Origin of the sequence: Glutamicibacter arilaitensis Re117, assembly GCF_000197735.1 — a bacterium.
Taxonomy (GTDB): Bacteria; Actinomycetota; Actinomycetes; order Actinomycetales; family Micrococcaceae; genus Glutamicibacter; species Glutamicibacter arilaitensis.
Genome location: NC_014550.1, coordinates 917,568 through 975,238 on the forward strand (window position 1 = coordinate 917,568; position 57,671 = coordinate 975,238).

Annotated in this window: 44 protein-coding genes and 2 pseudogenes (2 of these 46 cut by a window edge); 23 read left to right on the forward strand and 23 right to left on the reverse strand. The window is 59.9% G+C overall.

All coding sequences use genetic code 11. The features are described from left to right. Both AARI_RS04650 and sufU read left to right on the forward strand, forming a co-directional pair. Positions 1–878: the 3' portion of a SufS family cysteine desulfurase gene (locus tag AARI_RS04650; protein ID WP_013348185.1), read on the forward strand. The gene continues 415 nt to the left of window position 1, outside the view; only the last 878 of its 1,293 coding nucleotides appear in the window; its start codon lies beyond the left edge, outside the window; it ends in the stop codon at positions 876–878. Further along, positions 879–1,331 carry a Fe-S cluster assembly sulfur transfer protein SufU gene (gene sufU / locus AARI_RS04655; protein WP_013348186.1) on the forward strand — a complete coding sequence of 151 codons (453 nt, stop codon included), beginning with the start codon at positions 879–881 and terminating at the stop codon, positions 1,329–1,331. It abuts the gene before it with no gap. 78 nt (positions 1,332–1,409) lie between these two features. Here sufU and nhaA read toward each other — a convergent pair whose 3' ends face one another. Continuing rightward, positions 1,410–2,759, reverse strand: a complete 1,350-nt coding sequence (gene nhaA / locus AARI_RS04660) for a Na+/H+ antiporter NhaA (protein WP_041648500.1) — start codon at positions 2,757–2,759, stop codon at positions 1,410–1,412. 171 nt (positions 2,760–2,930) lie between these two features. Further along, entirely contained in the window at positions 2,931–3,425 is a 495-nt protein-coding gene (locus AARI_RS04665; RefSeq protein WP_013348188.1) for a DUF2505 domain-containing protein, read from the reverse strand. 245 nt (positions 3,426–3,670) lie between these two features. Between AARI_RS04665 and mfd the strand changes: the two genes are divergently transcribed. After that, positions 3,671–7,285 carry a transcription-repair coupling factor gene (mfd, locus tag AARI_RS04670; protein WP_013348189.1) on the forward strand — a complete coding sequence of 1,205 codons (3,615 nt, stop codon included), beginning with the start codon at positions 3,671–3,673 and terminating at the stop codon, positions 7,283–7,285. Positions 7,286–7,607: 322 nt separating this feature from the next. Here the strand turns inward: mfd and AARI_RS04675 are convergent, their stop codons facing one another. From AARI_RS04675 to AARI_RS04705, 7 genes are all read right to left on the reverse strand, one after another. Further along, complete coding sequence (locus AARI_RS04675; protein WP_013348190.1) at positions 7,608–8,015, reverse strand: hypothetical protein; 408 nt, start codon at positions 8,013–8,015, stop codon at positions 7,608–7,610. A 191-nt stretch (positions 8,016–8,206) separates the two neighbouring features. Next, positions 8,207–8,728 carry a tetratricopeptide repeat protein gene (locus AARI_RS04680; protein ID WP_231849443.1) on the reverse strand — a complete coding sequence of 174 codons (522 nt, stop codon included), beginning with the start codon at positions 8,726–8,728 and terminating at the stop codon, positions 8,207–8,209. Continuing rightward, on the reverse strand, positions 8,709–10,607 hold the full coding sequence (locus AARI_RS04685; protein ID WP_013348192.1) for a heavy metal translocating P-type ATPase: 1,899 nt from the start codon (positions 10,605–10,607) through the stop codon (positions 8,709–8,711). The genes AARI_RS04680 and AARI_RS04685 overlap by 20 nt, the downstream gene beginning before the upstream one ends. A gap of 527 nt (positions 10,608–11,134) precedes the next feature. After that, on the reverse strand, positions 11,135–11,392 hold the full coding sequence (locus tag AARI_RS04690; protein WP_013348194.1) for a 6TM ABC transporter family protein: 258 nt from the start codon (positions 11,390–11,392) through the stop codon (positions 11,135–11,137). A gap of 35 nt (positions 11,393–11,427) precedes the next feature. After that, positions 11,428–12,114 (reverse strand): deoxyribose-phosphate aldolase, encoded by a 687-nt coding sequence (gene deoC, locus AARI_RS04695; RefSeq protein ID WP_013348195.1) that lies wholly within the window; start codon positions 12,112–12,114, stop codon positions 11,428–11,430. Positions 12,115–12,173: 59 nt separating this feature from the next. Continuing rightward, positions 12,174–13,904: a phospho-sugar mutase gene (locus tag AARI_RS04700; protein WP_013348196.1), complete on the reverse strand. Its 1,731-nt coding sequence runs from the start codon at positions 13,902–13,904 to the stop codon at positions 12,174–12,176. Between the two features lie 53 nt (positions 13,905–13,957). Continuing rightward, positions 13,958–14,758, reverse strand: a complete 801-nt coding sequence (locus AARI_RS04705; RefSeq protein WP_041649363.1) for a purine-nucleoside phosphorylase — start codon at positions 14,756–14,758, stop codon at positions 13,958–13,960. A 126-nt stretch (positions 14,759–14,884) separates the two neighbouring features. On the opposite strand from AARI_RS04705, the gene AARI_RS04710 reads away from it, so the two are divergent. Beyond that, complete coding sequence (locus tag AARI_RS04710; protein WP_013348198.1) at positions 14,885–16,294, forward strand: NAD(P)H-quinone dehydrogenase; 1,410 nt, start codon at positions 14,885–14,887, stop codon at positions 16,292–16,294. Between the two features lie 148 nt (positions 16,295–16,442). Here AARI_RS04710 and AARI_RS04715 read toward each other — a convergent pair whose 3' ends face one another. Then, on the reverse strand, positions 16,443–17,642 hold the full coding sequence (locus tag AARI_RS04715; protein ID WP_013348199.1) for an IS256-like element ISAar5 family transposase: 1,200 nt from the start codon (positions 17,640–17,642) through the stop codon (positions 16,443–16,445). A gap of 335 nt (positions 17,643–17,977) precedes the next feature. On the opposite strand from AARI_RS04715, the gene AARI_RS04720 reads away from it, so the two are divergent. The 3 genes from AARI_RS04720 to AARI_RS04730 all read left to right on the forward strand — a co-directional run bounded on the left by AARI_RS04720 (position 17,978) and on the right by AARI_RS04730 (position 20,848). Next, the gene (locus AARI_RS04720) at positions 17,978–19,366 is read left to right on the forward strand and encodes an MFS transporter (RefSeq protein ID WP_013348200.1); all 1,389 of its coding nucleotides are present in this window, start codon (positions 17,978–17,980) and stop codon (positions 19,364–19,366) included. Positions 19,367–19,549: 183 nt separating this feature from the next. Next, positions 19,550–20,092: an SDR family oxidoreductase gene (locus AARI_RS04725; protein ID WP_157867093.1), complete on the forward strand. Its 543-nt coding sequence runs from the start codon at positions 19,550–19,552 to the stop codon at positions 20,090–20,092. Positions 20,093–20,392: 300 nt separating this feature from the next. Beyond that, positions 20,393–20,848: a DUF6176 family protein gene (locus tag AARI_RS04730; protein ID WP_041649367.1), complete on the forward strand. Its 456-nt coding sequence runs from the start codon at positions 20,393–20,395 to the stop codon at positions 20,846–20,848. 71 nt (positions 20,849–20,919) lie between these two features. Here the strand turns inward: AARI_RS04730 and AARI_RS04735 are convergent, their stop codons facing one another. Continuing rightward, positions 20,920–22,701: an acetyl/propionyl/methylcrotonyl-CoA carboxylase subunit alpha gene (locus tag AARI_RS04735; RefSeq protein ID WP_041649369.1), complete on the reverse strand. Its 1,782-nt coding sequence runs from the start codon at positions 22,699–22,701 to the stop codon at positions 20,920–20,922. A gap of 221 nt (positions 22,702–22,922) precedes the next feature. Beyond that, positions 22,923–24,119 (reverse strand): IS110-like element ISAar2 family transposase, encoded by a 1,197-nt coding sequence (locus tag AARI_RS04740; protein WP_013348203.1) that lies wholly within the window; start codon positions 24,117–24,119, stop codon positions 22,923–22,925. A gap of 352 nt (positions 24,120–24,471) precedes the next feature. Here AARI_RS04740 and AARI_RS04745 point away from each other — a divergent pair, with 352 nt between their 5' ends. Next, the gene (locus tag AARI_RS04745) at positions 24,472–24,810 is read left to right on the forward strand and encodes a hypothetical protein (protein ID WP_157867094.1); all 339 of its coding nucleotides are present in this window, start codon (positions 24,472–24,474) and stop codon (positions 24,808–24,810) included. 273 nt (positions 24,811–25,083) lie between these two features. On the opposite strand, the gene AARI_RS04755 is transcribed toward AARI_RS04745, so the two are convergent. Then, entirely contained in the window at positions 25,084–25,602 is a 519-nt protein-coding gene (locus tag AARI_RS04755; protein WP_041648511.1) for a CGNR zinc finger domain-containing protein, read from the reverse strand. A 25-nt stretch (positions 25,603–25,627) separates the two neighbouring features. Between AARI_RS04755 and AARI_RS04760 the strand changes: the two genes are divergently transcribed. Beyond that, positions 25,628–25,831, forward strand: a complete 204-nt coding sequence (locus tag AARI_RS04760; protein WP_013348206.1) for a hypothetical protein — start codon at positions 25,628–25,630, stop codon at positions 25,829–25,831. A 55-nt stretch (positions 25,832–25,886) separates the two neighbouring features. Here the strand turns inward: AARI_RS04760 and AARI_RS04765 are convergent, their stop codons facing one another. The 5 genes and pseudogenes from AARI_RS04765 to AARI_RS04785 form a co-directional block, all read right to left on the reverse strand. Continuing rightward, positions 25,887–26,528, reverse strand: coding sequence for a Maf family protein (locus AARI_RS04765; protein WP_013348207.1), 642 nt, complete (start codon positions 26,526–26,528; stop codon positions 25,887–25,889). Then, a complete protein-coding gene (locus tag AARI_RS04770) occupies positions 26,525–30,028 on the reverse strand; it encodes an MMPL family transporter (RefSeq protein WP_013348208.1) in 3,504 nt (1,167 codons plus the stop codon). Before AARI_RS04770 ends, AARI_RS04765 begins: the two co-directional genes overlap by 4 nt. Positions 30,029–30,032: 4 nt before the next feature. After that, on the reverse strand, positions 30,033–30,704 hold the full coding sequence (locus AARI_RS04775) for a TetR family transcriptional regulator (RefSeq protein ID WP_013348209.1): 672 nt from the start codon (positions 30,702–30,704) through the stop codon (positions 30,033–30,035). Between the two features lie 145 nt (positions 30,705–30,849). After that, positions 30,850–32,205, reverse strand: coding sequence for an IS481-like element ISAar28 family transposase (locus tag AARI_RS04780; RefSeq protein WP_013348210.1), 1,356 nt, complete (start codon positions 32,203–32,205; stop codon positions 30,850–30,852). Positions 32,206–32,423: 218 nt separating this feature from the next. Beyond that, positions 32,424–33,299, reverse strand: a pseudogene (locus AARI_RS04785) (dicarboxylate/amino acid:cation symporter); the annotation flags it as partial. 132 nt (positions 33,300–33,431) lie between these two features. Here AARI_RS04785 and AARI_RS04790 point away from each other — a divergent pair. After that, positions 33,432–34,739 carry an ISL3-like element ISAar19 family transposase gene (locus tag AARI_RS04790; protein WP_013347368.1) on the forward strand — a complete coding sequence of 436 codons (1,308 nt, stop codon included), beginning with the start codon at positions 33,432–33,434 and terminating at the stop codon, positions 34,737–34,739. Between the two features lie 5 nt (positions 34,740–34,744). On the opposite strand, the pseudogene AARI_RS04795 reads toward AARI_RS04790, so the two are convergent. Both AARI_RS04795 and AARI_RS04800 read right to left on the reverse strand, forming a co-directional pair. Beyond that, positions 34,745–35,263, reverse strand: a pseudogene (locus AARI_RS04795) (cation:dicarboxylate symporter family transporter); the annotation flags it as partial. Between the two features lie 254 nt (positions 35,264–35,517). Then, the gene (locus AARI_RS04800) at positions 35,518–35,964 is read right to left on the reverse strand and encodes a DUF2975 domain-containing protein (RefSeq protein ID WP_013348211.1); all 447 of its coding nucleotides are present in this window, start codon (positions 35,962–35,964) and stop codon (positions 35,518–35,520) included. A gap of 252 nt (positions 35,965–36,216) precedes the next feature. Here AARI_RS04800 and AARI_RS04805 point away from each other — a divergent pair, with 252 nt between their 5' ends. The 3 genes from AARI_RS04805 (at position 36,217) to AARI_RS04815 (ending at position 37,882) form a co-directional block, all read left to right on the forward strand. Further along, positions 36,217–36,873, forward strand: a complete 657-nt coding sequence (locus AARI_RS04805; protein ID WP_013348212.1) for a hypothetical protein — start codon at positions 36,217–36,219, stop codon at positions 36,871–36,873. Positions 36,874–37,015: 142 nt separating this feature from the next. Then, positions 37,016–37,375, forward strand: a complete 360-nt coding sequence (locus tag AARI_RS04810; protein ID WP_157867095.1) for a hypothetical protein — start codon at positions 37,016–37,018, stop codon at positions 37,373–37,375. 117 nt (positions 37,376–37,492) lie between these two features. After that, positions 37,493–37,882 carry a VOC family protein gene (locus AARI_RS04815; protein WP_013348214.1) on the forward strand — a complete coding sequence of 130 codons (390 nt, stop codon included), beginning with the start codon at positions 37,493–37,495 and terminating at the stop codon, positions 37,880–37,882. Positions 37,883–37,937: 55 nt separating this feature from the next. Here the strand turns inward: AARI_RS04815 and AARI_RS04820 are convergent, their stop codons facing one another. After that, positions 37,938–39,605, reverse strand: a complete 1,668-nt coding sequence (locus AARI_RS04820) for a DUF885 domain-containing protein (RefSeq protein WP_013348215.1) — start codon at positions 39,603–39,605, stop codon at positions 37,938–37,940. Positions 39,606–39,954: 349 nt separating this feature from the next. Here AARI_RS04820 and AARI_RS18470 point away from each other — a divergent pair, with 349 nt between their 5' ends. From AARI_RS18470 to AARI_RS04870, 10 genes are read left to right on the forward strand one after another with little or no spacing between them, the layout of a single operon-like run. Beyond that, the gene (locus AARI_RS18470) at positions 39,955–46,158 is read left to right on the forward strand and encodes an Ig-like domain-containing protein (protein WP_013348216.1); all 6,204 of its coding nucleotides are present in this window, start codon (positions 39,955–39,957) and stop codon (positions 46,156–46,158) included. A gap of 52 nt (positions 46,159–46,210) precedes the next feature. Beyond that, entirely contained in the window at positions 46,211–47,221 is a 1,011-nt protein-coding gene (locus AARI_RS04835; protein ID WP_013348217.1) for an AAA family ATPase, read from the forward strand. Next, positions 47,221–48,540 (forward strand): DUF58 domain-containing protein, encoded by a 1,320-nt coding sequence (locus AARI_RS04840; RefSeq protein WP_013348218.1) that lies wholly within the window; start codon positions 47,221–47,223, stop codon positions 48,538–48,540. Before AARI_RS04835 ends, AARI_RS04840 begins: the two co-directional genes overlap by 1 nt. Next, positions 48,537–50,522: a transglutaminase-like domain-containing protein gene (locus AARI_RS04845; protein ID WP_081461096.1), complete on the forward strand. Its 1,986-nt coding sequence runs from the start codon at positions 48,537–48,539 to the stop codon at positions 50,520–50,522. The genes AARI_RS04840 and AARI_RS04845 overlap by 4 nt, the downstream gene beginning before the upstream one ends. Further along, the gene (locus AARI_RS18475; protein WP_049862568.1) at positions 50,519–50,890 is read left to right on the forward strand and encodes a DUF4129 domain-containing protein; all 372 of its coding nucleotides are present in this window, start codon (positions 50,519–50,521) and stop codon (positions 50,888–50,890) included. Before AARI_RS04845 ends, AARI_RS18475 begins: the two co-directional genes overlap by 4 nt. Then, on the forward strand, positions 50,881–51,975 hold the full coding sequence (locus tag AARI_RS04850) for an RDD family protein (protein ID WP_081461097.1): 1,095 nt from the start codon (positions 50,881–50,883) through the stop codon (positions 51,973–51,975). The genes AARI_RS18475 and AARI_RS04850 overlap by 10 nt, the downstream gene beginning before the upstream one ends. Then, positions 51,972–52,799: a PP2C family protein-serine/threonine phosphatase gene (locus AARI_RS04855; RefSeq protein ID WP_013348220.1), complete on the forward strand. Its 828-nt coding sequence runs from the start codon at positions 51,972–51,974 to the stop codon at positions 52,797–52,799. Before AARI_RS04850 ends, AARI_RS04855 begins: the two co-directional genes overlap by 4 nt. Next, positions 52,796–54,589 (forward strand): FHA domain-containing protein, encoded by a 1,794-nt coding sequence (locus AARI_RS19595; RefSeq protein ID WP_013348221.1) that lies wholly within the window; start codon positions 52,796–52,798, stop codon positions 54,587–54,589. The genes AARI_RS04855 and AARI_RS19595 overlap by 4 nt, the downstream gene beginning before the upstream one ends. Beyond that, positions 54,586–56,145: a serine/threonine-protein kinase gene (locus tag AARI_RS04865; RefSeq protein WP_013348222.1), complete on the forward strand. Its 1,560-nt coding sequence runs from the start codon at positions 54,586–54,588 to the stop codon at positions 56,143–56,145. The genes AARI_RS19595 and AARI_RS04865 overlap by 4 nt, the downstream gene beginning before the upstream one ends. A gap of 9 nt (positions 56,146–56,154) precedes the next feature. Further along, a complete protein-coding gene (locus AARI_RS04870) occupies positions 56,155–56,856 on the forward strand; it encodes an FHA domain-containing protein (RefSeq protein WP_013348223.1) in 702 nt (233 codons plus the stop codon). An 85-nt stretch (positions 56,857–56,941) separates the two neighbouring features. Here AARI_RS04870 and AARI_RS04875 read toward each other — a convergent pair whose 3' ends face one another. Together AARI_RS04875 and AARI_RS04880 are read right to left on the reverse strand one after the other, a co-directional pair. Next, entirely contained in the window at positions 56,942–57,160 is a 219-nt protein-coding gene (locus AARI_RS04875) for an acyl-CoA carboxylase subunit epsilon (RefSeq protein WP_013348224.1), read from the reverse strand. 49 nt (positions 57,161–57,209) lie between these two features. Continuing rightward, positions 57,210–57,671, reverse strand: the 3' end of a protein-coding gene (locus tag AARI_RS04880; RefSeq protein WP_013348225.1) for an acyl-CoA carboxylase subunit beta. The gene runs 1,149 nt beyond the window's last position; the window shows 462 of its 1,611 coding nt (coding positions 1,150–1,611); the start codon falls outside the window, past its right edge — the gene reads right to left on this strand; the stop codon is at positions 57,210–57,212.

Below are 57,671 nucleotides of genomic sequence, written 5' to 3' on the forward strand. Positions count from 1 at the left end.
TGACCACCGAGCTGGAACATCATGCGAACCTGATCCCATGGCAGGAACTGGCCTTCCGCACTGGTGCAACCTTGCGTTACGTGCCGATCACCGAAGACGGGGCACTGCGTTACGACCTGCTCGACGAATTAGTCAACGAAAACACCAAGCTGGTTGCCTTCACCCACGTTTCCAACGTGCTGGGGACCATCACCGACACCCAGAAGTTCGTTGACGCCGCCCGCAAGGTTGGCGCCCTGACGGTGCTGGACGGGTGCCAGTCGGTGCCGCACCTGCCGGTAGACGTTAAAGCCCTGGACGTGGATTTCATGGCCTTCTCCGGGCATAAGATGCTCGGCCCCACCGGCATCGGCGCACTCTACGGGCGCGAAGAACTGCTCAACGCCATGCCGCCTTTCCTCACCGGAGGATCGATGATCACCGTGGTGGACATGGAGCATGCAGAGTACATGCCATCGCCGCAGCGTTTTGAAGCCGGCACCCAGCGCATTGCCCAGACCCATGGCCTTGCTACTGCGGTCAGCTACCTTGATGAAATCGGCATGGGCCGCATTGCGGCCTGGGAAGAGCACTTGGGGCAGATGCTCTATGAAGGAATCTCGAAAATCGAAGGCGTACGCGTCTTCGGCCCGGCTAATGCACCGCGCATCGGCACGGTTCCATTTGAAGTCATTGGCGTACACCCGCACGACGTAGGCCAGTACCTAGACTCGCGCGGCATCGCGGTGCGCGTAGGCCATCACTGTGCCCAGCCATTGCACCGCGCTCTGGGCGTGAATTCCACGACCCGCGCCAGCACCTACCTGTACAACACGGAAGCCGACATCACGGCCTTGCTAGAGGCCTTGGGCTCCGTGCGCGAATACTTTGGAGTCTAAATGAACGAATTAGATCAGCTATACCAACAGGTCATCCTGGACCACGCCAAGCGCCGCGTCGGTTCGCCGCTGGTAGAGAACACCGAAGGGCTGCTGCACGGCGAATCGCACCAGCACAACCCCATCTGCGGCGACCAGATCCGCGTGCGCGTTGAGCTGGGCGAGGACGGACAATTCACCTCGATGAGCTGGGAAGGCGATGGCTGTTCCATCTCCATGGCCTCGGCCTCGGTCCTCAGCGAAATGCTCCCGGAACTATCCAAGGACGAATTCCTGGACAAGCTGGAGATCTTCCGCGAAATGATGCGTTCCAAGGGCACATTCGAACCCGATGAAGAAGTCCTGGAAGATGCTGCGGCCTTCGTCGGCGTCTCCAAGTTCCCAGCCCGCGTCAAGTGCGCAATGCTCGCTTGGGTGGCTGCTGAAGCGGCCATGCTCGGAGCCGGCAAATAACCTGGTAAACAACTGCGGCGCTTGCTTTCACATAAGTGAACGCAAGCGCCGCAGTCGTTTCAGCACCCAGCGGGCAAGCTAGATCTGCTCGTCGCCCTGCTGGTAGACATCCGGGATGCCATCCTTATCGGCATCGCGGGTCTCGCGCTCCTGCAGGACCTTGTAGCGGCGGTTGCGCGGAATCAGCCACAGTGCGCCGAGGATGGCTGCAATGAACGAACCGGCGAGGATCGCGACCTTGGCATGCTCGTAGTGCGGGGATTCCAGCCCGAAGGACAGCTCCGAGACCAGCAGCGAGACCGTGAAGCCGATGCCCGCCAAAAGGGTGACGCCGAACAGGTCGCCCCAGCCGGCATCCTTATCCAATGAAGCCTTGGTGAACTTGGTCAGTACCCAAGTGAATCCCAGGATGCCGATCGGCTTGCCGAGCACCAGGCCCAGCACGATGCCCCAGACGACCGGATCGGTCAGGACACTGCCGCTGCCTGGAGCAGGCGAAACTACGGTCACGCCAGCGGCGAAGAATGCGAAGATCGGGATGCAGAAGCCAGAGGAGAGCGGGCGGAAACGGTGCTCGAAGCGTTCGGCCAGGCCGATGCCTTCCTTGCCATCGGTACGCTTGACCGGAACGCAGAAGCCCAAGACCACGCCGGCGATGGTGGCATGGATGCCAGAACCGAAGACGAAAATCCAGGTGATGACGCCCAATGGCAAGAGGATTGCCCAAGCAGCCCAACGCCGCTTGGCGAAGAACTTGCCCAAATAGCGGGCCAGCACGGTGAAGAGAATGATTGGAATCAGCGACAGGCCCAGGTAGCCCAGATTCAACTCGTCGGTGAAGACGAAAGCAATGATGACAATCGCAATCAGGTCATCGACCACGGCCAGAGTCAGCAGGAAGATGCGCAGCGCAGTGGGCAGTGCCGAGCCGATTACGGCCAGCACGGCTACCGCGAAGGCAATATCAGTTGCTGTAGGGATCGCCCAGCCGCGCAAGAGCTCGCCGCCGCCGGACATCGAGGCGATGGCTACGAAGATCAATGCCGGAACGAGCACGCCGCCAAAGGCCGCGGCTACCGGAACAGCGGCTGTCTTGACGTTGCGCAGGTCGCCGATGACGAATTCTTTTTTCAGCTCCAGACCGGTCAAGAAGAAGAACACTGCCAGCAGGGCGTCAGCTGCCCAGTGTCCGATCGACAGATTCAGGTCGACACCGAACAAGGTAGGACCGAAATGGAAGTCGCGCAAGGCGAAATAGGATTCGCGCAGCGGGGTGTTGGCCCAGACCAAGGCCAGCAGGGCGCCGGCGATGAGGACCATGCCACCGACGGTCTCCTTGCGCAGAATATCTCCGATGCGCACGGACTCCCTGTAGCTAGGGCGCGAAAACAGGTTCTTGCTGGAACCCGAAGACGGAGTTTGGCTCATGCGTTTAACTCGCTTACTTCGTTAAATGAATATTTATCGCCGACCAGACTTCCCGGCACACCTGTATTCAACCCTAGCGCGAACCGTGCCTCAGACCACAAATCCCCGGACGCTTTGCGAGAAATCGCACGTCCGGGGATTAACAGTGAGCGTAATTATATTTTCGCTAGCTTACTTCGACAGCCAGGCATTAACTTGATCGGCCTGCAGCTTCAGTGCCTTGCCCAAGTATGGCTCGGCAGCCGAAGCCAGCTTGCCGCCAATGAACGGAATCGAAGAGGAGACCTTCGCGTCGATGGCGAACTCGCTGTTCTCACCCTGGGCCTTGAGCTGCTCGGTGCCGCTGACGGTCACCGGGACGCCGGCCACGGTGATCTGCACGTTGGCGGTACGGTTGCCGGCGGCATCCGGGGCGCTCCACTTGTCGACCTGGGTAATTTCGATGGTCGCGCCAACGAACTTGCGGGCCATATCGGGAACGCGGTCGGTAGGCACGGAGCGGACGGTGGTCAGGGTGAAGGCGCCGGCGGTATCGCCGTTGACCGTGAAGTCGTTCAAAGTGCCGTTGGCGACCTTGGTCAGGTGCTCGGCGAAGCCGCGATCGCTCAGCGTTGCGATGACCTGTTCAGCCGGGTGTGCGATCTGAGTGCTTGCGTTCAATGCCATGGAAGCTAATCCCCATCTGGAAATCTGAGTGGCCGGGTGAACAAGCAGTTCATGCCCGGCAACGGACAGTAATAACCCTATCTGGTGCAGGGCATTCGGTAGGCTAGGACTGCACCGAAAACTACATATTGGCATTGAGCCGGCCGCGGAAAAACTTTGCGGTCGGTGTTCGTGGTGTCGTATCGGCGCACCACGGCTTCAACCTGCCAATGGGAACGTCTGCACGAGAGGATACACAAGCAACCATGAGCCTGACCGGACTTCATGACTTCCTGCGCGAGGAGCCTTCCTTCAGGCGCATCCGCCAAAGTGCAACCCACGAATATGCAACGCGCAGTGAGGCGCTGGAGATCGCAGCACCCCAGGGCATGCGCTCGCTGCTCTCGGCCCATATCAGCCAAGCGCTGGGGGAGAGCAAGAACCCCGGGGTGACGTTGATCGTGACCGCGACCGGCCGCGAAGCCGAGGAAATTTCGACTTCGCTGGGCGCCTACCTGCCCGCAGAGCAGATCGCTGAATTCCCGTCCTGGGAAACGCTGCCGCACGAACGCCTTTCCCCGCGCAGCGACACCGTCGGACGCCGCCTGGAAGTGCTGCGCCGGCTGCATGATCGCGACCAAGCGCTGAACATCATCATCGCGCCCATCCGTGCCGTGCTCCAGCCGCTGGTAGCGGGCCTAGGCCAGCTGCGCCCGGTGCGCTTGGAACTTGATGATGAGCCGGGCTTCGACGCGGTAATCAAGGATTTGGCTGCTGCGGCCTATGCGCGGGTGGACATGGTCACCCACCGCGGTGAATTCGCGGTGCGCGGCGGCATCATCGATGTCTTCCCTCCGACCTTGGACCATCCGGTGCGCATCGACTTCTTCGGTGACCAGATCGACTCCATGCGCTACTTCTCCATTGCCGACCAGCGCTCCACCGCTGAGGACGGCCCGCAGCGGATCATCGCCACCCCATGCCGTGAAATGCTGATCACTCCGAAGGTGATGAGCCGTGCGGCCAACTTGAAGAACCACTTCCCGGCAGCCCAGGAAATGCTCACCAAGATCGCCGGCGGCATCGCAGTGGAAGGCATGGAATCCCTGGCCCCGCTGCTGGTTGACCAGATGGTTCCGCTGCTTTCGCTGCTGCCCGAATGTTCCATCGCCTTGGTCATGGAACCGGAGCGCGTACGTGCCCGCGCCCACGACCTGAATGCAACGAATGCCGAATTCCTGGCCGCCGCATGGGCTTCGGCCTCCGACGGGGCCAGCGCGCCGCTGGATCTGAACACCGCTGATTCCGAGCGGAAGCTGGCTTCGGGTGATTTTGCCTCGCTGGCCGAAACCGTGCAGCATGCCCATCAGGCCAAGGTCTCGTGGTGGGCCCTGACTTCCATGGGCGCCGATGAGGAATTGGAACTGGGGTCCTCCACGATCCGCATCCCGGCCCGCGAACCCCTTGGGTACCAGGGCGATATTGAAGCCATGATGGAATTCATCGCCGGACGCGTCAAGGACCAGTGGCGCTTTGTGGTGGCCACCGAAGGCCCGGGCCCGGCAGCCCGCCTCTCCGAGCTCTTTGCAGACTTCAAGATTCCGGCCCACCGGGTCGAAGACATTTCGGCTACGCCAACGGCCGGCCTGATCGAGATCACGCAGGCTACCGCGGGCCGCGGCTTTGTCTTCGAAGAGCTCAAGCTGGGCCTGCTCACCGAGGCGGACCTGCTGGGCCGCTCCAGCGCCTACCCGAACCGCAAGGGGCGCAAGCTCACGGTCAAGCGCAAGCGCAATGCGGTGGACCCGCTGAGCCTGCAGGCAGGGGACTTCATCGTCCACGAGCAGCACGGTATCGGCAAGTTCGTTGAACTGATGGCCCGCAAGGTCAACGGCTCGGGCAAGGATGCCAAGCGCGAGTACCTCGTGGTGGAATACGCGTCCTCAAAGCGCGGGGCACCCGGAGACCGGCTCTTCGTGCCCATGGACCAGCTGCACATGGTCACCCGCTACGTAGGCGGCGAAGCACCGACCCTGTCCAAGATGGGCGGCTCGGATTGGTCCAGCACCAAGTCCAAGGCGCGCAAGGCGGTCAAGGAAATCGCCGGGGATTTGATCAAGCTGTACTCGGCACGCATGGCCAGCCGCGGCCACGCCTTCGGCCCGGACACCCCATGGCAGAACGAACTGGAAGAGGCCTTCGCCTTCATCGAGACTCCGGATCAGCTCACCGCCATCAATGAGGTGAAGTCCGATATGGAGAAGGAAATCCCGATGGACCGGTTGATTTCCGGTGATGTGGGCTTCGGCAAGACCGAGATTGCGGTCCGTGCAGCGTTCAAGGCTGTCCAGGATTCCAAGCAGGTTGCCGTGCTGGTTCCTACCACCTTGCTGGCCTCCCAGCACCATCAGACTTTCACCGAACGCTATTCGGGCTTCCCGGTGCGCGTGAAAACCCTCTCGCGCTTCCAGACGGCCAAGGAGTCCAAGGAAATCCTGGCCGGTCTCAAGGACGGCAGCGTAGATATCGTCATCGGCACCCACCGCTTGCTCTCCAAAAACGTGGAGTTCAAGAACCTTGGCCTGGTGATCGTCGATGAGGAGCAGCGCTTCGGTGTGGAGCACAAGGAAGAGCTCAAGAAGATGCGCACCAATGTGGATGTGCTGGCGATGAGCGCCACCCCGATTCCGCGCACCTTGGAGATGTCGCTGACCGGCATCCGTGAAACCTCCACGCTGGCCACCCCGCCAGAAGAACGCCATCCGGTGCTCACCTATGTGGGCCCGCGCAGCGATAAGCAGATTTCCGCCGCGATCAAGCGTGAGCTGATGCGCGATGGCCAGGTGTTCTTCGTGCACAACCGCGTCTCCTCCATTGAGCGGGTCGCCGCAGAACTGCGCGAATTGGCACCGGAAGCCAGGATCGAGGTGGCTCACGGCAAGATGAGCGAATCGCGCCTGGAACGGATCATCCAGGACTTCTGGGAGAAGAAATTCGATGTGCTGGTCTCCACCACTATCATCGAAACTGGCCTGGACATCTCCAACGCGAACACGCTGATTGTGGACCGTGCCAACAACTACGGGCTCTCCCAGCTGCACCAGCTGCGCGGACGCGTGGGGCGCGGACGCGAACGTGCCTACGCCTACTTCCTGTGGGATGTGGAAAAGCCCTTGGGCGAAGTCGCCTTGGAACGCCTGAAGGCCGTGGCCGCGCATAATGAGCTCGGCTCGGGCTACCAGCTGGCCATGAAGGACCTGGAACTGCGCGGTGCGGGCAATCTGCTCGGCGGCGAGCAGTCCGGGCATATTGCCGGGGTCGGATTCGATTTGTATCTGCGCCTGGTGGGTGAAGCTGTCGCCGACTACAAGGGCGAAGGCGAAGAAGAATCCACCGAGATGAAAATCGACCTGCCGGTCAATGCCCATCTGCCGCACAACTACGTGCCAGGCGAACGCCTGCGCTTGGAGGCCTACCGCAACATCGCGCAGGCAGAAACCAATGAGGCGCTCGCCGAAGTGCGAGAAGAGCTGGAGGACCGCTACGGCAAGCTTCCAGAACCGGTAGAGAATCTGCTGCGCGTAGCCGCGCTGCGCATCCGTGCCCGCGCGGTGGGACTGCACGACATCCAGCAGGTCGGCAACCACATCAAGGTGTCGCCCGCGAAGATCGAGGACTTGCCGGCCAGCCGCCAGGTGCGCCTGGAACGGCTGTACCCGGGTTCGGCGAACAAGCCGGCGCTGAACTCCATCTTCATTCCCAAGCCCAAGACCTCGCCGGTCGGCGGACGGGACCTGGCGGACGAAGCCATGCTGGACTGGGCGGAGAACCTGGTCTACGCGATCTTCGAACCCACCCCGGTGGCTGCGGCGAAGGGGTAGCGTACGCTCGGCGTCTTGCGTCGGCAAACGCAGGAACTAGCAGAACGAAGCATCGGGAGTTGTCCGCAGCTCCCGATGCTTCGTTGCGAAGCCAGCCGGCGGCACCGGCAGGGCTGAATTCTCCTGGAACTGGTGCCCCTGCCATTTTTGGCGTCAGCAACCCCCATTCGCCACGGATTGATGGGTAAAAAAGACGGGGGCGATGAACACCATGCAATCCATCCATTTCTGGCCCCGCCGACCACAAAATGGCGTGGCATCGACCGTAGAGTTACCTGACCATCGAGGCTATGGCCGCCGTGCATGCACTGAGAACTGGCGATCACCCCCAGAGCTTGTCGCAAGCTTCCAGCACGCGACGCTTGGCGGTCCGAATACCGATGAGCGGGTATTTGGACAGGGGCTTCGAGGGGATATCGTTTCCGAGGTAGTCGATCAAAATGATCACGGCCAGTACGGGAATGGAAAACAAGCTCAGAAATGACAACAAGAGCGCGTAACCTTTTCCTGGGGCTTGACCTTGGTTTCGTTCGAACCGGATCCCTGCCGCAAGCGATCCCACACTGGTTCCCTTGACATACGACGCGAAATTGACGATCGAAACAAGTGAAACCCAGGCGATGGCCAACACCAGATCGTTGCCGGTGTCCAGGAAGAGCGCTCCCCACGCCGGTAGCCATATCAATAGCGAATCAACGAATATCGCGGCTATGGCGGATGGCCAATTCACGAAGCGTTTGCGGGGTCGACTCAGCGAATAATCATCGCATGCCTGCTCACGACATTCGCCAGCCCAGCTAATGTGTCCATCGCGTGAGGCTGATGCACAGGCGACAGCAAAATATCCTGCCCCTTAACTGTCGATACCTTCTGTTGCCGGGCGTCGTCTGCCTGGCCGCATCTGGGGGCCGGGGCGAACCCTCAGCGGTTCTTGGGCGGCCGGCAGTCCTCTAGCTCCTGCGCGTAGCGGCGTACCGGTCCTGCATATTGTTGCAGGGTCGGTGCGAGTGCCGCCAGCGCGGTTTTCAATGCCGCCGACTCTTCCCCGGCGTCGAAGAGCGCGAGGGCCAGGAACGCCTGCGCATCGGCATACAGCGGGTCATCGGGGTCGACCTCGTTGAGAGCCTTGGCTGCTAGTGCCGGTTCACCGATATTCCTCAGGCTGCTGCCGAGCTGGATACTCGCCTCGCTGCGCTTGGCCCTGCTCAGCGTCCCGCTGTCCAGCGCCGTTTTGTACAGCGGTATTGCCTGTACTTCCTCGCCGAGGTAGTCGTGCAGGCTGGCCAGTTCGAATGCCGCGTGCCCTGCGGGAATCGCGGGCTCCAAGAGAATACCCAGCTCCGCACGCAATGCCGCGGCATCCTTGCCCTGGGCCGATTCCCAAAAATCATCGATCCGTTGTTGCCAATAGTCCATGCCCATCTCAATCCCTGCTGCGCACATGCTGCGCCAAGGCGACGGTCGACTGGGTCGGCAGCGCACCGTGGAAGTCGGCGGGGCGGGGCCCGCGCAGCGTGCGCAGCGCATAGACGATGACCACCAGATCCACGACCTCCTGCAGCAGGGCTCCGGTCACCGCCGGAATCACACCGGTGGTGGCGACCAGCATGAGCCCAACGCTCAGCCCGATGCCGATCCAGATGGCGCTGTGCGCCACGCTCAGGGTGTAGCGGCTGATGGCCATCACCTGGGCCACCGGTCCGAGCGAATCACGCAGGACCACCGCGTCGGCGGCCTGCCCGGCCGCGGTGGAGCCGCGCGAGCCCATGGCCATGCCGATGTCCGCGGCGGCCAGTGCCGGGGCGTCGTTGGTGCCGTCGCCCAGCATCAGGACCGGCCGGGGCTGCATGTCCTTGAGCAGCTGGACTTTCTGCCCCGGGCGAAGCTCCGCTTCGACCTTGCCGATGCCCACCTGGGCGGCGACGCCCAGCGCGGTCTGTTCCACGTCGCCGGTGAGCATGACCTGGTTTTCCACGCCGTGGTCGCGCATCCAGCGCAGCACCGCGGAGGCTTCAGGGCGCGGTGCGTCGGCCATCAGGATCACGCCGGCGAAGCTGTTGTCCACCGCGACGTAGGCCGCGGACTGCCCCGGCTCAAGCTCGACCCGCTCCAGGGCAGGGTCTATGGCGGCGATGAACGACGGCTTGCCCACGGCTACCCGGCGCCCGTCGACCAGGGCGCTGACGCCGTTGGTGGCCACTTCCTGCGCGTCTTCGGCAGGAAGCAGCGGCAGCCCCCGGTCGGCAAGCGCCGCGGTCAGGCCCGCGGCCATGACATGGGTGGAGAACTGCTCAGCGGAGGCTACCAGTTGCAGCAGTTCGTCCGGATCCAGCTGCGTCTGGATGCCGAGCAGCGCGGGCCGGCCTGCGGTCAGGGTGCCGGTTTTGTCGAAGGCGGCGCTGCGGACCTTGGCGAGCTGCTCAAGTACGGCCCCGCCCTTGACCACCACACCTTCCTTGGACGCGCGGGACATGCCGCCCAGGAAGGCGACCGGCACGGCAATCAGCAGGGGACAGGGGGTGGCGAGCACCAGGACCTGGGCGAAGCGCACCGGGTCTCCGGACACCGCCCAGGCGATGCCCGCAATCAGCAGGGACAGCAGGGTGAAGGGAATCGCGAACTTGTCGGCCAGCCGCACCACCGGTGCCTTGGAGTCCTGTGCCTGCCGTACCAGCGCGATGATCTGCTGGTACTGGCTGTCGCTGCTGCGTCGCAGCGCCTGCAGGTAGACGGCCTGCGATCCGTTGACCGACCCCGACATCACCTCGGACCCCCTGGCATGGATCACCGGAAGCGGTTCGCCGGTCAGCGAGGATTCATCGAAGCTTCCAGCCTCGGAACGCATCAGGCCGTCGACGGGAACCAGTTCGCCGGGACGCACCAGCAAAAGGTCGCCGACCTCCACCTGTTCCACCGGGACGTCGGCGACATCCTGACCGGACTCATCCGCGGCGAGGTGGGCCTGCAGTGGGGAGCGGTCCAGCAGCGCGGAGAGCTCGCTGGTGGCCCGGCGCTGGGCGAAGTCCTCCAGGGCTTCGCCGCCGGAAAGCATCAGCACGATGATCAGGGACGCCAGGTACTCGCCGACCAGCAGACAGGCGATAATCGCCACCAGCGCCAGGATATCCAGTCCGTAGTGGCCGCGCAGCAGGTCCTTGACCATCCCGGCGCCGATCCATAGCACGGCGCCAGCGATGGCAATCCATGCGATCCACCGGCTGGCGGCGTCCATGCCGGCCAAGGCGGCGGCTCCCGTGGCGAGCAGGGCGATGACCGCCGCGGCCAACAGCGGATAGCGTCGAATCAGTTGTCCCAGTTTCACGATGTCTCCCTATCGACCGGTCAGCGCCTGTGTATCGAATAGTCTCACCATAGCAATGATGGCCGGTCCGGAGCCGGGATTCGTCTGGCGGTGAAGTCCAACAGGGGAGTCGTGACGGTAACTTCAAACAGCTCTTCAGAACCGCCTAGGAGTCATAATCGGGATGCTGATCATCACTATTCCGGTGGAGTTCCGTTTCCTTCGTGGATCTCCTGATCAGCTTATAGACCACGATGGCCAGAACCACGGTGATGACCAGGGGGAGGACGTAGAAAACAACTACTTCATACGCGTTGGGTATTAATGGATTCATGCGCCCCCACACTACAGGCAGGGGACGTCGGCCGTGCTGGAATCTGGTCCCATTCGTGGTGCAGTTGTTCGGGGCTTTTGCCCTTGGCACAGTTCCAGAACTCTTCTACGCGCTGATCCCAAGTTTCCATGGCATCAGTCTAGATGTGGGAATAGTGCTTAAACGAAAATCAGGGAAACCCGCATTGGGGTTTCCCTGATTCTAGAAGTTTTGACTAGTTCTGGTGAGCGTTAGCCGCTGCAACCAGATCCTCGGCCTTTTCAGCACGACCCATGAGGTGCATTGGGATTGCGAAAGCCAGGAACATCAGAGCGAAGCCAACCAGGGTTGGCCACCAAGCGACCTCAAGGGTCCAGTAGCCCAGAACGTAAATACCCGCTGCGAACATCACAAAGAAGATCACGAGGGTAACAATGTTGCCGACAAGGCGGCCTTCACCAGAATGGGCAGTGTTCTTGCCGTTCGAGTACACTTTTTCTCCTTGAGGAAACAGGTAGGTGCGATGTCCTAGTAGCTGGAACCGCTTTGCTCTCCTTCTAGGATAGCAACTCCTGAGCTAGAACCTAGTCGAGTTGCGCCCGCTGCAATCATGGCACGAGCAGTTTCGACGCTGCGCACGCCACCGGAAGCCTTGACTCCCATGTCCGGACCAACGGTCTTGCGCATCAGGGCAACGTCTTCAACGGTTGCGCCACCGGTGGAGAAACCGGTAGATGTCTTGACGAAATCGGCGCCAGCGGCCTTGGCGGCCTCGCATGCCAGGACCTTGGCTTCCTCGGTCAGCAGGCAGGTTTCGATGATGACCTTCAAGATGGCTCCACCCTCATGGGCGGCCTGGGCAATGGCGAAGATCTCGTTGACCAGGGCATCGCGATCGCCACGCAGGGCGGCGGCAACGTCGATCACCATGTCGATTTCATTGGCACCGTCAGCTACAGCATGCTTGGTCTCGAAAACCTTGGTGTCTGTTGCTGAAGCGCCCAGTGGGAAACCGATCACTGAGCAGGTCAGCACCTCGGAGCCTTCCAACTCGCGCGAAACGGTAGAGACCCACAACGGATTGACGCAGACCGACTTGAACTCGTACTTCTTGGCTTCCTCGCAGATCTGCACGATCTGTTCACGGGACGCGTTCTGAGCCAATAGGGTGTGATCGATGTAGCTTGCGATCTCGCGGGCGCTTAGTTCAGTCATCATTTCCTCTAACAATAAAGATTTCAATCAATTCAAAAGAAGGTCTCGAAGGGGCAATCCTAGTTGGCATTCAGGTAAGCTGCCAATTCATCCTTGATGGCCAAGACCTGGGCGGTGGCGCGCTTGCGAGCTTCAGGGACATCAGCCAGATCATCAACCGGCTCAATAGTTTCCAAGTAGCACTTGAGTTTAGGCTCTGTGCCCGAGGGGCGCACAATCACTCTGGCACCAGCGAAGGTATGCAAAACCATGGCGTTGGTCGCGGGAAGCTTCTCGGTGCCTTCGGACAGGTCGGTGACCTCGGAAACATCGGAGCCGCCCAACGATGCCGGGGCGTTCTTGCGGATCTTGTCCATCAGTACCGGGATCTGCGCCAAGTCGGTGAAACGCAAGGACAGCTGGTCGGTAACGTGCACGCCGTGCTTGGCGGCCAACTCATCCAGGCGAACCGAGATGGTGCTTCCATCTGCCTTCAACTGGGCTGCCAGATCAGCGAGGACGATACCCGCTGAAATGCCGTCCTTGTCGCGCACCAGCTCCGGAGCTACGCAGTAGCCCAGAGCTTCCTCATAGCCGTATCCCAGGTCTTCAACGCGGGAGATCCATTTGAATCCGGTCAGGGTCTCTTCGTGCTCGCGTCCGGCATCCTTGGCAATGGCCGCCAGCATGCGCGAAGACACGATGGAATTGGCCAGCTTCTTGCCTTCTGGCAAGGTCTTGGAAACCTGGTCTCCCAGCAGCCATCCCACTTCATCGCCGCGAAGCATTCGCCACGCATCGCCATCGAGGATGGCCGCGGCGCAGCGGTCAGCATCAGGGTCATTGGCAATGACCAAGTCTGCCCCTACCTTGCGGGCCAGCTCCAACGACAAATCGATGGCGCCGGGTTCTTCGGGGTTAGGGAACTTCACGGTGGGGAAGATCGGATCGGGATGTTCCTGCTCGGCGACCATGTGCACGTCAGGGAAACCAGCGTTGAGCAAAGCCTGGCGCATGGTGTGGCCACCGACTCCGTGCATCGCTGAAACCACGATGCGCAGGTTCTTGCGCGCCGCATCCTGTTCGTTCGGGGCATCGATGATCGGGTGGATCGAGGCAAGGTATGCGGCTTCGATATCGCCCTCGGTGCCAATCGCCGGCAGTACCTGCCAGCCGGAGAGAGCACGCGGAATCTGGGCCACGGGCTGCTCATGGTCGATCAAGGACGCGATTTGCGCATCAATCGGCGAGACGATCTGCGCACCACGGCCCGAGGCATCAGTGATCCTGCCACCGACGTAGACCTTGTAGCCGTTGTCTCGTGGAGGGTTGTGGCTTGCAGTGACCATAACGCCGGCTTCGGCACTGAATTCGCGTACGGCCCAAGCCAAGACCGGGGTGGGCAAGGCCGATGGCATGAGCAGGACCTCAAAGCCGGCAGCGGCGAAGACACCGGCAGAATCCTGGGCAAAGACATCGGAGTTGAAGCGCGCATCGAATCCGATGACAACCTTAGGGGTGTACTGTCCGTTGGCCTGTTCGCTCAGGAACCGGGCGATGCCTGCGGCGGTGCGCATGACCACCACGCGGTTCATGCGCATTGGGCCGGCGCCCAGCTCGGCTCGCAGGCCGGCGGTGCCGAATTCCAGCACGCCGCTGAAGCGCTCGGAAATGTCCTCGAAGGCCAGCGCGTCACCCTCGGTGACGCGCTGGATCAGCAATTGCAGTTCTTCCTGCGTTTGCGGATCGGGATCCTGGGCTGCCCACTTGCCCGCCGCATCAAGCAACTGGATCTTCTGCGTGTGATTCACTGATTTCCCTTCAAGGACACTACTAACTTCTTGGTACGCAAATATGGCGGAGCTTAGAGCTTCGCGATGATCTGTGCCAGCAATTTGGAAATGCGCGGACCGGCAGCCTGGCCGGCTTCGATTACTTCTTCGTGGCTCAGCGGTACCGGGCTGATGCCGGCGGCCAGGTTGGTGACCAGGGACATGCCGAAGATCTCCATGCCTGCGTGGCGGGCCGCGATGGCTTCCAACGCGGTGGACATGCCAACCAGGTCGGCGCCGATTGCCTTGGCGTACTGGACTTCGGCCGGGGTTTCGTAGTGCGGTCCGGTGAACTGCGCGTAGACGCCTTCATCCAAGGTGGCATCGACTTCGCGAGCCAGGCCGCGGATGCGCGAGGAATACAGATCGGTCAGGTCGACGAAGGTCGCACCTTCCAGCGGGGAAGTGGCGGTGAGGTTGATGTGGTCGGAGATCATCACCGGGGTGCCCGGGGTCCAGTCCGGGTTCAGGCCGCCGCAGCCGTTGGTCAGGACCAGCTGCTCGCAGCCGGTGGCCGCAGCGGTGCGGATCGGGTGGACAACAGCGCGCACGCCGCGTCCTTCGTAGTAGTGGGTGCGGGCACCGAGGACCAGTACGCGCTTGCCGGTGGCAGTCAGGATCGAGGAGATGCTGCCCTTGTGGCCGGGTACTGCCGGGGCATGGAAGCCTGGGATGGAGGTGGCATCCAGGGTGTGGGTGGTTTCGCCGATGAGTTCGGCGGCCTGGCCCCAACCGGAGCCGAGAACCAGCGCAATGTCGTGTTTTTCGACGCCGGTCTGTTCGGCGATTGCCTGGGCAGCCTGTGCAGCCAGGGCCTGTGGGTCATTATGCATATCAGTCACGGGAAATACGCTACCTGCAGCGGGCCGCTTTGTCAGGTGAAACCAGTGCTTCAGAACCAAAATCACGTTCCAGGATTGTGCTTCGATGTGCGCAATCACCGTGCATGGTGAACAATAGTGAATGTGAGCGCAGATCGTAGGAATGAAGCAACCCGTTTAGTTATTCTCGGTGGTGGACCTGGCGGATACGAAGCTGCCATGGGGGCGGCCCAATTGGGCGCCAATGTCACCGTCGTAGAACGTGCCGGCATGGGCGGTTCGGCAGTCTTGACCGACGTCGTGCCTTCCAAGACCCTGATTGCTACCGCAGACGCAGTGCGCCGCGTGAAGCATGCCGAGACTTTTGGAGTGCACGTTGATGGCCTGGATTCGGCCGTCACTGACTTCTCAGTGGTTAACCACCGCCTGTTGGACCTTGCCAAGGAACAGTCTTCGGATATCCGAACGACCCTTGAGCGTGCCGGCGTGCGCATCGTGATCGGTGAGGGCCGGCTGCTCGATGACCATACGGTTGCCGTTTCGCACCCAGATGGTTCCGAGCAGAAGATCGAAGCCGATGCCATGCTGATTGCCGTAGGCGCCCACCCGCGTGAGCTGCCTACCGCGAAGCCGGACGGCGAGCGGATCTTCAACTGGACCCAGATCTACAACATGAACGAGGTGCCCGAGCACCTGATCGTCGTTGGTTCCGGTGTGACCGGTGCTGAGTTCGCTTCGGCCTACAACTTGCTCGGTGCCAAGGTCACGCTGGTTTCCTCGCGCGACCGCGTGCTGCCCGGCGAGGATGCAGACGCAGCGGGCGTGCTGGAAGATGCTTTCAAGGAGAACGGCGTTAACGTTGTTTCCCAGGCTCGCGCCGAGGGCGTGGAGCGCCAGGGCGACAGGGTGCTGGTCACCTTGGCGGATGGTCGCGTGCTCGAAGGCAGCCACTGCCTGGTTGCAGTGGGCGGCATCCCCAATACCGCCAACATGGGTCTGGAAGAAGCCGGTGTGCAGCTGACCGACTCGGGCCACATCAAGGTCGATGGCGTTTCGCGCACTACCGCAACGAACATCTACGCCACCGGTGACTGCACGGGCGTCTTCGCCCTGGCTTCGGTAGCAGCCATGCAGGGCCGCATTGCCGTGGCCCACCTGCTCGGCGACTCGGTAAAGCCATTGAACCTGGATCTAGTGGCATCCAACGTCTTCACCTCCCCGGAAATCGCTACCGTGGGTGTGACCCAGCGTGCGGTTGCCGAGGGCAAGTACCAGGCCAACATCATCAAGGTTGATCTGAACACCAACGCTCGCGCCAAGATGATGAACGTGGACCAGGGCTTCGTGAAGATCGTTTCCCGCAAGGGCTCGGGCACTGTTATCGGCGGTGTTGTGGTTGCTCCGCGTGCCAGTGAATTGATCTTCTCGCTGGCACTGGCGGTCCAGAACAGCCTTCATGTTGATGACGTGGCTGAGACCTTCACCGTTTACCCGTCGTTGTCCGGTTCGCTGGCCGAAGCGGCACGTCGCCTGCACCGTCATCGGTAGGTTCTGAAGAACTTTTCCAGGGCGGCATTTCCCTTGCATTCAGGGAGATGCCGTCCTTTTGCCATTAATGCCGTAATACGGGGCTATAGGCAATAAAGTGTGTCTGGCCCGGGCGTGTTCCCGGGCCAGACAACCTTAAAACCCTGCTCTAGTAGATATTTCTCATCCAACCACTGCGAATGAATTGCCCGTCCTCAGCGCTGGGGCCGGTGCCATAAAGCTCCGGGCCGATTGGTGCTTCATCAACCATGTGCTGCGCCTTCTTCTTCGTTTCGGGAGTGTAATGCTCCGGACGCAACAGTGTCCGCAAGGCCGGGCGGTTTCCTTCATCCGCATGAGTCCAGCAGAACCACTCGCACGCCCGCCGGCGATGCTCAATGGGCATCCCGCGGTGATAGAAAATCATGGCCCGGATGCCGGAATTCACCGCACCTTCAATCATGTTCGTCGTCGCGTTGATTCCCAAGCCGTTCAGGTCCTTGTCCAGGTAGGTGAACAGATGCCCGCGTCGCAGGGCTTTGTTCATCGACTCGTAGGCGCTGCGTAGCCGATCGTGGGTGTACCACCACTTGCGGTTGCGTCGCAGGCCCCGCGGCCAGGCACCGGACCAGTCAGCAGCGTAGGTGCGTTCATTGATCAGCTCGTGGTTTTCGGCATGCCACGCAGCGAAGGCGGCAATCCATTCTGCCGCAGCTTCCTGGGTCCGGATTTTCGTGAGTTTCAGGCTCAAACGACGTAACGACTTCCCTGCAGGCAAACGCGGATTCAGGGTCAGGTAGGTGCGCACGTTGCGCTGGATATGCACCAAGCAGCGTTGAATTTTCACGTTCGGCCAGAACTCTTTGAGCGCTTTCATCAAGCCTGATCCGCCGTCGGTCACCACGACTTTCGGTTCGGGGAAATGCTGCACCAACACGGTCCACGCCTCGGCTTTTTCGCGGTCGCACCACTGCCATCCGATGACACGTCCGTGAGCGATGGCGATCAGCAGGCACCAGCCTTGGCGCAGATAGATGCCGTCGACTTGGATCTCGTCGAAGACCTCGCCGGTGTGATGCAGGTAGGGGTGCACGTTCCAGCACCAAGCGGTCTGATGCCGGAAGGTGCGGCCGGTTCCGCCGCCGAATTCGGCTTGGGAATGTTTGCTCATCAGCCAGGAGACGAAGCCGGTGAGTTGGTTGCGGGCGGTGGTGTCTTCGCGTTTGAAAACGGTGCTGGCATTGCAGGTGATGCAGCGCCAGCGCTGGGTTCCTTTGGAGGTGGTTCCGTTTTTCTTCAGTCGGGAATGACAGATAATACAAGTATGGGATTGTCCAGTAAGCTTCACACTTATGGATTCAATACCCATGTGAACCTTGATCCTGCCCCGGCTTTCCGGGGCAGGATCAGGTTTTCAGACATGCTTTATTGCCTATAGCCCGTAATACAAGCTCTTGTGACGCCATTCACTTTGGCGACCGACTCTGATATAAGTGTAAAAACCGTTTTCTCAGGTCACGTCTCAATATGTGGAAGCGCATATTCCTGCTAGTAGGCCCGTGAATTGCCGTTTGCTGTTCAGTTTCATTTCATCTGGTGTCCAAATGCTGGACATCAATATCCGAATACTGGTCACCGAGGTTTACGATTATGGCAACGTAAATGAACATCTGACTCGTACTTTCACTCTAAGGAGCAGCCTCCATGTCGCAGGCTAACCAAGCAGTGGCGCCGAAGGAAAACACCCGCGGCCGCGTGCTGTTTGCCAGCATGATTGGCACCACTGTCGAATTCTTCGACTTCTACGCCTACGCCACCGCGTCGGTTCTCGTTTTCCCGGCGTTGTTCTTCCCTAACGCCTCCACCATCAACGCGATCCTTTCATCGTTCGCGATCTTCGGCGTGGCTTTCGTGGCTCGTCCACTGGGTTCGATCATCTTCGGCCACTACGGCGACAAGCTCGGCCGCAAGGGCACCCTGGTGGCGTCACTGCTGCTGATGGGCATTGCCACCTTCCTGATCGGCTTCCTGCCGCCGGCCGCGGGCAACTGGACCGTTTTGGCTCCGACCGCACTGGTGCTGCTGCGCTTCGCACAGGGCCTGGCGCTGGGCGGCGAATGGTCGGGCGCGGCCCTGCTGGCCACCGAGAACGCTCCGAAGAACAAGCGCGCCATCTACGGCACTTTCCCTCAGCTGGGCGCTCCAATTGGCTTCATCATCGCCAACCTGCTGTTCGTCGCCCTGCAGACTTTCTGCACCCCAGAGCAGTTCATGGCCTGGGGCTGGCGCGTTCCGTTCTACTTCTCCGCAGTAATGGTCGTCATTGGCCTGTGGGTACGCTTGAAGCTGGTCGAATCCGCATCCTTCAAGAAGGTGCTGGATCAGAAGAAGGTCGTCAAGTCGCCTTTCGCTGTGACCATGAAGAAGCACTGGCGTCCAACGCTGGCCGGTACCTTCATCATGCTGGCCACCTACGTGCTGTTCTACCTGATGACCTCCTTCACGCTGACCTACGGCACTCAGCCGGCCACCGTTGAGCAGGCCACTGCAGCGGCAGAAGCCAAGGGCAAGACCTTCGACGCGACCGGTTTCGTACCGGGTCTGGGCATCGAGCGTCCGACCTTCCTGACCATGCTGATCATCGGCGTTGTCTTCTTCGGCATCTTCACCGTGGTTTCCGGCCCATTGGCAGAGAAGTTCGGCCGCCGCAAGTTCCTGATCTGGGTTACCGCGGGCATCTTCGTCTTCGGACTGTCGTGGACCCTGTTCTTCGGTCCAGGCCAGGGCGCTGCCATGGCCGGGCTGATCATCGGGTTCACCCTGATGGGTCTGACTTTCGGTCCAATGGCTGCGTATCTGCCTGAGTTATTCCCGTCCAATGTCCGCTACACCGGCTCGGCTGTTGCCTACAACATGTCCTCGGTGATCGGTGCGGCTCCTGCTTCCTTCGTGGCTGTAGCCCTGTGGAAGGCCGGTGCGGGCAACACCACCGGCGTTGGCCTGTACTTGGCACTTGGCGCGGTACTGACCTTGGTCGCGCTGTTCATGACGCGCGATACCTCTGACATGGACATGGAAGAGTGGGTCGAGTAGTTCGACAGTCTTGCTGAGGGAACGGCTCGGCGAATCATCAAGCCATGATGATTCGCCGGGCCGTTTCCCGTTTCCGTGCTGCCTGGATGAATACGAGCTGAAAAGGGCTATCAACCCCTGAGAACTTGATGCGCGGCATGGAAGCATGGGACGCGGAATATCCAATACCGAAGAGGAATGCTCATGCGTATTGCAGTTGCCGGAGGCACCGGCGCTATCGGCACGCTGGTGGTCGAAAAACTCAAGAGTGCTGGCCACGAACCAGTGGTGCTCGCACGGTCCGTGGGATGCGACCTGGTGAACCGCAACGCGGTAAAGCAGTGGCTGGTGGACTGCCAATCGGTCATCGATGTTTCCGGAGTTTCCACCACCAGCTCTGCTGCATCCATGCGGTATTTCACCCAATCGACGGCAAACCTCGTCAGCGTGGGGCGCGAGTCCGGGGTGCAGAACCACGTGGCGCTCTCGATCATCGGAGCGGCCGAAGTGGATTCCAGCTATTACGCGGGCAAAGCCGTGCAAGAGCGGATGCTGCACATGCTTCCCGGTGGCTACACCCTGCTGCGCACGACCCAATTCCACGAATTCATTGGCCAGAATATCAAACGTCTGGGCGCGGGTCCGGTGCAGATGGCGCCGAAAATGCGGATGCAGCCCATCGCGGGCATCGAAGTGGCCGCAGCACTAGTGGATCTTGCTGAGGCGCCGGCGCAGGGCGTGGTGTAAGACCTTGCTGGGCCGCAAGAAGAATACGCTCCCGACCTGTTTGCCAAGTACCTGCAGGCCCAAGGCAGGTCTCCAAAGATGGTTGAAGTGCCTGTTCCTGGCCCCATGGGCAAGGCCATGCGTGATGGGGGACTGCTGCCAGGCGGTTCCGCCCGGCTGGGCCACGAAACCTTCGACGCCTGGCTAGCGCGGCAGTAGCCCGAACCAGCCTCCTTATTCAGTATCCACTGGCTGGCGAGCTGGAACTTCCAGCATCCGAATAGCCGTGACAAAACAAGTGGATTCTGGAAGCATCACGTCATGGACGAAAAAGAACCGCATGTTCCCTACAATCCCACGCCTCGGGACTTTCCCGGCTTTGCGATGCCAGCTTCAGTGCCGCAAGGCATGCGTCTGGAGCTGAGCCGTTCAAGGATCAAGGATGGGCAGGATGAGAACTTTGGCGCCTGGATGGACATGCTCAATGCGCGCTACGAGGAATGCGAAGCATCCTTATCGGCACAACGGGCAGCGCTAGAAGCAACATTCAGGCATGTGGAAGCCGATGGTTCAACATGGATCTACCACCTGAGCCTGGTAGGCGAGAGCGGCGGCGGGCTCGATACGCAGCAGGAGATCGATGCGGCGCACGAAGCAGCTAGCCGCCAAGCGAAAATGCCTGACTGGGAAGAGCTTGAACCGAAGTTCCTGCTCATGCCCGATCATCTGAAGGCATCAATGGCGCACTGGGCAGAACATGGACAGGTGCCAGAGTAGAAGATTCCAGTGACAGAACGACGCAGGGCCTGGACAAATCTGTCCAGGCCCTGCGTCGATACAAACGAGTGCTACTTGGCTTCTTCGATCGAAGCGATGACCGCGCCCGAGGACAGGGTCTCGCCCGGGGCAACTTCCAAGCCGCTGACCACGCCATCACGGTGCGCAGTAATCGGCTGCTCCATCTTCATCGCTTCAAGCACGACAATCAGATCGCCCTGGGCCACGGCCTCGCCGTTCTCAACGGCAACCTTCACGATGGTGCCCTGCATCGGCGAACGCAGTTCTGCGCTGTTCGCGCCAGCGGAGCTGGCTGCCTTGCGGCCCGGCTTGCGCTTCTTCTTGCCTGCGGCCTTCTCGGCACCGTTGGAGGATACCGAGCCCAGCGACGAAGGAAGGGTGACTTCCAGGCGTTTGCCGCCCACCTCAACGGTCACGCTGGTGCGCTCGTCCTCGGCTGCGTCCTCGCCGTCCATTGGCATCGGGTGGGGCTCGATGGCGGTATCGAATTCGGTTTCGATCCAGCGGGTGTGGACCTTGAATGGCCCCTGGGCCGGAACGAACGATGGATCGCTCATCACTGCGCGGTGGAATGGCAGTACGGTAGCCATGCCCTCGATCTGGAATTCTTCCAGCGCACGGCGGGCACGAGCCGCAGCCACTTCACGGGTGCTGCCGGTGACGATCAGCTTGGAGATCATCGAGTCGAAGTTCCCTGAAACGCTTTCGCCCTGCTCGATGCCCGAGTCAACGCGAACGCCGGGCCCCGATGGCAGGTTCATCTTGGAGATGGTGCCTGGGGTCGGCATGAAGTTGCGGCCGGCATCTTCGCCGTTGATGCGGAACTCGAAGGAGTGGCCGCGGATCTCCGGGTCGGTGTAGCCCAGTTCTTCGCCGCGGGCGATGCGGAACTGCTCGCGAACCAAGTCCAGGCCGGTGACTTCCTCGGAGACCGGGTGCTCAACCTGCAGGCGGGTATTGACCTCGAGGAAGGAAATGACGCCATCCTGGCCTACCAGGAATTCGCAGGTGCCCGCGCCGTTGTACTTCGCTTCGCGCAAGATGGCCTTGGAAGCTTCGTACAGCCGGGTGGTCTGCTCTTCGCTCAAGAACGGGGCCGGCGCTTCTTCAACCAGCTTCTGGTTGCGGCGCTGCAGCGAGCAGTCGCGGGTGGAGACGACAACCACGTTGCCGTGGATATCGGCCAAGCACTGGGTCTCCACGTGGCGCGGTGCGTCCAGGAAGCGTTCGATGAAGCATTCGCCGCGGCCGAAAGCCGCGACAGCTTCACGCACTGCCGAGTCGTACATCTCGCCGATTTCTTCGCGGTTGCGGACCACCTTGATGCCGCGTCCGCCGCCACCGTAGGCAGCCTTGATGGCCAGTGGAAGTCCGTGCTCGTCGGCGAAGGCGTATACCTCGTCGGCCGAGGCCACCGGATCCTTGGTGCCGGGAACCAGCGGAGCGCCCACCTTTTCAGCAATGTGGCGGGCCTTGACCTTGTCGCCGAGCTGGTCGATGGACTCTGGCGAAGGGCCAATCCAGGTCAAGCCCGCGTCAATAACAGCCTGGGCGAATTCGGCGTTCTCCGAGAGGAAGCCGTAGCCCGGGTGGATCGCGTCGGCGCCGGAGCGTTCAGCTGCGTCCAGGATCTTCTCAATGCGAAGGTACGATTCAGCGGCGGTGGTCCCGCCCAGCGCGTAGGCTTCATCAGCCAGACGCACATGCAGGGCATCGCGATCCGAGTCGGCATAGACCGCAACGGACTCGATTCCTTCATCGCGTGCGGCACGGATAATACGCACTGCAATCTCGCCGCGGTTGGCGATAAGCACCTTCGTCAATGGATTCATCATGAACCTTGTCTTTTAAAAATAGGGTTTCTCAGCTACGAGCCTATCGTTTTTGTGGGAACTATATGTAGTTATCGCATAGAACGAGGGTGTTAGGGCGAATTTTTTGGAGGAATCCTACAAAGGAGCTTGACGCTGGCTCTTCGCGGAACCTGCCCGGCGAGGCTTGCAGACCCTGTCGCCGGCGAGGCCGGGAAAGGGGGGTGCCCCTATGTAAAAAGTCAAGCTATTTTCAGCTCTGGCACGTCATAGAGTGACCCGTCACGGATCATGGCGAACAGGACTGTGAGCCGTCGGTGGGCCAGTGCGATGAGTGCTTGGTTATGGCGTTTGCCTTGAGCACGTTTCCGGTCGTAGTAGGCCCGGCTGGTCGGGTCGAACCTGATCGAGGCAAACGCCGAGAGGAAGAGCGCTCGCTTCAGCCGTTTGTTGCCTGAATGGCTGACGCGCTCGGACTTGATCGAGGTGCCAGACTGGCGCGTGTTTGGCGCAAGCCCAGCGTAAGAGGACAGTGATGCGGCACTGGCGAAGGTCTTGCCGGAGGTCTCGGCGATGATGATCGCGGCGGTCCTGACGGCGACCCCGGGCATGGATGTCAGGACCGGGTAAAGAGGGTGGGCCTCCACCATTGCCTCCAAATGCGTGGCCACGTCCACACGCTGAGCATGCAACGAGATCATCTGGCGGGCCAGATGCGGGAGGACCAGGCCGGCTGCGTCGGTGCCGACCACGACCACTGTTTGCTCATCCAGTGCATCCATGATGGCTCCGGCCCAAGCAGTGTGACGGCGGGCTCCCTGCTTTTTCAGCTTCGCATCGATCCGCGCTTTGCCCGCGTGCTTCAGTTGCGCTGGGGTGGGCCAGGTGGCGAGGACCTCCAAAACAGCATCATGCTCCAGCCAAGGTCCGATCACTCGTTCCAGGGGTGGGTGGATCTGGGTGAATAGCCCGCGGATCCGGTTGCTGGTCTGAGTGATCTGACGGGCCAGGTCCAGGTCGAAACCGGTGAGCATGCCTAAGGTGGCTTCGTCCTCGTCAGAGACCTGGATGCTACGCAAGGTATGCGGCATGGTACGGGCCGCATCCGCGATGATAAAGGCATCTTTTTCGTCTGTTTTCGCCGTCCCAGGATACATATCTGCGATGCGCCGCATCGAGAGCCCAGGCAGGTATGCCACCGGAATGCCGAGGTGCTGAGCGACCGCAACGGCCAGGGCGCCGATGGTGGCTGGCTGATCCACGACCACCAAGACATGTCCTAGAGCTAAAAGCTTCTGATACACGGCGGTGAGTTTGGCTTCGTCGTTGGGTAGGGTTTTGTTCCAGATTTTGGTGCCGTCTTGGGTGACAGCGCAGGCCCAGTGGTCGGTTTTCCCGACGTCCAGGCCGAGGAAAATCTCGATGTCTGTGGTGATCATGACTAGTGCTCCTTTGAACTAGTTTTTGTTCAAGGTCGACCAACCGTCGGTAGCAAAGTCTTACATCCACGTTATGACAGGCGTCCATTTTGGCGCCGCGCCCCTAATTAGCAATCACCTCGCTGCCATCCCAATCTCGGTGGCAACACCCCCGGACTATTGGATAAGCAGGGGCAAGACACCATGCCGAGATTGGTCGGCCGACAGCTCCTATATTCCTCGGAGTTAAGGAGCTGTCAACAACATAACGGGGCGGCTCTCGGCTGGTGCGCTGGCAACGCTGGCCTCTGCCCTAGTCTTCGCGCATCCGGCGAACTAGGCTATCGACAAGATGGAAAACAAGGAGGCTGCCGTGGGAAATCGAGGCAAAGCGCTCTGTGCGCTGCTGGCTGCTGGAATGCTCGCCTTGGCCGGTTGTTCCAGCGCAACCGGCATCCCGGCGCTTGACCGCGAACCGGCTGGAACCGACCAGTGGCCGGGGGATAGGAGCCAGTTGGAGAATCTTGGCATGCAATCCGTGTGTTTTCTGGTCATGCACGGCAACGCCGACTACTACGCCGCCGCATCGGCAGATGAGCAAAAGGCTTGCCTGTTCAAATTCGCCCAGGGAGAGGTCTCCGCAGCTGGCGGATGCGGCGGGGCCGGGGACGCGGATGCCATCGTCGAGGTGAGGGCCCTGTTACGAGGATGATGCTGGTCCGGGCCGGAAGCGACTTCTCGGACTTGGAAGAGGCGGGCTGGACCAGGATCCACGAGAACATTCTGGTGTTCTAGCTGGTCGGCAGCCCGGATCGCGCTATGGAATGGTGTCCTGCCCGAGATTGGCGCCCGCCGGCCAACCAAGTGCCGCGCCAAACCCCTTCCCTCGCTGGATTCATCAACCCAAGCGTGGCCAAGCCGACCCGGCCTTCCTCCGTCGGCCGCCACGGCATGGTTCCGGTCTGGAAGGAATCAGCCCGGGCCGCTACGCCTGCCGTTCGCGGTGCCGCCTGACGGCCGCGCGATTGGCGCAACGCACCGAGCAGAAACGCTGACGCCCGTTGCGTGTCACGTCCACGACCACATGTCCGCACGGCGCTGCCTCGCAGCGCCGCAGCCGGTGCATGCCCCTGGTTGTCAAGTGCAATGCCGTGCCGACGCAGATCACCGAGCGCAGAACCTGCGGCATGCTCTGGCCGTCATCGCGGTAGTGCAGGTGCCATCCCTCTCCGTCGTGGTCCACGAGCCGCGGATAGGCTGAGGCGCGGGCCATTTGCAGGTTGAGCAGCATGGCGCGTTCAGGCTCCGAAGGAGCATCGACGATGTCCAGCCAGTCGTCCACCACGCAGCGGGTCTGCGCGTAGTCCGAGGCAAGCCGAGGAAAGGGCATGGTCATGCCGACATCCCGGGTGCGCTGTTCGATGCCGTCGCGGTTCGAAGGCCAGTCGTTTGCCAGCGACGCGGCGAGCCGCACCGCATATTCACCGTAAGGGTTGAGTTGCATAAGAGCATTACATCATGCTTGAGCCATGACCACGACACAGCATAGCCAAGCCACTGAATCCCGAGAAGCAACCGATGCGCACGAGCACTGCTGGGAAGTTGAATCAAGCCATCAAACTTCCACTGGACTTGTCGAATACTTCTATTGCCGCCGCTGCCGGCGACATGTCATGCGCCAGCGCGGGTTCGGAGACGAGCAGATGCTCCTGAGCAAGGAGCTGCAAGCATAGAAAAGGTGCCTCCCGCAATGCAAGCGGAAGGCACCATTTCGTGCCTGGAACCAGTCTATTTCCAGAGGTCCACGATGCTGATGCCGCTTTGCGCGAGCAGGCTTCGCAGGACAAAGACGTCGAGACCGACCACGTTCTGGAAGTTGCCTTCAATGGACTCGATGAAGGCGGCAGCCAGCCCGTCAATGGTGAATGCCCCGGCACAGGGCAAAGGCTCCCCGCTGGCGACGTAGGCCTCGATCTCGGCATCGCTCACGGTGGAGAAATGCACCACGGTGGAGGAAACCTGGCCGCGGGCCTGGTTCGGGTGAGCTGGATCAATGAGCCAATGGCCCGAATGCAGCACTCCGGTGGATCCGCTCAGCTGCTTCCAGCGTTCGCGGGCGACCTCTTCGGTGTGCGGCTTGCCGTAGGCCACACCCCCCAGCTCGAAGACTGAATCGCAGCCCAGCACCACGGTTCCTGCCGCATGGCCGCCTGTTGCGACGTCCTCCGCCTTGGCCCGGGCCAGCAGCAGCGCGGTCTGCGCCGGGCTCTGCTCGCCGTCTGCGGCCACGGCTGCTGCGAGCACTGCATCCTCATCCACGTTCGAAACCTGGGTGGCGAACTTCAGCCCAGCATCGGTGAGCACCTTTTTGCGCCCCCATGATGCCGAAGCCAGCAGCAGGCTGGGTTCGGTCTTCAGCTGTTCACTCATACGGCGGCGTTCTCCTTGGTCTGGTTCGGCTCGAAGCCAGCATCCGAATCATCATGTCCGGATTCGAGCATTTCGTTCAGCTTCGATCCTTCCACATCAACGTCCGGCAGGATCTTATCCAGCCACTTGGGCAGGTACCAGGCCTTGTCGCCCAGCAGGTGCATGACCGCAGGGATGAAGGTCATGCGGATGATGAACGCATCGAAGAGCACGCCAAATGCCAAGGCGAAGCCCAGCGGGCGGATCATCGCCAGATGCGAGAACACGAAGCCTGCGAAGACCGAGATCATGATCAGCGCAGCGGCCGTAACCACCGGAGCGGCCATTGAGAAGCCGGAACGGACCGCTTCCTTGGCCGGCTCGCCGTGGGCAAAGCGCTCGCGCATCGCAGAAACCAGGAACACCTGGTAGTCCATGGCCAGGCCGAACAGGATGCCGGTCAGCAGGATCGGCAGGAAGCTCAGCAGCGGACCTGGAACATTGACATCGAAGACGCTGGAGAACCAGCCGAACTGGTAGACCATGACACTGGCACCGAATGCAGCCGCGAGCGAGAGCAGGAAGCCACCGGTGGCCAGCAGCGGAACGACCACCGAACGGAAGACCAGCAGCAACAAGATCAGCGACAAGCCAACCACAATGCTCAGGTATGGCACCAATGCGGCGGTGACCTTCTCCGACACGTCAATCTGCGCGGCAACCTGGCCGGTCACGGCGATATCGGCACCCGTAGCCTCGGAGAACTTCGCGTAGTCAGCACGCAGCTGGTGCACCAGCGCTTCGGTGGCTTCCGAGGACGGACCGTCGGTAGGGATCACCTGGATGGCGGCCAAGGTGCGGTCCTCGGTCATGGTGACCGGAATCGCCGCTACCACGCCGCTGTACTCGCGCAGCTTGTCGGCAACGTCCAGGCTCATTTCATCGGCCTGGCGCTCGCTGAGCCCAGCAGGCAGATCAGCAAGGACAAGCAACGGACCGTTGTAGCCGGAGCCGAATTTATCGCTGGTCTGCTCGTAGGCCTGGAAGGCCTGCGAATCAGCAGGTTCTGCACTGCCATCGGGCAGGGCAGTGCGCATCTGGGTTGCCGGCAAGGCGATGGCGCCCAGCACCACGACAACCAGCAAGGTTACCGGCACGGCAATCTTGGTGACCATGCGAACCCAGCGGATGGAGAAAGATTCCTTGATCTTAGGATTCGCTGCTTGCGCAGCAGCCTTCTTGCGGGCTCGCTTGGACACCAATTTGTTTCCGGCCAAGGACAGCAGCGCCGGAAGCAAGGTGATATTCAGGATGACCGAGCAGAATACGGTGAATGCCGCAGACAGGCCCAGGATGGTCAGGAACGGAAGGCCTGGAACAGCCAGGGCCGCCAGGGCGATGATCACGGTCAGTCCGGCGAAGACCACTGCGTTTCCACTGGTGCCCACTGCGCGTGCAATGGATTCGCCAACCTCCATGCCACCGAGCAATTGCGAGCGGTGTCGGTGGATGATGAACAACGCGTAGTCGATGCCCACCGCAAGGCCCAGCATGAGGGCCAGCGCTGGGGTAATCGAGGCCATGTCAATCAGTGATGAGAAGGCCATGGTCGTACCGACGCCGGCGCCCACGCCCAGGATTGCCAGCAACAGCGGAAGACCCGCAGCGACCAGTGTGCCCAGCATGGCGATCAGGACAATGGCAGCGATAATCACGCCAATGATTTCCGACGCGCCGAAGACCTGGGACATGTCCTGCATGATCTCCTTGGAGAACAACACCTCCACGCCGTTAGCTTGTGGACCGGCGGCGATGGCCTTGATCTGCTCGCGGTCATCAGGGGTCAGGGCATCGGTCTGGACCTTGAAGGTCACCTGGGAGACGGCGGTGCTTCCGTCTTCAGAAACGAAGCGCATATCGGAGCTTGCTCCGACCTGGCGGGACGCGAATTCCAGTTCAGCACGGCCGGATTCCAGATCCTTCAGGCCCTGTGCAACGTCTTTCTCGCCCTGCTCGAGTTCTGCGGTCTTTTCCTTGATGGTCTTTTCGCCGGCGTCCAGCTGCTTCTTTGCCTCTACCAGCTGTTCCTTGCCTGCAAGGAACTGCGCTTTCTTGGCATCGAATTCACGCTGTCCAGCTTCCAGCTTGGTCTTGCCGGCATCAAGTTCGGCTTGGCCCTGGTTCAGCTTCTCCTTGTTGCTGGCGATTTCAGTCTTCGCGGCATCCAGCTGCGCCTTGGCATCGGCCAGCTGTGCTTTGGAATCAGTGAGCTTGCTGCGGTTGGCTTCCAGCTCTTCGCGTCCCGCCTGGGCTTGGGCCTGGCCCGCGTCGAGTTCCTTGCGGGCGGCGTCGAGTGAACTCAGTCCGGCCTCGGCCTTGGCGATCTGCTTAAGAGCTGCGGTTGCCTGCTGCTTGCCAGCAGTTGCCTGTTCGATCCCGCTTTCCGCGGCGGCCTTGCCAGCTTCGGCCTCGGCTAGACCGGACTGCAAGTCGTTCAGTGCCTTGGTGTACTTCGCGATCTCTTCTTGATTTCCGGCTTCTTCCGCGGCAGCAAGCTGCTGCTTCACGCCAGCAATCTGGGTAGTGAGAGTTTCAATGGCGGTGTTGGCTTCTTCAAGGCCAGCCTGTGCTGTTGCCAGAGCGTCATCGGCCGCTTTCACACCCGCGGTCGCTTCCTGCTTGCTTTCCGCCAAGGTTGCGGTGAATTCTTCACGAGAAGAATCGCCTAAGAGCTGGTCCAGGCCAGCCTGGTACTCTTTTTCGCCTTCAGCCAGCTTGGCATCGGCCGCATCGAGCTTCTGCTCGCCAGCTTCAAACTGCTTTTGGCCAGCTTCGTACTGCGCCTTGCCGGCGTTGTACTGGGCTAGGCCGTCTTTGTATTTCGCTTCTCCGGCTTCCAGCTGCGCACGACCCGAGGCCAGCTCGCGCTGGCCGGCTTCCAGCTGTGCCCGGCTGTCTGCCAACTGCTTTTCGGCGGCGGCGATCTGCGGCTCTGCGGACTGGATTTCCTTCTGTCCGTCGAAGTACTCTGCCCAGCCCTTGGTCAGTTCTTCGCGACCGTCCTTGAGCTGCTCCTTGCCGTCGGCAATCTGCTTTTGAGCATCATCGATCTTGGCCTGTCCATCGACAAGCTCCTGCTGCGCCTTGTCCAGTTCAGGCTGTGCCTTATCCAGCTGTTCCTGCAGCTCGAAAGGGCTCATGGCTTCGACAACCTGGGAGTGCAAAGCCAGCTGGTCCAAGGACTCGGCAATGGCATTCTGCTGGGTTTCGTTCAGCGGTCGGTCCGAGCTTTCGCGGAACACGATGGAGCCTGACCCACCGGAAAGATCCGGAAGCTCTTCTTTCATCCGATCCAAGGTGCGCTGGGTTTCGGTGCCCGGAAGGGTGAAGGTATTGGAGAGCTGGCCCATGAACAAGCTGGCGCATAGGCCGATGAAGATGAACGCTGCCAGCCACATCGAAATAACACGGTAGCGGTGCAGATGTGCCCATCGCGCGAGGCGGTAGAGGAGGGAAGCCATGAGCTTAGATGTCCTTCAAGGTGCTAGTGCTTGTCAGCGGCAAGGCGGTGAATCCCTGGTCAAGGGTTTTCATGGCCCGGGTAATTAAAGAATGGAAGACGGAGATGAGCTCTGGGGAAATATCCAAACCGTGCGTTTCATCGACGGGCAGACGCTCGATCCACTCATCAAACGCCGCTTGGCCTGCGCCGAGCATCGCATGGGTAAAGACTCTGATGGAAAAACTATCGGCCTGCGGATAGCGGCGGGCGACTTTTTCGATAACTTCAGCGGTGGCATTTTGCCATTCGCCCATCATGGCGGGGAAGCCGCATTTAGCTTCCTCCGTTCGCAAGAACGCGCCAAACTGCGCCACCTGCCCAAGCAGCTGCGAGACTTCATCGGACTTGAGCGATTCAAGGATCGCCTCGACCAGGGGCATGGAGTCGGTCAGGTCGCTGATGGAATCGACCATGCTTCCCAGGACCTGGTGCAGGGGATAGGAAAAGACCGCATCCACTGACGGGAAGTAGTTGAAGAGGGTCCGGCGGGATACGCCGGCCGCTTCGGCAATCTGGGTGGCGGTCAGGGCCGTGCCAGCGCCGTTGCGCAGCAGGTCTGCAACGGCTTCAACGATGGCCTGCTTCGTTGCTCGCTTGTTCAGTTCGCGGCGCGTGCCGCTACTCGGGGAAGTCACATACTTACACTACGTGCAAAGTTGCACCCTGTGCAAAGGGAGCCTATGTGATCTTTAAAAGGAAATTGTGATGTCTCAAGACACCGGTGACACTTCTGTCCCAGGACATCGGTAACACTCGGTGTCTCAGGACATCGGTAACAGATCAGACCGGGTCAGGCATGTTTTGGAACTTCTCCGTGGCATGCTTCAAACTCAAATACTTCACGCCCTGCGGGAACGGGTAATCGAATTTCGCGACCAGTTCACCCTCCATGCTCAGCACCATCAAGTCTGTCGGGTCCCAAACCACATTTACCACTGTGGAGCGCAGTAGCTTGCCCAGATAAATTTCAACCCCGGCAACCCGCAGGCAGCGGTTCTTATTGGCTCGCAGCACGTGGCTTCCGCTCTCGCCCATGAGTTCAGAACGCAGCGTGGCGCTGAGCTTAGCCGGCTCTGGAGGGGTTCGTGCAGCAGCCAGCTGCCGGGCCACGCGCTCACTTCCGGCTTGGACGCCAAGAGCTACTTGAGCCTGGCTCGGTCCTGGTTTCGTGCTCAGTTCCTTCCATTGCCCAAGCTCCAGCGGCTCAGCTGCGGGCGTTGCATCCCACGCTTCTTGCGGAGTCATCCGATCTTCCAGGGACTGGTGCCCGCGTTGGGTGTTATAGGCATGGTCGAAGACATCCAGCTGCGCCTGCAACTGTGCTAGATCGGTGGCGAACGGCTGCTTTTTCAGCCATTTGAACAAGGTTGAATGAAGCCGTTCGTTCTTGCCCTGGGTGGTGGGCTTGTGGGGTTTGCCAGTGATCGTCGCGATGCCCAGACCGTTGGCGTAAGCGACCAGCTCGCTCAGCACGCCACGGCGGATGGGGTTCAGCGCATCACCATTATCGGTGAGCAGTCTTTGCGGCACGCCGCACGATTCGATGCCTTTGCGGAAGACCTTCACTGCATCTTGGCCGTTCTCGGTCTTGGCGGCCAATGAAGCGACCGCCAGCCGGGAATGGTCATCGATCAGCTGGAAGATCACGCATTTGCGTCCTCCTTCCAGCACGTATTCGGTGGCGTCCAGCTGCCAGCAGGAATTGGGCATCGGATAGCGGAAGGACCGGTAGGAGGAACGCGGACGCTTCTGCGGGGCTGGGGTAACCAGGCCTCGTTCGGAGAAGATCCGGGCCAGTGCCGAGATCGATACCGTGGGCATGCCCAGCTTCTTCATGTGATCGTGCACGCTGATCGGTCCGTGATCCCAGCCCGAGGCTTGCAACGCCTTGCGCATTGCGACCGCTTGGTCCTTGACGGCTTCGTTTGTTGCGGTAGGCGCTTTTTTCGGCCGTCGGGAGCGGGGTTCCAGGGCTGCTGCTTGGCCTTTGGTTTGGGCTCGTTTGCGGATTTGGTAGAAAGTCTTGCGGCTAATTTCGTGTTCCGTGCAGAAGGCGGTGACCGCGCCTCTGGGAGCGTCTTGTGGCCATCGGGCGATGGCTAAGCGTATTGTCGAGTTGACTGGATCATTTTTCACACTTTCCAGTTCATCAGCCCGCGTGCTGGCCGAGAGGCCGGTAGGCGGGCTGTGTCCTTCGGGGCGTTAAATCCCGGGGAGAAGTGTCACCACTTTAAATGTTGAAGTGTTACCGATGTCCTGAGGCAGAACTGTTACCGATGTCCTGAGAGAAAACATCTTTAAAAGGAAATCGGCGCACGAGCGGTTGCTCGTGCGCCGACCTCCGTCAACAGTGCCTACTTGGCGGCACCGGCGGGGGAACGATCCTCCGTTGGGTCAACATTTTCCTCGGCAAATGGGTTGCCATTGCGAGGAGCGTTGTACATCTCGATGTCCAGGATGCCTTCGCGCTTGGCCACGATGGTCGGAACCAGCGCCTGGCCAGCCACGTTGGTGGCTGTGCGGCCCATGTCAACGATCGGATCTACTGCCAGCAGCAGGCCGACGCCAGCCAGTGGGAGGCCCAAGGTCGAAAGGGTCAGGGTCAGCATGACCACGGCGCCGGTGGTGCCGGCGGTAGCCGCCGAGCCCAGTACCGAGACCAGAGCGATCAGCAAATAGTCGGTCAAACTCAGCTGCACATCGAAGAACTGCGCGACGAAGATGGCCGAAACAGCTGGATAAATTGCAGCGCAGCCGTCCATTTTGGTGGTGGCGCCCAGTGGAACCGCGAAGGAAGCGTAGCCCGAAGGCACGCCCAGATTGCGTTCGGTCACCCGCTGGGTCAATGGCAGGGTGCCGATGGATGAACGGGAAACGAAGCCCAGCTGGACCGCTGGCCAGACACCGGAGAAGTACTGCTTCACGGACAGGCCGTGGCTGCGCACCAGAATCGGATAGAAGACGAACAAGACCAGTGCCAAGCCGAAGTAAATGGCTACGGTGAACTTGCCCAGGGCGCCAATGGTGTCCCAGCCATAGGTGGCGACGGCATTGCCGATCAGGCCCACGGTGCCGATAGGCGCAATGCGGATGATCCACCACAGCACCTTCTGGATGATGGCCAGTGCCGAAGCCGAGAATGCCAGGAAAGGTTCTGCGGCCTTGCCGACTTTCAGCGCGGCAATGCCCACAGCGATGGCAACTACCAGGATTTGCAGCACATTGAAGGCTCTTCAGGAATAAGAGTGTAACCACCTGAAACCAACACCCCGATTCCCGGGCATGTCGCCGAGCACGAAAAAGTCGAGGTCTTCCAGAAGAATGGAAGTTACTACACTAGCCATTTTCGAAAGACCTCGACGTTGCTCAATCCTACCTTCACCGCACCAGACCTCACCACTTTCACCAATCTTGACGGCTTGGGACTGACCGCAATCGGGCAACACCTGAGCGCAGCGAAAGCCGAAATCCTCTGCCACGTCACCAACCCGATCCCTTGGTGCCAAACCTGCGGAGCAGCAGGCATTCCACGCGATACCGTCACTCGCCGCCTCGCCCACGAACCATTGGGCTGGCGTCCCACTGTCCTAGTCATCAAACACCGCCGCTACCGTTGCGCCAATTGCCAACGAGTCTGGCGTGAAGAGCTGTCCCAAGCAGTAGCGCCACGCCAGAAAATCAGCAGGACCGGGCTACGCTGGGCGCTGGTTGGACTGGTCTGCCACCACTTGTCAGTCTCCCGAATTGCCGAAGGCCTCGGCGTCACCTGGAATACCGCCAATGAGGCTGTGCTGGCTGAAGGTCAACGCTTACTGATTGATGATCCAACCCGCTTCGACGGGGTCAAAGTGCTGGGAGTCGATGAACATGTTTGGCGGCATACCCGAACCGGCGACAAATACGTCACCGTGATTGTGGACCTCACCGCGGTGCGTGACGGCACCGGTACCGCACGACTGATCGACATGGTCCCTGGAAGATCCAAAGCTGTATTCAAAACCTGGCTGGCTGATCAAGAAGAACAATGGAAACAGGGCATTGAAGTCGTCGCAATGGACGGTTTCACCGGCTTCAAAACAGCTGCCGTCGAGGAGCTACCCCACGCGGTGGAGGTGTTGGATCCATTCCATGTAGTCAAACTAGGTTCCGAGGCGCTGGACCAGACCCGGCAACGGATTCAACGTGAGCAACATGGGCGTCGAGGACGCAAGGATGACCCGCTTTACAAGTGCAGGCGAACGCTGACCACGGGACTATCCTTGGCTACGGAAAAGCAGAAGACCAAGCTTGAAGACCTGTTCAAGGAGCCGGAGTATGAGCCGGTTCAATTGGTCTGGAGCGTGTATCAGAAGATGGTGGATGCCTACCGGCAACCGAAGCCCGAGGTCGGACGGTGGGCCTTGGAGCAACTGATCAACGAAGTTGGCACGAAGGTACCGAAAGGGTTGCCGGAGCTGAAAAAGCTCGGCGGCACCCTGCGCAGGAGGAAGACGGACATTCTCGCGTACTTTGATCATATTGGTAGTTCGAATGGTCCTACCGAGGCTTTGAATGGCAGGTTGGAGCATCTGCGAGGTATCGCGTTGGGGTTCAAGAATCTGGCGCACTATATCGCCCGGTCGTTGTTGGAGACCGGTGGGTTTAGACGGCGTTTACACCCTCAATCCTGAAGAGCCACATTGAAGCTGATGGAAGTAGTTGCAGTGGCATCATCCACCAGTTTGGTGCTGGCACCCAGGCCCAGGAAATTCGATGGGATCAGGCCGGTGAGGAAGCCGAGCCAATCGCCGGTCTTGCCTGCGTAGTCCTCAGGTGCTGCCTGTCCGGTATTGGCGCCGGGGCGGAACACTACACCGAGCACCATGCCGATGATCACCGAAACGAGGGCGGTGATGGCGAACCAAAGCAGGGTCTGCCACGCCAGACGCGCAGCGTTGGTGACCTTGGCGAGATTCGCAATGGAAGCGACCACTGCGAAGAAGATCAGCGGAATGACCGCGGTCTTCAGCAGGGAGACGTAGCTGGAGCCGATGATCGATAAGGCTTCGCCCAGCCCGTTCGGTTCTTCGGCGGTGCTGCCGGTGTACTTGGCGAGCAGGCCCAAAAGGAGGCCGGCAATCAGTGCCGCAATGATCTGCGGACCGAAGCTGGTCATCCAGCGAGGCAGTCTCGATGAAGTTGCTGAGTTAGACATGCCTTCTACGGTAAAACCCATTTCTAGGCAGCCCTCAGTCAACGTTACTGAATATGACTATATTTCGCCGTTTGTGTTTGATGACACCGTAAAACGGTGCTTGGCGTCACGGGATCGCCGAAATCATGCAGAAGAATTCACTGTGGCTCAATAGGGGGAAATCTTTCGCCATGCGGGAATATTCTCATCGGAGGGGATCCCGCTGGACTATTTTTCGCAACTGTGGACGGCGAGCTCTTTCGTTTCGGTGCCGATTACTGGCGGAGCTGGGCGCGCACTTGACTGCGCTTGGCAATGAGCAGCACGGTGGCTGCGGTGCCGCACGAAACGGTGGTGAAGACCATGAATGCCACACCGGGCCCGCCTGCACCGTAGATTCCCAGCAGGTGCACCCCGAGTGCCAGGACAAGGAATGTCCCAAGGGCGGCCATCCAGATGATGAGGCTGATCCAAGGAAGCGCGTCGTGCATCAGCTTGTGGTTGCGCGCGAACTTGGCCAGAAGGATCCAGGTGGCGATGATGGCAATCTGGAAGCAAAGTATGCCTGAGTTCACAGTCCACTGGTACGGTCGGGCAAGTGGTTGGACTTCGGGGTGGATGTGCAGGCTTTCTTGGATGAAAGCAGGAAGTGCAACGAGTTGCACGAGGAATGCGCCGAGGAAAGCTGCAACGAGAACGATTCTGCTTGTAATGATGGCCATTGAAGTCATATATCGATTATCAATTAAGATCTATCGTTTTTCAATAGATGCACACTGGTGAATTCAACGAGTCCAAGAACGGCACACTTCTTTCTCGTAAGCGCTACCATTCGGCCTGAACATCGGGGAAACTTGAACATGGCAATATTCGGCGACTTTGCCAGTCCTCGAATGTCTGGCGTAAGCCGGAAGAGCTGCTAGCCGGGCAAATGCGGCAACCGCCGAATTTCGGAATTGCAGATTGGAGTTTTCGTGCCAGCGAGCGCACTGTTTGCGGTGAGCATCGAATCGGGAAATGCTCGCATCGCCACCTCACCCTTGCGTGAGCTGTGCAAGCGCGAGGGGCCGGACGGGGTAAAAGACCTCCGCATCGTTCCTTTGCTATATTCGGATGGCCGCAGAGATCCTGATCGCACTACAAGAATTGCCGTCGGATACTGCCGCCTTTTGCAGCTGAATAGCGGTGCCCTTAAGTTGTCCATCGTGCTCCAAGATTCTTGGAAGCTCGAAGACATACCGGTGTTTATCGAGGGGGTGCAAAACGACTTCCAAGTATTGCGCCAAGTCCATGGGGCGGGGCAAAAGCAAGACGTGCAAGAAATGGAGTCTAGCGTCCAGCATGACCTCGAGAAGCTGGTCAATGAAAATGCGTCGCATGGAGGCGAGTACCTGCTGCCGCGCGTTGCCAAGACCCTATGTGAAAGCTCGCGCGATGTGATGACTGCCGTGCGCGACTTGCGCTACGAGTTCGAATCGGGTCTCGCACTGTCCAGCCTTGAGGCCCATGCGTCCGACTCATATACACACATCGTTGCGTCCTTGCTTTCAGATCAATGTCCTGTGTGGACGAGCCTCGGATCAGGCAAGGGAAGCCAGCCGAGAGGGGCTATGGGTTTATCTGTGCGATAGGGAGGTTTACCATTCTTATCGGAAACTGCAGGACCCCACCATACTCAATGATTTTGAGCCCGCCACTTTTGGAATGCGGCCTTGGATCCGCTCGCACGATGCCGCCATACGTCAATGCGTGCAGCTGCAACAGCAAGCCGAGATGGAAACGATCGCCATACAGTCGTTGATTTCATCGGCTACGGGAATCTCCAGTTCGCGCGAGGCGGATGCGCAGAGTCGATTCAACTTGCTGGTTGCGCTATTGTCCATTGGTATTGGTATTGGTATTCCGGGACTTTTCCTAGCGATGTACGGTGCATCGGAGCTACTTCCGCTGGATAGTATGGGGAAACTGCTGCTTTTTGCACCAGTGCTAGTTTCCCTGCTGGGTGCTGCCGTGATCGCCTGGTGGAAGGCCCCTAGAGGGCGGCTCGGAAAGCTCTGGAAACAGTGCGCGGCACTCACCGTGGTCATCTGTGCATTCATGGTGGGGTGTGCCTGGTACTTCCAAAGGCTCTGAGAAGCCGCGAGGGTGCAGATCAACGAACTTGGCAAGAACGCCCCATGCGGCGGCTACGGCCGGCTGGTACTCCGCTAGGCGCGGATTCACTGTTTATCAAACATACGGGAGGAAAGCATGCGCATCTACATGACAAGTGTCTTTGTGGATGACCAGAAGCTCGCTAAGAATTTCTATACCGAGATTCTTGGCTTCAAGGTCAAGAACGATATCCCCATGGGCGAATTCAGTTGGCTGACTTTGGTTTCTTCCCAGGAGGAGCAGGGTACTGAACTGCTGTTGGAACCTTCCGCCCACCCGGCGGTAGGCCCGTACCGTGATGCACTGAAGGCAGACGGCATTCCTGCCGCATCATTCGCGGTTGAGGATGTCCAAGCCGAATACGAGCGGCTGTCGGAACTGGGCGTGCAATTCACCCAGGAGCCCATGGACGCAGGACCGGTCATGGTTGCGACCTTTGACGATACCTGCGGCAACCTGATCCAGATATCCAGCAACAAGTCCTGAAAGCGTTTTGGCGGCCCTGCAGGATTGCAGGACCGCCAAACTGTTGGAATGAAAGCTATCTGACTAACGCGCGCTTGAGGGTATCCAGCCCCACCGAACCGAGCTTCAACGCGGCGGTGTGGAAGTCCTTCAGCGAGAAGTTCTCGCCCTTGGCTGCTGCCAGGTCATCGCGGATCTGCTCCCAGAGGCGCTGGCCGATCTTGTAGGACGGAGCCTGGCCAGGCCATCCGAGATAACGGTTGAACTCGAAATCCAACTGTCCCTTGGACATGTCCAGATTCTTTTCCAAGAACTCGTAACCGTTCTCGGCATTCCACGTACCGGTGCCCCACTGCTCGGGAACTTCCAGCCCCAGATGGACTCCGATGTCGAAGACCACGCGGGCGGCGCGAATGCGCTGGGCATCAAGCATGCCCATGTAATCTCCCGGGTCATCGAGATAACCCAGCTGGTGCATGAGTCGTTCCGAATAGAGCGCCCAGCCTTCGCCGTGGCCGGAAACCCAGCACATCAGGCGACGCCAGCTGTTGAGCGTAGCGGCTTGCATTTGCGCAGTACCGATCTGCAGGTGGTGTCCTGGAACGCCTTCGTGGTAGACCGTGGTCAGCTCTGCCCAAGTGGTGAACTCATCCTCGCCAGGGGGAACGGACCACCACATGCGGCCCGGACGGCTGAAGTCCTCGGACGGGCCGGTGTAGTACACCCCGCCGTCCTGGGTCGGCGCGATCATGCATTCGATGCGGTCCATCGGCGCAGGGATCTCGAAATGCGTTCTGGACAGCTCACTTATCGCCTGGTCGGCTTTGCCCTGCATCCATTCGCGCAGCGAATCGGTGCCTGACAGCTTGCGTGCTGGATCCTCATTGAGCAGCTTCTTGGCTTCCTCAATCGTGGAACCAGGCTTGATCTGCTGGGCTACCCGCTGCTGTTCTTCAATGATGGCATCGAGTTCTGCAACACCCCAAGCGTAGGTCTCTTCCAAATCCACGGCGGCGCCTAGGAAACGACGGGACATCAAGGAATAGTACTCGCGGCCCACGGCATCTTCCTGCGGTGCTTGGGCGAGCAGCTCGTCTTCCAGGAACGAGGCGAGCTGGCGGTACGCCTGCTTGGCTGCCGCTGCTCCGGTTTCCAACTGCTCTTGCAGTCCGGAATCCACCGTGCTCCCGGATGCTGCCAGCTGGTCGAAGAAGCCGCCATCCTTGGCGTAATCAGTAGTTTGGGTGATCACGATGGACACCTGGCGCCGGGCTGCAATCAATCCGTTCGAAGCCGAATCGCGCAAGGAGGCGATGTAGCCCTCGATGGCAGCAGGAATGTTGGCCATTCGCTGGGCAATGAAGGCAAAGTCTTCAGATGACTCCTGTGGCATCAGATCAAGCATTGCGCGAATATCCTGAGCCGGGCTGGCAATGTTGTTCAGCTCGGTGCGTCCGGTGAACAGGATTTCCAATTCGAGGCTCAAGCGCTCGGTCATGGCGTCAAGAGAAACCTCATCAATGGCATCCACTGGCGTGGCATTGGCCAAGGAACCCAAGGTTTCACGCAGCAAGTTGATCTGCATAGTGGTGGCAGCGGGGGAGTAGTCGCTGTAAGTGGTTTCGTAACCTGGCATGCCCAAGCTGACGCCCAGCTCGGGGGTCAGTTCCAGGGATTTGGCGAAGAAGGTCTCGGCAATCTGGTCAATTGCCGATGGCTCGCGGTGCGGTGCAGAGGATGTCATGTAGCTAACAGTAGTTGATGTGAAAGATTTGTTGAAGACTTCGATACCGGTTCGTTATCAACTACTTCTCGCGAGGCCAGCCCGGGGCGCAAAGGCGATGCGCACGGAGAATTTGTGTGGCGCATCGAGCCACGGGTCATACCCCGTGGGCTACAGGCCGTGCGGGGTCTGGTAAAGGCCGAAGGAGCTGTATTGCGTCGGAGAAGTGCCTAGTCATTACCCATGGGGAGAAGTCTCCATGGCACAGGTTTTGTCAGTTCGTTAGAATTGGAAGGCGTTGGGTCCGAAAATGGGGAAATTGATCGGCTCGACGCGCACTCGTACTATCAAACCAAGGACTGACCTTTAGATGGCCAAAGCCGCTTCGACCGGATGGACTGGACTGCTTAAAAGCACCGGGTTCAAGGTGACTGCAATTCCTGTGGTGGCAGCACTTGCTGTCACCGGTGCCATCATTTACCCGGGATTCGAAACTGCTGACGTCGAGCTGAACGATGGTGGCGTTTGGGTAGTAAACCAGTCTGAAGGAAAAATCGGTCACGTCAATTACCAGTCGCGCACTATTGACGGCGGCGTTGCCACTCCGCTGGCCAACTATGACCTGGTGCAGCATGAAGAAAACGTACTGGTCCGCAACCTCGAGCAAGCGTCGCTGACCACGATTGACCCCTCGATGGTGCAGTTCGCCGGGGACAACAACTTGCCAGCGAACTCGTCCTTCTCCTTCGGTGCAGCTGTTGTGGCTGTCACCGACGCAGAACACGGTACGGTGCACGCCAGCAACCTCGATCAAATTGCCGACTTCAAAGGTGAAGGCGCCGAACCGCTGATCGAATCCAAGGGTGAAGTTGCCGCCGTGGTTGGCGCTGACGACAGCATCTGGGCCGCAGATATGGCCGCCGGAACACTCTCCAACTTCGCTTTGGATGATGATGGCGCAGCAGAACTGACTCTGGAAATTGAAGTACCTGAACTTGTTGGCATGAAAGAGCCGCAGCTTTCGGCAGTGGGCACCATCGGTGTGGTCTTTGATGCCTCAAGTGGTGAGCTGATCACTTCCGAAGGCGATTCGGCAAGCATTGAAAACCCGGCCAACGCCAAGATCCAGTCCCCGGGCCCGGAAACTCAAAAAGTTGCTATTGCGCTGGATCAGTCGCTGGCAACGGTCAGCCTGTCCGGCAAGGATATTAATTACGAACAGCTGGAAACCGCTGGCACCCCAATCCAGCCGGTACGCGTAGGCAGCTGCACCTATGCAGCCTGGCAGACCAGTGGCGAGTACCTGCGCTTCTGCGATGACCCCGGCAATAACCAAAGCACCAAGATCCCAGAGATGTCAGAAGGGGCAGAACTTGCCTTCCGGGTTAATCGAGACGTAGTCGTGCTCAACGATGTGCATTCGGGCCAGGTCTGGCTGGCCAATGAAGGCATGGAGATCGTGAGCAACTGGAGCGATCTGGAACCGCCGGCGGGCGAGGGTGAAGCAAAGGAAGAAGAAACCAAGGAAATCACCGACGCCATCGAGCTGCCTAACCGCACCGAGGAGAACAAGAAGCCGATCGCTGAAGACGACACCTACTCGGTACGTCCCGGACGCACCACTTTGTTGCCGGTGCTCTATAACGATGTGGATCCAGACGGAGATCTGCTCACTGCCAAGCTGGAAGGCGCGGAACCTTCCATAGGCACAGTGCAACCGGTCCATGACGACACCGGATTCCAGATTGTGGTTCCCGAAGACGCCAAGGGCGGCGCGAGCTTTGTCTACACCACCAAGGACGGACGTGGGGGACAGGACACCGCCTCCGTCAAGCTGAACGTTGTCGACGAAAAGACCAACAAGGCCCCAGAGCAGCAGCGCACCACCGTGCTTCGTGTCCAGCAAGGCGAATCGGTAAGCCAGAACCTGCTCACCGACTGGACCGATGCCGAAGGCGATGACCTGCGTCTGCTTGGCGGGACCTCCGAAGGCGATGATGTGATCCGCGTGCAGCCCGATGGCACCTTGACTTTCCAAGACGACGGAAAGAAATTGGGCCAGAAAGAATTGGCCATCCAGGTTTCCGACGGCCAAGAAGGCACCAAAGGACGAGTCCTGGTTGAGGTCCTGGCCGACACCACCGTCAAGCCAGTCACCGCCGCTGATCACGTGGTAGCCAATATCAATGAATCCGTGAGCTTCTCCCCGCTGGAAAATGACACGGATCCCACCGGTGACGGGCTGCGTCTTGCCGGAGTCGATGATGTTCCCGGTCTGGAATTGAAGACCAACGCACAGACCGGTACCGTGACCGCCCGCGCTGAACGCGCGGGAACCTACTACGTCGAATACATGGCCACCAATGGTCCGGCCAGCGCCCCGGGCCTAGCCCGCATTGACATCAAGAAAACGGAAGAAAAAGCCGAAGATCCCATCGCAGTCCGCGACGTAGCGCTATTGCCTGCCGGCCAGGATGTACTGGTCAACGTGCTGGGCAACGATACCGACCCGGCCGGTGGGGTACTGGTGGTCACCGGCGTGCAAAGCGCCAGCGACAAGCCGTTCACCACCTCGGTAGAACGCAATACCTTTGTGCGCGTCACCGACGTGCGCGGACTGACCGACCCGACCACCATCAGCTACACGGTCTCCAACGGCAGCCGTGAAGCAACCGGTTCCATTCGCGTCATTCCGATTCCGGCACCGCCACGCATGGACCCGCCGCAAGCCAACCCGGATACCGTGACCGTGCGCGAAAACGACGTAGCCACCGTTAAGGTCCTGGAAAACGACATCCACCCCAACGGTGCCGAACTGATTCTGCGTCCAGAGCTGGAAGAAGCAGATGACCTGGGTGAAGGATCCTTGATCTCGGTTGCTGATGAAACCATTCGTTTCCGCGCCGGAGACTTCGGAGGCAAGGCCAAGCAGGTCTCCGCGGTGTACACCGTGGCAGGACCGGACGGCCAGGAAACCAGTGCCAGCATCACCTTCAACGTCCAGCCAGAGGCAGAAGCCAACGACCTGGAAAAGAACAGCCCACCGAATCCAGAACCAGTCACCGGACGCGTCTTCGCCGGATCCAGCACCAACGTGCTGATTCCCATCGATGCCATCGACCCTGACGGCGACTCGGTGTCCCTGGTCCAATTCGGAGATTCACCCCGCATGGGCACAGCGAAGATCAGTGGTGCTTCCATCGACTACACCGCGAATGCCGATGCCTCGGGCACCGATGAATTCAGCTACGTCGTAGAAGACCGCTTGGGCGCGCGAGCAACCGGCACCATCAAGATCGGTGTGGCACCGCTTGCCGAGTCCAATAACTCGCCAGTCGCAGTTAATGACTTCCTGACCGTGCGTCCCAACCGTCCGGTAGCCGTAGATGTGATGGACAATGACACCGACCCAGATGGCGACCCCATTGCACTGATGAGTGAAGTTTCCACCGAATCCAGTGCAGATGTGGAAGTTGTCGACGGCAGGGTTACGCTGACCTCGCCGCCAGAAGACGGCAACATTTCGGTGCGCTACATGATCTCTGATGGCCGTGGCGGCACCGCCGCGGGCACGCTGAGCATCAAATCTGATCCTGAGGCCCAGTTGCTGGCCCCAATCGCCCGCGATGACCGCGTTTCCTTGGAAGAAATCATTGGCGATGAGCAGGTCAACGTAGACATCCTGCGCAATGATGAAGACCCTGATGGCAGCACCAGCGAACTGGAAATCACCCTGCCGGATAATCCGCAGACCGCGCAAGTCTCCGAAGATGGCCTGGCGATCACTGCCACTGAAGACGCGCAGATCATTGCCTACACCCTGACCGACCCCGACGAATTGACCTCGACAGCTTTCGTGCACGTGCCGGGAACGGCCGGGGCACGGCCAATCCTGCGCAGCGGATTGAACCTGCAGGTTGAAGCCGGGCAGGAGCTGCCGCTGGATCTGAACGATCTGGTGCTGGTGCGCGAAGGCCACAGCCCGCGTTTGACCACCGAAGAATCGGTGAGCTCCATGCCGCAAAACGACGGTGAACTGGTCAAGTCCGCGACCGAGCTTTCCTTCAAGGCGCCGATTGATTTCGACGGCTCGGCTACCGTGAGCTTTGAAGTGACCGATGGCACCGGCCCCGACGACGACAAGGGATTGAAATCCAAGCTGACCCTGCCAATCAATGTCACCCCGGCTCCGCGCAGCCAGGAGACTGAGGACCGCCAGAACCAGAACGAGGAAGGCCAGCCTGAGGAAGAAGAGGAAGAAGAACAGGAAGAAGAAGAGGAAGAGCAGCCAGAGGAAGAGAACTTCGCTCCGACCCTGCAAGCGAATTCCTTGGCTGTAGGCCAGGGCGAGGAACCAGCGTTCCTCGACCTGCGGATGGCGGCCAATGATGCCAATGAGGAAGACGTGCAGAATCTTGAATTCGCCATCGCCTCCGTGGACATCCAAGGCGTGCAAGCCGAACTGGTTGAAGGCCACAGCCTGAAAGTCAGCGCCGAAGCCTCCACGCCGAAGGGCACCACCGGAACCGTGACCGTCACCGTGAGCGACGGAGTCAACCCGCCGGTTCCAGCAGCCATGAACATCACCGTGACCGGATCGGTCCGCGAGCTGCCTGTGGCCGTCGCCGATAACGTCGCCGATGCCGCCCAGGGCAAGACCGAAGTTGTCGACGTGTTGGCCAATGACCACAACCCTTACGCCGATGAAGGTCCGCTGCGCCTGATCAACGCCCGCGCAATGGAAAACACCGGTGAGGTGAAGAAGACCGGCGATAAGATCGCGATTACCCCGAATGATGATTTCGTGGGCACCATGCGGGTGGAATACACCATTGGAGATGTCACCGAAGACGTGGCACGCAATGTCATCGGTACGGTAACGCTGAACGTGAAGGGCGCACCTCGAGCCCCGGGCTTGCCACGCGTGCAGTCCACCGGGGACCAGAAAGTGGTCCTGCAATGGGATCCGCCAGCCAATAACGGCTCCAGCATTACCCACTACACGGTGAGCGGCGGCGGGCACACCCAGCAGTGCGCCACCACGACTTGCACCATCACGCCGCTGACCAATGACACCGTGTACAACTTCACGGTGACAGCGACCAACGAGATCGGTGAATCGCCAGCTTCGGCGCAGTCAGCTGATGCCCGGCCAGATGTGGAACCGGAACAGCCAGCGGCCCCGACGGGCACCGATGGAGACCAGCAGGCGGCCTTCAAATGGACCGCCCCGGTCAGCCGCGGTTCGGCCATCCAGAGCTACACCCTGGAAATCTCCCCGGCTCCGGCCAACGGCGTCACCCAGATTACCGGCATCACCGGCACTTCCTACACCTGGAAGGGCCTGAAAAATGGTACCGACTACCAGGTGCGCGTACGCGCGGTGAATAAGGCGTCCAAGCCGTCGGCCTACAGCGCCTACTCGGCTGCGGTAACCCCGGCCGGCAAGCCCTTCAAGCCTTCGGCCCCGACGGCAGTGCGCAAGGAATCAGCGGTGGATGGCGGCGTAGTCAACGTCGCGTGGAACGCCCCGGGCACCAATGGTGCACCTATTACCGGCTACACCCTGCGCGTATTCAAATCAGGAACTCTGGAAAAAACCATCGGTTCAATTCCGGCTAACCAGACCAGCCAGTCGGTGACCGGCCTGAGCACGTCGGGTTCCTATACCTTCAGCATTGCAGCCAGCAACCGCAAGGGCCGCTCGGAACAGAGCTCCAAGTCAGTGGCCGTGACCCCGTATGGGCGTCCGAAGGCAGTTTCCAGCGTGAGTGCCACAGCCACCGGTGCCAACCGCATGGTGAAGCTGAATTTCGAGGCTCCAACGGCCAATGGCTCGAAAATTACCGGATACCAGTATTCCACCGATGGGGGCGGATGGAACTCCTTCGGCGGGCCCGGAGCGGTAATCGACACCGGTTCCAACGGCACCGCGCACACCTGGCGGGTGCGTGCGCTGAACGCTGCCGGGGCAGGTACTGCCAGCCCTGCCAGCAACAAGACCAGTGCCTACGGTCCGCTGCGCGATAATGCGAAGATCTCCTCTTCGCATGGCAAGGACTGGATTGCCTTCAGCTGGAACCAGAACGCTGGTGAATCCAACGGGCGCACCGTGACTCAAACGGTGAAAATCGGCGGATCAAAGACCAAGAATGATGGATCCGAGAAGGTGACTGGTCTGGGCTACTCCACCAGCCGAACCATCAAGATCGTGGCTACTGATACGGAGGGCCAGAGCAAGTCCTGGTCCAAGACCGATAAGACCGATCCGAAGCCAGCACGTTCGGTGATCCTGAGCAAGGGGCCGCTGTACAACGGCTATTCGAATTCCACCTGCCCGCCGAACTGCTACAAGTACCATGTGGAACTCTACGACTTCACCCCTGGCACGTACACCTATCTGGCAACCTGCCATCATTCCGGTGGCCAGTTCTCCCAGGACCATTACCTGAGCTTCACCATCAACGGCCAGGGCCGGGCCTCGAAGGACCTGCCATGCGTTGTGGAACCTGGGTACGCGGAACCGTACTTCGCAAGAATCGACGGCACCGAATCCAACCGGACCACCTTCTAACCACGCATTTTCCAAGCAATTGAGCAGTACGCATAGAAAGAACTTGACGCACATGACCATGAGCACCGAGCAGGCCACCTGGTTCTGCGATACCTTCGCCAAATTGGTGTCCAACGTCGGCCAGTCCGTGCTGGGCAAGGAACAGGCCATCAAGCTGGTGCTAGCGGCCATGCTCACCGAGGGCCATGTGCTGCTGGAAGACGCCCCGGGCACCGGCAAGACCATGCTGGCCCGTTCGCTGGCTGCCACCGTGCAGGGAAGCAACTCGCGTATCCAGTTCACCCCGGATCTCTTGCCTTCTGACGTCACGGGCATCACCATCTATGACCAGCGCAGCGGGCAGTTCGACTTCCACCACGGACCGATTTTCGCCAACCTCGTGCTGGCCGATGAAATCAACCGTGCGTCGCCAAAGACCCAGTCAGCCTTGCTGGAAGTCATGGAAGAAGGCCGGGTTACCGTCGATGGAACCACCTACCCGCAAGCCCGCCCGTTCATGGTCATCGCGACCCAGAACCCAATTGAGCAGGCCGGCACCTACCGGCTGCCAGAAGCACAGCTGGACCGCTTCCTGATCAAGACCTCCATCGGCTACCCGGACCGCGAAGCGACCGTGGCCTTGCTCTCGGGCAGCGCCCAGCGAGATCGCTCGGCGGCACTGAAGCCGATCATCACCACCGAAGCAGTGGTGGAAATGGCGCAGCTAGCCGCCACCGTGCACGTGGATACCGCCGTCCTGGAATACGTGGCAGCCCTGTGCGAAGCAACCCGCGAGGTTTCCGAAACCCGCCTGGGCGTCTCGGTGCGCGGAGCACTGGCAATGGTTCGTGCTGCGAAGGTATGGGCCGCCAGCCAGGGCCGCAACTATGTGCTGCCCGATGACATCAAGGAATTGGCTCCGCACATCTTCACCCACCGCCTGGTGCTGGACCCCGAAGCAGAATTCACCGGCACTACCGCCACCCAAGTAATCTCCTCGGTCCTGCGCAAGGTTCCTGCACCTACCCGCCGAGGTAGCGAAGAGTCCTCGCCAGTTGCTGGCAAGGACCAGGACGAGCGTTAATGAACCGAAGAGCAAAGCGTTCTACACGGAGCACCAAGCTGAACCGCAGGGCCGAAAAATCGCTGACCATGGCCGGTGAGGTACTGGAGGTACTGCGCGAGTACTTGCGCCCGGCCATGTCCCGCGCCAAGGAATTCAATTCCCGCTCCCTCGCCCCGATTACCTCGGTTCTATCTCCGCTGGGCTTCGTGCTGCTGGGTACCGCGGTTCTCTTGTGGATCCTCGGCGCCAGTTTCGGCTGGCAGGAAGCCCTGCTTGGCGCCTTCATGGCCAGCTTGCTGCTGGTGGCCTCGGTCGGATTCATCCTGGGCCGCAGTGAATTCAGCGTGGAGCTGGACCTGCACCGCACGCGTGTGGCTGTGGGGGACCGGGCCGTTGGCGCGTTGCAGGTGCAGAACAAGGCCTCGCGCAGTTCGGCTCCAGCCATGATGGAACTTCCGGTAGGCCACGGTGCCGCCCAATTCCGGATTCCTCGCTTGGATTCCCAAGAAATCCACGAAGACTTGTTCACCATCCCAACCCAGCGCCGGCAGGTACTGGACGTGGGACCGGTGCGTTCGGTGCGCCAGGATCCCTTCGCGATTCTGCGCCGCCAAGTGAAATGGACCGACAGCTACGAGCTGTTCATCCACCCGCGCACCACTGCCTTGGCAGGTTCCTCGGCCGGATTCATCCGGGACCTCGAAGGGATGCCCACCTCGGACCTGTCCAACTCAGATGTTTCCTTCCACGCCCTGCGTGAATACCAGTCAGGCGATGACCGCCGGCATATCCACTGGAAGTCTTCGGCGCGAACCGGTGAACTGATGGTCCGCCAATTCGAAGAGACCCGGCGCTCGCACCTGGCCCTGAGCTTGAGCACCAACCTGGAAGAGTACAGCCAGCAGCACGCCGAAGAGGATTTCGAGCTTGCCGTCTCAGTTGCCGCGTCCATCGGCCAACAGGCCGTGGCCGAACAGCGCAAGCTGGCCATCCTCACCCAGCAAGGTCCGGTACGTACCGAAAGCGGCCGGATGATGATGGACGGGCTGACCCGCATAGAAGCAGCTGCCAGCCTGCGCGAAAACCTGGTTGATGTAGTGCGCCACACCGCGGACACTGTCCCCGGAGCTTCGGTGATTTTCTTCCTGACCGGCACCGGAACCAGCGCGAAAGCGCTGCGCGAAGCGTGGATGCACGTGCCATCCGGTGTGCGCGCGATTGCCATTCGGTGCGAGAGCGGCACTGAGCCGACCCGTTCGAGCATTGGCGAACTGACGGTGCTGAGCCTGGGCAAGCTCGATGAGCTTGGCCTGATGCTGCGAAAGGCCGTGGCATGAAACAGGCTATGCCTTTATGGCGATTCGGCGTTGACGCGGCCTGCCTGGGGTTGGCCTTGGTCCTGGGAGCGCTGGGACTTTGGGAAGCCTATGGCGCGAGCCTGAACTTCACCCTGGCTGCCGTCGGCGGCATCGTCGCTGGGCTGGCATTGGCCTGGGCCAACGTGTACTTCAAATGGGGTACCTGGCGGACTTTGGGCATCTTCGCCCTGATTTACCTGGTGCTTGGTACGCCGTTGGCGACACCACGCGAAGCGGCCCTCGGCATCCTGCCTACCGGCCAATCGCTGCGGACCTTGCTGACTGGCCTGATCTTCAGCTGGAAAGACATGCTGACCGTGGCACCACCGGTAGGTTCATACGGTGGCGTGCTGATTGTGGCTTTCCTGTCAGCCCTGCTGACTGCGCTGCTGGCAGGCTTGGCCGCATGGCATCTGCGCTCGCCGTATTGGACGCTGTTGCCGCTACTGGCAATGTTCGTTCTGGGCATCGTCTTTGGCACCCGTGATGTGCCGATGCCTATCGCCCGCGGTGTTGCCCTGATTTCCGTATTGGTCGGCTGGTTGGCCTGGCGCCGGTTCATGTCCACGCGCATAACTGGCGACTTCAGCTCGTTGAACCATGAGCAGCTTGGTTCCCAGGGCAGCCAGCAACTGTTGCTGCGCCGTGTCGTTGCCGGCGCCTTGGTGCTCACCGGTGCCGGCGTGGTGACCGCGGCAGCCACTCCGCTGCTGGCTCCGGAGACCCCGCGCCAGGTTTTGCGTGATGCACTGGAACCACCGGTGGATCTCTATGATTATCCAAGCCCGCTGACACGTTTCCGCATGTATGTGAAAACGATGGCTGATGACACCTTGCTGACCGTCAAGGGGCTGCCGAAGGATGAACGCATCCGCTTGGCCGCTTTGGATTCCTATAACGGCATGGTCATCAACGTGGATCCAGCTGCCGGTGGCAGTTTCGCCCCGGTGGGCGATGCCAGCGACATTCGTTCAGCTGACACCGGTCAGGACCGCACCTCTGCGGAACTTGAAATCTCAATCCAAGACTATGACGGCGTGTGGGTTCCGTCCGGCGGCAAGCTCATGGGCCTTGAACTGACCGGGGGCCGGGAAGATGAACTGGCCCGCTCCCTGTTCTACAGCGATACCTCCGAAAGCGCCTTGAGCTCGATTGGATTGGGCAAGGGAGATGCCTACACGGCCAAGGTTCTTTTCCCTCAAAAGCCAAGCGATGAACAGCTCGCCGATCTTGATTTCGAGCAGTTCCGCATGCCTCAACTAGCCAATGTGCCAGCCATCGCGGGAGCGAAAGCCGCTGAATTCACCGGTTCGGCACGTGGAGATCTGCAGCGGGTGCGAAGCATTGAGTCCATGCTTTCGGGCACCGGGTACTTCTCGAATGGCGCCGAAGGCCAAGTCCCTTCACTTTCCGGGCATGGCGCAGGACGAATCACCAGTTTGCTCGATGCAGAGCAGATGATTGGCGATGACGAGCAGTATGCGGTGGCGATGGCCTTGATGGCTCGTGAACAGGGAATTCCTGCCCGTGTAGTCATGGGCTTCTATCCAGAGAAGTACGCTCCGCAGGAAACCGTTGAGATCAAGGGCTCGGATGTCCATGCCTGGGTGGAGATCGCTTTTGAAGATATCGGCTGGGTTGCTTTCAACCCGACTCCGGATGAAGACGAGCAGCCCACCCCGCCAGAGCAGGAGCCCAAGGCTGTACCTCAGCCGCAGGTGCTGCAACCGCCTCCGCCGGGGCAGGAAGAGGCTGATTTGCCTCCGCAGACTGCACCGGAACCGCAGGAAGTAGAAGAGGAACCGCAGACCTTCTGGGAACGCTGGGGACAGGTCATTATCATCGCCTGCATTTCGCTGGGCTCGGTGCTGCTGTTGCTCTCGCCGTTGCTGTTGGTTGCCTTGCTGAAGCTTCGCCCCGCAAGAAACGTGCCAAGAACGGAACCAATGGTGAGCGCATGAGCGGTGGCTGGCAGGAAATGCTCAGCCATGCCACTGATCACCGCATCGCGACCCTGAACGGTGCGACCCGCAGGGAAAATGCTAGCGTGCTAGCTGATGGTTTCCCTGCGCTGGCACTGCCGGTACAGTCCTTGGCACAGCGTGCAGATGCTGCGAACTTCTCAAATGAGGAACCAACGGACGAGCAAGTGAAGAAGTATTGGGAAGATGTCATCGCGCATACCCAGAACATGCAAGAACCGCTAGGATTCTTCGGCAAGATGCGCGTGAAGTATTCACCACGCTCACTGATTCATGAACTAGCAGCTAAAACCGCCACGACGGCACGAACATTGCAACGGAAAAACAGGAGTAAGCCATGGCAGTAAAAATGGACCTGGTAGATGCCCGCACTACGCAGCGACTGGTCTCGTGGCTCATTGATTTCCTGCCGGTGCTGATCCTCTCGGTGATCTTCTTGCCGATGATCGCATCCGAAATGATGAAGTCGTTGAGCACCGACCAGGTCGTGGGCGAGGTGGCCGGAACCTATTTCCTGTATGGAGCACTGACCTTGGCGTACACGATTTTCTTGTGGTGGTGGGAAGCTACGGCGGGCAAGACCTTGGGCAATGCGCTGCTTGGGCTGCGCACCACCACCGTTGCAGGTGAGCGGCCGGGCTGGGGCAAGACTATTATTCGCCGCTTGCTGATTGCAGTTGCAGGAATTGTGCCAATCCTCGGATCGGTATTGGTAGTGATTTCGAATCATTTCGATGAGAACGGCAAGAAGCAAGGCTGGCACGATAAAGCTGCCGGGACTTTGGTGCTGGATATCAAGGCGGGCAGAGATCCTCTGACTACCGGTGGTAGCGCAGGACCAGCGTCTTTCGCTCCTGAACAGCAATATGCCCCGGGCCGTCGCTTTGTTGGTGAGCCTGAAGAGCAAAGCCAGTCTTCAAGTGTCATTGATTCGGTGCCTGGAGCGGCGCGCACCAATGCTCCTCAGGTGCAGAAGGTCGCCAGGCCTCGTCCGGTTGCGAAACCGAAGCCGAAGGCGAAGATCGTGGTGGTTTCCCCGTCCAAAGCTGATGCGGACCCGGATGCAGATCTAGGCCATACCCAGATTCGTTCTGAGGCACCTGAGGCACTGCATTTGCTCTTTGACGATAGCCAGTGCCTTGAAGTCTCGAACAGCATCTTGCTGGGACGCAATCCGTCTTACGCAGATGGGGATATCGGAGTTCATTTGGTTGCGGTGGATGATCCGGAACGAACCGTGTCCAAAACGCATCTGCTGATCCAGCCAGGCGTTGACAGCGTCTGGGTTACCGACCGGGATTCAGGCAATGGATCCAGCATTGTCGATAAGGACGGAAATGTCCGTGAACTGGTACCGGGCAAGCCGGAACAGGCGATGGCTGGCCATGTGGTCTATTTCGGTGACCGCTACTTCCAGGTGGAGCGACCGTGACTGATCTTTCTCCCGGGGTTAGCCTCGGATTTATCCACGGACAGGCAACTGACCGTGGACTGCGCCGAACCTTGAATGAAGACAGCCTGCTGGCCTCCGAACGCTTGCTGGCTATCGCAGACGGCATGGGCGGTCATGAGGCTGGCGATATCGCGAGCGCACTTTGCCTGAAGATCCTGGGCGACGGTTTTCAACAGGCAGGCGCCCATCTCGATCCGCAGAGCCTGGACACCCTGTTGATCGAAGCCGACCGCAACATTGTGGAAGCAGGGTCCGGCCGAGCTGGTACCACGCTCACCGGAGCACTGCTGATCGATGCCAGCAGCATTGAGGACGAGCCAGTAGAACAACCGCAGCTGCTGGTGTTCAACGTGGGGGATTCGCGCACTTATCTATGGGCCCAAGGCATACTTCAGCAAGTCAGTGTCGACCATTCCGAAGTGCAGGAATTGATGGATATCGGCCAGCTGGATGCCGCGCAGGCAGCTACCCATCCGCGCCGCCACGTGATCACCCGCGCATTGGGGATCAACGCTGATAACCGTCCCGATTATTGGATGGTGCCCTTGAGCGGGTGCGAACGAATCCTGGTCTGTTCAGATGGGTTGAGCAGTGAAATTGGGGATAGCGCGATCCAGGAAGTCCTCGCGCATTTTCCTGATCCGCAACAAGCCGCCGAAGAACTTGTCCAAGCTGCACTGGACTCCGGGGGACGCGATAACATCAGCGTCATTGTCGCTGATGTGCAATATGGGCATCCCGATGACGTTGGCATCACCGTCCCACGCATAACGACCACGAGTCACCAAGAGGAGAAATCATGAACAGCCTGCGTTACCTTCCCGGAGACTGGTACGCCTTGGTCAATGACGAACATATCGTCTTGCTGCCGGCAAACACCAGTGCCGAACAAATCAACGGGCTGTGGACCAAGCTTGCGGGAACTACGACGGTCGAAGCCCTGCTTTCGGAGCTGCTATCGATGTATCAGATGAACATCGCCGCACTGCCAAATTTCGCACTAGTATCTCGTGACAGCGCCCCGCATTTGGTGCTCCGTGGTGCCCTAGAATTTGCCGCCCAGAGTGCCGCAGGGGTTGAAGAAATCAGCGGTGCGGGTGTCACAACTTGGACAGAACGAAAACTCGGTGAGGCGACGTCGTGGACTTTGCGCACTGGTTCGGCGAATCTTGAAGTCGCCTTTGCGCTGCCAATTGGTTCCGGAATCGTGCGAGTCTCCAGCTTGAGTTGGGGCACCGCAAATGGCTCCAAGGCAGGGGGCCCTGCCGATGCTGCAAGCACCGAATCCGGCGCCGAACCGCAGAAACCAACGGTTGCTACGCCAAAGACGGCTGAACCTGATAAACCGGCGGCTGCTCCTGCTATCGCCAAGACTGCTGAACCTGCGAAGGCTCCTGCGCCGGCTGCTAAACCGGCTGCTGTTGCTCCTGCGCCGACTGCTAAACCGGCTGCTGTTGCTCCTGCTGCTAAGCCAGCTGAGCCCGCGAAGGCTCCTGCGCCGGCTGCTAAACCGGCTGCTGTTGCTCCTGCTGCTAAGCCAGCTGAGCCCGCGAAGGCTCCTGCGCCGGCTGCTAAACCGGCTGCTGTTGCTCCTGCCGCTAAGCCGGCTGCTGCTCCCGCACCGGCTGCTAAACCGGCTGCTGCTCCTGCCGCTAAGCCTGTTGTTGCCCCGGCAACAACTGCAGCCAAGCCTGCCGAAGCTCCTAAAGCACCAGCACCGGCAACGGCGCCAGAGAAGAAGGCAGAAGCTCCAAAGAGTGCATCTGATGTACTGGCTAGGGCTGCTAAGGCTGCAGAGGCTGCTAACGCCCCGAGCTATAACGAAGATTCCGAAATAACCCAGGATCCACGGCAATATGAGCAGGAAGCCTATTCAGAAGAATTCTCACTGGCCGGGCAATTGCTCGGCGCCAGAGGTGCAGCAGAAACTGAATACGCCACCAACGACGGCGATGATCTGGAAACGATTATCAAGCCACGTCCGGCAGCTGTCGCTGCAGCGTATCCGGTTGAATCAGCAGATGACGAGCACACCATCATCCGTGGCTCCAGCGTCCCCAAAACGGACACCTCTTCAAGCCTGGATGCCAAGGACGGAACCGAGAATTCGGTATCCCTGAATGAATTTATATTGGCTCGTTCTTGCTCCAAGCAACACCCCAACCCTCCAACTTCCTCGACCTGCCGCGAGTGCGGCGAGCGACTATCCGGTCAGGCTCAGCAGGTTCGCAAACCGTCCATGGGCCGCATGATTGTCAGCGACCACGGTGGCGCCCGCGAATTTGCCCATGAACTGAACCGATCGGTGATCCTTGGACGCCAGCCCAACGCTGCAGCACTTAAATCCGATAAGGAACCGCGCTTGCTGCAGGTCGAGAGCCCTAGCGGTGACATTTCCCGTTCGCACCTGTGCGTGCGTGTGGAGGGCTGGCATGTGCAGCTGGTTGACCTTGGCGCGACCAACAGCACGGTGCTGCTGCGTGAAGGACAGCGGCCACGCCGCTTGTCCCGACACCAGGAGATCATGCTGATCAACGGGGATGTGGCTGATTTGGGTGATGGCGTGAGCATACGCTTTGAGGACCTGCCGTGAGCAAACGGCGCGCGCCCGCTGAGGCTCCGCAGATTCCGGGATTCACCTACGTCAAGCCACTAGGCACTGGCGGATTTTCCGATGTCTATTTATACGAACAGCACCGCCCTAACCGGCAAGTAGCGGTCAAGGTGCTGTTGGCAGATGTCAGTGAAGAAGAAGCTCGCCAACAATTCGAGACTGAAGCTAACTTGATGGCTCAGCTGTCCACGCATCCGTATATTGTCACGATCTACCAAGCGGAGATCACGCAAGACGGGCGGTCCTATTTGGCCATGGAATATTGTTCCAGGCCGTCCTTGGATGCCCGCTACCGTCGGGGTGTGCTGAGCATTGACGAAACGCTGTCCTTGGCGATCCAGCTGTGCTCTGCGGTGCATACAGCGCACCTTGCCGGCATTGTGCATCGGGATATCAAGCCGGCAAACGTGCTGACCACCGACTACAACAGACCGGCACTGACCGACTTCGGAATCTCCGGAACTATCGGTTCACATACCGCCGGTCTCTCGGTGCCGTGGTCCGCTCCGGAGGCATTCGGCGACGGCATGGCTCCCGGAGTGCGCATGGATGTTTACTCCCTAGGTGCCACGATCTATACGGTTTTGGCCGGTCACTCGCCCTTCGTACGCCCAGGACAGGACAATTCGCAGGCCGTGCTCATCGAGCGCATTTGCAATACACCGTTGAAACCACTGGAACGGCTGGACGTTCCCGACTCGCTGAATCAAGCACTGGCCGCATCGATGGCGAAGAACCCGGCTTCGCGCTTCGGCTCAGCAGCCGAGCTGGCCCGGTCCTTGCAGCGGATCCAGATCGAGTTGGGCTTCTCGGTCACGCCCTTCGAAATACTCGAAGAACCCAGCGAATCCGCCGATGAACAGAATGGTGAAACCACCCGGGTGCGCAGCGTGACCTCGATCAGCGATGCGCAGCGCCCATTATCTGGTGGCCCGCTGATTTCCTTCGTCCCCGGACAACGTCCGCAGCAGGAACAACCGCCACTGCCGGCACCGCAGCAGCAAGTACGTGAACGATTCCAATCGGCATCCGTAAAGGAAAATGAATCCCGAGATGATTCAGCTTCGCCAGCCGAAGCGCCGGCAACACCCAATACACGGCAGAGCTTGCCGAAGATTTTCATCGCTGTGGGCGCTGTACTGGTTCTCTTGATTGGAGGCGCCGCCATTGCCAACCAATACCTGCTTGAGCCAGAGTCCACACAGCGTTCAGGCCCACCCATCACCGCAACGAACGAGCCTAAGGATGCCATAGTAGGCGGAACTGTGCCTATGGTGGATAACTTTGCATTCTCCACGGTGGGGGAGACGGTAACTTTCCGTTGGTCCAACCCGGAACCGAACCAGGGCGACCACTACCGGTGGGCACATATCACAGCCACAGAAACCGGAAAATTCGAGCAGACCACGTCTCCAAGTGCTACCACCAGCATTGGTGAAGGCGGCCAAACCTGTATTGAGGTCAAACTTGTTCGAGATGATGGACGCATCTCGGATGGGGCACGGTTCTGCACCCCTGCAGGTTCAGGAAAGTAGGGACGGAAAATGGCTGAAGTAACTATCGAATATTGTGGGCAGCACTATCCTGTCCATGACGCCAAGCCCTTCACCATTGGACGCGAAGGGGACCTGGCCATTGACGACAACCCCTATCTGCACCGGCGCTTCTTGACCATTACGAAGCAGAACGGGCTGTGGTGGTTGAATAATGTGGGCAGCCGCCTGACCGCGACAATTGCGGACCGAACCGGTGGATTGCAGGCATGGCTTTCACCCGACTCGAGTTTGCCGCTGGTGCTCAATCGCGTAGCGGTGGTCTTCACTGCTGGCCCGACCACCTATGAGCTGTCGGTGCATGTTGCTCAGCCAGCCTTCAGGCAGGCCTCCCCGGAATACGATGACTCGGGCGAAACTACCATCGGCCCGGTGCTGCTGACCCGCTCCCAACGTGCCTTGGTTGTGGCCTTGGCTGAACCGATGCTGCGCCGTGACGGTACAGGTTTGAGCTCAATACCCACCAGTGCCGCCGCGGCCGCTCGGCTGGGATGGGGAATTACAAAGTTCAATCGAAAACTCGACAACGTCTGCGACAAATTGGACAAGGCCGGCGTAGTTGGGCTGCGTGGAGGTCCTGGAAACCTGGCTACCAACCGCAAGGCCCGGCTCGTGGAGCATGCCGTGAGCTCGCATCTGGTGACCCGTGCGGATTTGGCCGTTTTGGACAGTGAAGTGCTGGACGAAGACTAAATGCCAAGGCACTAGAACAAAAAGCAATGGCTCGGAAAAGTATTCCTTCGAGGAATCTTTTCCGAGCCGTTGCTCTTAGGCAGCTTTAGCGCCGGCCGATAGTCCAGCCCAGACGCGGGGCCAGAGCCCTGCGACGGCGGATCCGCGCTACGCGCTTCTTGGGTTCAACGGTCTCTGGTTCTGCAGCCGGAGCGTTGCCCATGGCGGCGAGCAGAGCAGTTACCACCGCTAGTTCTTCATCACTAGGGTTTCCCTTGGTGACACGAATCTGCGGGGCAACAGGCAAAGCAGTGTTCTGTTCCATTGGCGTGCTCCTTGCGATGCTTTAGTAAGTGTCCGTTTGCTCCTGCTGCTTACAGCGGGATGTTGCCGTGCTTCTTCGGCGGCAAGGTCGCGTGCTTCTCGCGCAATGCACGCAGCCCGCGAACCAGCTGGAAGCGGGTTTCGCTCGGTGCGATGACCGCATCCACGTAACCCAGCTCAGCTGCCTGATAAGGGTTGAGCAGTTCGGCCTCGTAGTCGTCGATGATCTGCTTGCGGCGTGCCTCGACGTCTCCGCCTTCGGCTTCCACTGCGGCCAGATCGCGGCGGTAGAGGATATTTACCGCACCCTGGGCGCCCATCACGCCGATCTGCGCGGTAGGCCAAGCCAGGTTGAGATCCGCGCCCAGCTTCTTCGAGCCCATCACGATGTACGCGCCGCCATAGGCCTTGCGGGTGATCACGGTCAGCTTCGGCACGGTGGCCTCAGCGTAGGCGTAGAGCAGCTTCGCGCCGCGGCGGATGATGCCCTGGAATTCCTGGTCCTTGCCGGG

Bases quoted from the DNA above. Each gene is read 5' to 3' on its own strand.
- AARI_RS04765 (WP_013348207.1), bottom strand. From the start codon at position 26,528: ATGAGTGAACAGCTGAAGACCGAACCCAGCCTGCTGCTGGCTTCGGCA.
- AARI_RS18475 (WP_049862568.1), top strand. From the start codon at position 50,519: ATGAGCGGTGGCTGGCAGGAAATGCTCAGCCATGCCACTGATCACCGC.
- mfd (WP_013348189.1), top strand. From the start codon at position 3,671: ATGAGCCTGACCGGACTTCATGACTTCCTGCGCGAGGAGCCTTCCTTC.
- AARI_RS04730 (WP_041649367.1), top strand. From the start codon at position 20,393: ATGGACGAAAAAGAACCGCATGTTCCCTACAATCCCACGCCTCGGGAC.
- AARI_RS04770 (WP_013348208.1), bottom strand. From the start codon at position 30,028: ATGGCTTCCCTCCTCTACCGCCTCGCGCGATGGGCACATCTGCACCGC.
- AARI_RS04845 (WP_081461096.1), top strand. From the start codon at position 48,537: ATGAAACAGGCTATGCCTTTATGGCGATTCGGCGTTGACGCGGCCTGC.
- AARI_RS04835 (WP_013348217.1), top strand. From the start codon at position 46,211: ATGACCATGAGCACCGAGCAGGCCACCTGGTTCTGCGATACCTTCGCC.
- AARI_RS04850 (WP_081461097.1), top strand. From the start codon at position 50,881: ATGGCAGTAAAAATGGACCTGGTAGATGCCCGCACTACGCAGCGACTG.
- AARI_RS18470 (WP_013348216.1), top strand. From the start codon at position 39,955: ATGGCCAAAGCCGCTTCGACCGGATGGACTGGACTGCTTAAAAGCACC.
- deoC (WP_013348195.1), bottom strand. From the start codon at position 12,114: ATGACTGAACTAAGCGCCCGCGAGATCGCAAGCTACATCGATCACACC.
- AARI_RS04715 (WP_013348199.1), bottom strand. From the start codon at position 17,642: ATGGGTATTGAATCCATAAGTGTGAAGCTTACTGGACAATCCCATACT.
- AARI_RS04680 (WP_231849443.1), bottom strand. From the start codon at position 8,728: ATGTGCGCAGCAGGGATTGAGATGGGCATGGACTATTGGCAACAACGG.
- AARI_RS04705 (WP_041649363.1), bottom strand. From the start codon at position 14,758: ATGCATAATGACCCACAGGCCCTGGCTGCACAGGCTGCCCAGGCAATC.
- AARI_RS04735 (WP_041649369.1), bottom strand. From the start codon at position 22,701: ATGAATCCATTGACGAAGGTGCTTATCGCCAACCGCGGCGAGATTGCA.
- AARI_RS04755 (WP_041648511.1), bottom strand. From the start codon at position 25,602: ATGCAACTCAACCCTTACGGTGAATATGCGGTGCGGCTCGCCGCGTCG.
- AARI_RS04820 (WP_013348215.1), bottom strand. From the start codon at position 39,605: ATGACATCCTCTGCACCGCACCGCGAGCCATCGGCAATTGACCAGATT.
- nhaA (WP_041648500.1), bottom strand. From the start codon at position 2,759: ATGAGCCAAACTCCGTCTTCGGGTTCCAGCAAGAACCTGTTTTCGCGC.
- AARI_RS04725 (WP_157867093.1), top strand. From the start codon at position 19,550: ATGCGTATTGCAGTTGCCGGAGGCACCGGCGCTATCGGCACGCTGGTG.
- AARI_RS04870 (WP_013348223.1), top strand. From the start codon at position 56,155: ATGGCTGAAGTAACTATCGAATATTGTGGGCAGCACTATCCTGTCCAT.
- AARI_RS04740 (WP_013348203.1), bottom strand. From the start codon at position 24,119: ATGATCACCACAGACATCGAGATTTTCCTCGGCCTGGACGTCGGGAAA.
- AARI_RS04720 (WP_013348200.1), top strand. From the start codon at position 17,978: ATGTCGCAGGCTAACCAAGCAGTGGCGCCGAAGGAAAACACCCGCGGC.
- AARI_RS04810 (WP_157867095.1), top strand. From the start codon at position 37,016: ATGGAAACGATCGCCATACAGTCGTTGATTTCATCGGCTACGGGAATC.
- AARI_RS04875 (WP_013348224.1), bottom strand. From the start codon at position 57,160: ATGGAACAGAACACTGCTTTGCCTGTTGCCCCGCAGATTCGTGTCACC.
- sufU (WP_013348186.1), top strand. From the start codon at position 879: ATGAACGAATTAGATCAGCTATACCAACAGGTCATCCTGGACCACGCC.
- AARI_RS04760 (WP_013348206.1), top strand. From the start codon at position 25,628: ATGACCACGACACAGCATAGCCAAGCCACTGAATCCCGAGAAGCAACC.
- AARI_RS04800 (WP_013348211.1), bottom strand. From the start codon at position 35,964: ATGGCCATCATTACAAGCAGAATCGTTCTCGTTGCAGCTTTCCTCGGC.
- AARI_RS04840 (WP_013348218.1), top strand. From the start codon at position 47,221: ATGAACCGAAGAGCAAAGCGTTCTACACGGAGCACCAAGCTGAACCGC.
- AARI_RS19595 (WP_013348221.1), top strand. From the start codon at position 52,796: ATGAACAGCCTGCGTTACCTTCCCGGAGACTGGTACGCCTTGGTCAAT.
- AARI_RS04665 (WP_013348188.1), bottom strand. From the start codon at position 3,425: ATGGCATTGAACGCAAGCACTCAGATCGCACACCCGGCTGAACAGGTC.
- AARI_RS04815 (WP_013348214.1), top strand. From the start codon at position 37,493: ATGCGCATCTACATGACAAGTGTCTTTGTGGATGACCAGAAGCTCGCT.